This is a genomic window from Sporomusa acidovorans (assembly GCF_900101845.1).
In the GTDB taxonomy this organism is placed as follows: Bacteria; Bacillota; Negativicutes; order Sporomusales; family Sporomusaceae; genus Sporomusa; species Sporomusa acidovorans.
This window is the reverse complement of record NZ_FNAM01000016.1, coordinates 57,672-109,677: the sequence shown is the minus strand read 5'-3', so window position 1 is coordinate 109,677 and position 52,006 is coordinate 57,672. Positions and strand designations below refer to the sequence as shown.

General features: G+C 46.3%; 47 protein-coding genes (1 of these 47 running past the window's edge). 9 read left to right on the top strand and 38 right to left on the bottom strand.

Annotated features, from left to right (window positions below):
• From BLR65_RS12785 to BLR65_RS12775, 3 genes are all read right to left on the bottom strand, one after another.
• Positions 1–1,340: S-layer homology domain-containing protein (locus BLR65_RS12785; protein ID WP_093794578.1), on the bottom strand; the 1,340-nt coding region annotated here is incomplete at its 3' end.
• 51 nt (positions 1,341–1,391) lie between these two features.
• A complete protein-coding gene (locus BLR65_RS12780) occupies positions 1,392–2,681 on the bottom strand; it encodes an MFS transporter (RefSeq protein ID WP_143122572.1) in 1,290 nt (429 codons plus the stop codon).
• 628 nt (positions 2,682–3,309) lie between these two features.
• Positions 3,310–5,253: a sigma-54-dependent Fis family transcriptional regulator gene (locus BLR65_RS12775; RefSeq protein WP_093794576.1), complete on the bottom strand. Its 1,944-nt coding sequence runs from the start codon at positions 5,251–5,253 to the stop codon at positions 3,310–3,312.
• Between the two features lie 551 nt (positions 5,254–5,804).
• Between BLR65_RS12775 and BLR65_RS12770 the strand changes: the two genes are divergently transcribed.
• A complete protein-coding gene (locus tag BLR65_RS12770) occupies positions 5,805–6,758 on the top strand; it encodes a glycyl-radical enzyme activating protein (RefSeq protein ID WP_093794575.1) in 954 nt (317 codons plus the stop codon).
• A 99-nt stretch (positions 6,759–6,857) separates the two neighbouring features.
• On the top strand, positions 6,858–9,305 hold the full coding sequence (locus BLR65_RS12765) for a glycyl radical protein (RefSeq protein WP_093794574.1): 2,448 nt from the start codon (positions 6,858–6,860) through the stop codon (positions 9,303–9,305).
• A 147-nt stretch (positions 9,306–9,452) separates the two neighbouring features.
• On the opposite strand, the gene BLR65_RS12760 is transcribed toward BLR65_RS12765, so the two are convergent.
• The 8 genes from BLR65_RS12760 to BLR65_RS12725 form a co-directional block, all read right to left on the bottom strand.
• Entirely contained in the window at positions 9,453–11,435 is a 1,983-nt protein-coding gene (locus BLR65_RS12760) for a methyl-accepting chemotaxis protein (RefSeq protein ID WP_093794573.1), read from the bottom strand.
• A gap of 42 nt (positions 11,436–11,477) precedes the next feature.
• Positions 11,478–11,891: a DVU_1555 family C-GCAxxG-C-C protein gene (locus BLR65_RS12755; protein WP_093794572.1), complete on the bottom strand. Its 414-nt coding sequence runs from the start codon at positions 11,889–11,891 to the stop codon at positions 11,478–11,480.
• 61 nt (positions 11,892–11,952) lie between these two features.
• Complete coding sequence (locus tag BLR65_RS30920) at positions 11,953–13,056, bottom strand: XdhC/CoxI family protein (RefSeq protein ID WP_093794571.1); 1,104 nt, start codon at positions 13,054–13,056, stop codon at positions 11,953–11,955.
• Positions 13,057–13,177: 121 nt separating this feature from the next.
• Positions 13,178–14,287, bottom strand: coding sequence for a DVU_1551 family NTP transferase (locus tag BLR65_RS12745; RefSeq protein ID WP_093794570.1), 1,110 nt, complete (start codon positions 14,285–14,287; stop codon positions 13,178–13,180).
• An 82-nt stretch (positions 14,288–14,369) separates the two neighbouring features.
• Positions 14,370–14,573 (bottom strand): DVU_1557 family redox protein, encoded by a 204-nt coding sequence (locus BLR65_RS12740; protein WP_093794569.1) that lies wholly within the window; start codon positions 14,571–14,573, stop codon positions 14,370–14,372.
• Complete coding sequence (locus tag BLR65_RS12735; RefSeq protein WP_093794568.1) at positions 14,570–16,855, bottom strand: pyridine nucleotide-disulfide oxidoreductase/dicluster-binding protein; 2,286 nt, start codon at positions 16,853–16,855, stop codon at positions 14,570–14,572. The genes BLR65_RS12740 and BLR65_RS12735 overlap by 4 nt, the downstream gene beginning before the upstream one ends.
• Positions 16,856–16,928: 73 nt before the next feature.
• Positions 16,929–19,760, bottom strand: coding sequence for a molybdopterin-dependent aldehyde oxidoreductase (locus BLR65_RS12730; protein WP_093794567.1), 2,832 nt, complete (start codon positions 19,758–19,760; stop codon positions 16,929–16,931).
• Positions 19,761–20,209: 449 nt separating this feature from the next.
• On the bottom strand, positions 20,210–21,631 hold the full coding sequence (locus BLR65_RS12725; protein WP_093794566.1) for an aminotransferase-like domain-containing protein: 1,422 nt from the start codon (positions 21,629–21,631) through the stop codon (positions 20,210–20,212).
• A gap of 210 nt (positions 21,632–21,841) precedes the next feature.
• Here BLR65_RS12725 and BLR65_RS12720 point away from each other — a divergent pair, with 210 nt between their 5' ends.
• Both BLR65_RS12720 and BLR65_RS12715 read left to right on the top strand, forming a co-directional pair.
• On the top strand, positions 21,842–24,241 hold the full coding sequence (locus BLR65_RS12720) for a glycyl radical protein (RefSeq protein WP_093794565.1): 2,400 nt from the start codon (positions 21,842–21,844) through the stop codon (positions 24,239–24,241).
• Positions 24,242–24,280: 39 nt separating this feature from the next.
• Positions 24,281–25,237, top strand: a complete 957-nt coding sequence (locus BLR65_RS12715) for a glycyl-radical enzyme activating protein (RefSeq protein WP_093794564.1) — start codon at positions 24,281–24,283, stop codon at positions 25,235–25,237.
• A gap of 179 nt (positions 25,238–25,416) precedes the next feature.
• Here the strand turns inward: BLR65_RS12715 and BLR65_RS12710 are convergent, their stop codons facing one another.
• Genes BLR65_RS12710 through BLR65_RS12700 form a run of 3 tightly spaced genes read right to left on the bottom strand, consistent with a single transcriptional unit; the run spans position 25,417 to position 28,232 of the window.
• Positions 25,417–25,869 (bottom strand): cupin domain-containing protein, encoded by a 453-nt coding sequence (locus BLR65_RS12710; protein ID WP_093794563.1) that lies wholly within the window; start codon positions 25,867–25,869, stop codon positions 25,417–25,419.
• 15 nt (positions 25,870–25,884) lie between these two features.
• Complete coding sequence (locus BLR65_RS12705) at positions 25,885–27,078, bottom strand: MFS transporter (protein ID WP_093794562.1); 1,194 nt, start codon at positions 27,076–27,078, stop codon at positions 25,885–25,887.
• 44 nt (positions 27,079–27,122) lie between these two features.
• On the bottom strand, positions 27,123–28,232 hold the full coding sequence (locus tag BLR65_RS12700) for a uroporphyrinogen decarboxylase family protein (RefSeq protein ID WP_093794561.1): 1,110 nt from the start codon (positions 28,230–28,232) through the stop codon (positions 27,123–27,125).
• 196 nt (positions 28,233–28,428) lie between these two features.
• On the opposite strand from BLR65_RS12700, the gene BLR65_RS12695 reads away from it, so the two are divergent.
• Complete coding sequence (locus BLR65_RS12695) at positions 28,429–29,349, top strand: LysR family transcriptional regulator (protein ID WP_093794560.1); 921 nt, start codon at positions 28,429–28,431, stop codon at positions 29,347–29,349.
• 78 nt (positions 29,350–29,427) lie between these two features.
• On the opposite strand, the gene BLR65_RS12690 is transcribed toward BLR65_RS12695, so the two are convergent.
• The 23 genes from BLR65_RS12690 to BLR65_RS12580 form a co-directional block, all read right to left on the bottom strand.
• The gene (locus tag BLR65_RS12690; protein ID WP_093794559.1) at positions 29,428–31,041 is read right to left on the bottom strand and encodes an FAD-dependent oxidoreductase; all 1,614 of its coding nucleotides are present in this window, start codon (positions 31,039–31,041) and stop codon (positions 29,428–29,430) included.
• 98 nt (positions 31,042–31,139) lie between these two features.
• Entirely contained in the window at positions 31,140–31,346 is a 207-nt protein-coding gene (locus tag BLR65_RS12685; protein WP_093794558.1) for a Sec-independent protein translocase subunit TatA/TatB, read from the bottom strand.
• 38 nt (positions 31,347–31,384) lie between these two features.
• Positions 31,385–31,693 carry a hypothetical protein gene (locus BLR65_RS12680; protein ID WP_143122569.1) on the bottom strand — a complete coding sequence of 103 codons (309 nt, stop codon included), beginning with the start codon at positions 31,691–31,693 and terminating at the stop codon, positions 31,385–31,387.
• A 26-nt stretch (positions 31,694–31,719) separates the two neighbouring features.
• Positions 31,720–32,262, bottom strand: coding sequence for a cytochrome c3 family protein (locus BLR65_RS12675; protein ID WP_093794556.1), 543 nt, complete (start codon positions 32,260–32,262; stop codon positions 31,720–31,722).
• A gap of 95 nt (positions 32,263–32,357) precedes the next feature.
• Positions 32,358–34,022 (bottom strand): FAD-dependent oxidoreductase, encoded by a 1,665-nt coding sequence (locus BLR65_RS12670; RefSeq protein WP_093794555.1) that lies wholly within the window; start codon positions 34,020–34,022, stop codon positions 32,358–32,360.
• 37 nt (positions 34,023–34,059) lie between these two features.
• A complete protein-coding gene (locus tag BLR65_RS12665; protein WP_093794554.1) occupies positions 34,060–35,736 on the bottom strand; it encodes an FAD-dependent oxidoreductase in 1,677 nt (558 codons plus the stop codon).
• 47 nt (positions 35,737–35,783) lie between these two features.
• A complete protein-coding gene (locus BLR65_RS12660; protein WP_211285115.1) occupies positions 35,784–37,445 on the bottom strand; it encodes an FAD-dependent oxidoreductase in 1,662 nt (553 codons plus the stop codon).
• A gap of 242 nt (positions 37,446–37,687) precedes the next feature.
• Positions 37,688–38,062, bottom strand: coding sequence for a cytochrome c maturation protein CcmE domain-containing protein (locus tag BLR65_RS12655; RefSeq protein ID WP_093794552.1), 375 nt, complete (start codon positions 38,060–38,062; stop codon positions 37,688–37,690).
• Positions 38,059–38,706: a cytochrome c biogenesis protein gene (gene ccsA, locus BLR65_RS12650; RefSeq protein WP_169716831.1), complete on the bottom strand. Its 648-nt coding sequence runs from the start codon at positions 38,704–38,706 to the stop codon at positions 38,059–38,061. The genes BLR65_RS12655 and ccsA overlap by 4 nt, the downstream gene beginning before the upstream one ends.
• Before the next feature lie 20 nt (positions 38,707–38,726).
• Positions 38,727–39,404, bottom strand: a complete 678-nt coding sequence (locus BLR65_RS12645) for a heme exporter protein CcmB (RefSeq protein WP_093794551.1) — start codon at positions 39,402–39,404, stop codon at positions 38,727–38,729.
• Entirely contained in the window at positions 39,379–39,987 is a 609-nt protein-coding gene (locus BLR65_RS12640) for an ABC transporter ATP-binding protein (RefSeq protein ID WP_093794550.1), read from the bottom strand. The genes BLR65_RS12645 and BLR65_RS12640 overlap by 26 nt, the downstream gene beginning before the upstream one ends.
• Positions 39,988–40,236: 249 nt before the next feature.
• Positions 40,237–40,650: an RDD family protein gene (locus BLR65_RS12635; RefSeq protein ID WP_093794549.1), complete on the bottom strand. Its 414-nt coding sequence runs from the start codon at positions 40,648–40,650 to the stop codon at positions 40,237–40,239.
• Between the two features lie 166 nt (positions 40,651–40,816).
• Positions 40,817–41,293: a metallophosphoesterase gene (locus BLR65_RS12630; protein ID WP_093794548.1), complete on the bottom strand. Its 477-nt coding sequence runs from the start codon at positions 41,291–41,293 to the stop codon at positions 40,817–40,819.
• A complete protein-coding gene (locus tag BLR65_RS12625) occupies positions 41,290–41,898 on the bottom strand; it encodes an XTP/dITP diphosphatase (protein WP_093794547.1) in 609 nt (202 codons plus the stop codon). The genes BLR65_RS12630 and BLR65_RS12625 overlap by 4 nt, the downstream gene beginning before the upstream one ends.
• A gap of 1 nt (position 41,899) precedes the next feature.
• Positions 41,900–42,643: a ribonuclease PH gene (gene rph, locus BLR65_RS12620; protein ID WP_093794546.1), complete on the bottom strand. Its 744-nt coding sequence runs from the start codon at positions 42,641–42,643 to the stop codon at positions 41,900–41,902.
• A 145-nt stretch (positions 42,644–42,788) separates the two neighbouring features.
• Positions 42,789–44,108, bottom strand: coding sequence for a histone deacetylase family protein (locus tag BLR65_RS12615; RefSeq protein WP_093794545.1), 1,320 nt, complete (start codon positions 44,106–44,108; stop codon positions 42,789–42,791).
• The gene (locus BLR65_RS12610; protein WP_093794544.1) at positions 44,105–45,778 is read right to left on the bottom strand and encodes a hydantoinase/oxoprolinase family protein; all 1,674 of its coding nucleotides are present in this window, start codon (positions 45,776–45,778) and stop codon (positions 44,105–44,107) included. Before BLR65_RS12610 ends, BLR65_RS12615 begins: the two co-directional genes overlap by 4 nt.
• Before the next feature lie 24 nt (positions 45,779–45,802).
• Positions 45,803–46,558: an acyl-CoA dehydratase activase gene (locus BLR65_RS12605; protein WP_093794543.1), complete on the bottom strand. Its 756-nt coding sequence runs from the start codon at positions 46,556–46,558 to the stop codon at positions 45,803–45,805.
• Positions 46,559–46,572: 14 nt separating this feature from the next.
• A complete protein-coding gene (locus BLR65_RS12600) occupies positions 46,573–47,568 on the bottom strand; it encodes a 2-hydroxyacyl-CoA dehydratase family protein (RefSeq protein ID WP_093794542.1) in 996 nt (331 codons plus the stop codon).
• A gap of 67 nt (positions 47,569–47,635) precedes the next feature.
• Positions 47,636–48,307, bottom strand: a complete 672-nt coding sequence (locus BLR65_RS12595) for a coenzyme F420-0:L-glutamate ligase (protein WP_093794541.1) — start codon at positions 48,305–48,307, stop codon at positions 47,636–47,638.
• 11 nt (positions 48,308–48,318) lie between these two features.
• The gene (locus BLR65_RS12590) at positions 48,319–48,861 is read right to left on the bottom strand and encodes a hypothetical protein (RefSeq protein WP_093794540.1); all 543 of its coding nucleotides are present in this window, start codon (positions 48,859–48,861) and stop codon (positions 48,319–48,321) included.
• Positions 48,862–48,903: 42 nt separating this feature from the next.
• Positions 48,904–49,734, bottom strand: coding sequence for a glutamate racemase (gene murI / locus BLR65_RS12585; protein ID WP_093794539.1), 831 nt, complete (start codon positions 49,732–49,734; stop codon positions 48,904–48,906).
• A 90-nt stretch (positions 49,735–49,824) separates the two neighbouring features.
• Positions 49,825–50,229, bottom strand: coding sequence for an acyl-CoA thioesterase (locus BLR65_RS12580; RefSeq protein ID WP_093794538.1), 405 nt, complete (start codon positions 50,227–50,229; stop codon positions 49,825–49,827).
• 168 nt (positions 50,230–50,397) lie between these two features.
• Here BLR65_RS12580 and BLR65_RS31425 point away from each other — a divergent pair, with 168 nt between their 5' ends.
• The 4 genes from BLR65_RS31425 to BLR65_RS31420 all read left to right on the top strand — a co-directional run bounded on the left by BLR65_RS31425 (position 50,398) and on the right by BLR65_RS31420 (position 51,342).
• Positions 50,398–50,532 (top strand): hypothetical protein, encoded by a 135-nt coding sequence (locus tag BLR65_RS31425; RefSeq protein WP_281241536.1) that lies wholly within the window; start codon positions 50,398–50,400, stop codon positions 50,530–50,532.
• 28 nt (positions 50,533–50,560) lie between these two features.
• Positions 50,561–50,737 (top strand): hypothetical protein, encoded by a 177-nt coding sequence (locus BLR65_RS29790; RefSeq protein ID WP_169716824.1) that lies wholly within the window; start codon positions 50,561–50,563, stop codon positions 50,735–50,737.
• Between the two features lie 62 nt (positions 50,738–50,799).
• Positions 50,800–50,973 carry a hypothetical protein gene (locus BLR65_RS29785; protein ID WP_169716825.1) on the top strand — a complete coding sequence of 58 codons (174 nt, stop codon included), beginning with the start codon at positions 50,800–50,802 and terminating at the stop codon, positions 50,971–50,973.
• 243 nt (positions 50,974–51,216) lie between these two features.
• On the top strand, positions 51,217–51,342 hold the full coding sequence (locus BLR65_RS31420) for a hypothetical protein (RefSeq protein ID WP_281241535.1): 126 nt from the start codon (positions 51,217–51,219) through the stop codon (positions 51,340–51,342).
• Positions 51,343–51,394: 52 nt separating this feature from the next.
• Here the strand turns inward: BLR65_RS31420 and BLR65_RS12575 are convergent, their stop codons facing one another.
• Positions 51,395–52,006: the 3' portion of a DUF362 domain-containing protein gene (locus tag BLR65_RS12575; protein WP_093794537.1), read on the bottom strand. It continues 495 nt past the right edge of the window; the window shows 612 of its 1,107 coding nt (coding positions 496–1,107); its start codon lies off the right edge, out of view; the stop codon is at positions 51,395–51,397.

The window sequence follows — 52,006 nt, the reverse complement described above, 5'->3', positions numbered from 1 at the left end:
ACTGTGTTAATTGAGCCCTTAGTACCATCAGCCGGTTTTACCCAGTCGCACCAGGCGAAAATGGCCACGTTTTTGTCAATAGCGATATTAGTGAATAACTCAGGTCCTTTCATACCGTGTAAGTAACCGGAAGCCCAATAGCCATGGCCATAACCGGTAAATTTATCCCAATGAACATAACGTGCCGTTACGCCATAACTGCCTGGTTTCTTCAAATCCATACGGCCGTAGGTAAGTCCCGCAAGATAAGCCTTGTTGTCTTCGTCAGCGTTTGATTGGGAATAGGTGCCAAATAACTTCAGGTTTTTCGCAATCATCTTATCCGCGCCGACTTCCCATAAATTAATTTCTGACGCATAGGGTGAGGGATTGCCTACTGTACCGCTAGTGGCAGTAATGTTTTCATCGTTTTTTATGCGGTGGTAAGCCGCTTTAAAATTAGCGTCTTTGGCTAATGGTATATTAACCTCCGCCCCCGTATAACGATTATCGGTAGTATTGGAAACAATGTACGGATTGGCTGAATTGTTGCCGCCCGCGATCCGCCGTAAATAACCGTATGTCAGTATTGTTTTCACTTTGCCAGGATCGCCAAACGCAAATTGAACACCCTGAACCGCTTTTTGATCCTGTCTGATCACGATGCCGTATCCCGGCTGATATTCAAATTTACCAATTTTGGTATTCACGTTACCAACCTTGCCAAACGCATACATCTGGTCGTTATGTCCTCCTGACCAAGTATTGGCATCTCTATTCGCGTCGTTTACATAGAAGCCACCGCTTTGGAAATCACGGGTAGCCTCATCTTCGATCAGTATTTTCCAGTTGTCGTTTACTTTGTAGGTAGCATAAAGGTCAATGCCGACAGACCACCACTGCCCGTCATTGGCATGCGGCGACTCGTAATTAGGGGCGCTCACAGCATGATAGACACCGGTATTACGCCAGGATTGGTTAGAAACATGAAGAAATCCGTTAACAGTAAGCTTATCGCTCTTTTTTTCCAGCTTGTCCACACGGACGCCCAGGTTGGTTAGCTCGTCTTTAAATTCCACTGACAATTTATTAATCAGCGCTTTATTTTCAGCGTCAGCCTTGGCTGAATGGGATATCGCCTTGCCGACAATTACCGCCATTTCATAACGCGTCAAGGTCTTGTCGCCTTGAAATGTTCCATTGCCGTAGCCGTCGATAACGCCGGCTTTAGCCAGTTGGTTAACCGCAGCGTACGCCCAGTGATTAGCCGGTACATCATCAAAGGGATTATTAGCCGCTAAAGCTATATTTGCCATACAGAACATTGCCGCTACAATCACAGACAATATCTTTGCTTTCATATCAACCTCACCTTTGGTACTTTAATAAAAAAATGTCTTGTCACTTATGAGCTATACTGAAATTGATCTACCCGCCATTCTCGCCTTAAGCTTGTGACCAGCGGCAAACGCAGCGAATGCTAGAATTATCGAAATTACAGAACAGATACATACAAATACCAATGCGGCACTATATTCGCGAAAACTATCATAGATAAACCCGATAATCGGAATACCCAGCGCGCCGATTATGGCCGTACCCATAGTTATATAGGAATATATTTTACTAAAATCTTTTAAACCAAAAATGGTCTTGGTGATAAGCGGCATACCTACCGAAATCATCGCCAATGTAAAACCATATAAGAATGTGCCGACCATCATCATGGCTACGCTATTACTTCCGAACAGCATCAGCAATATGGAAATAAATATCACAGTTAAACCATAGCCTATAGCCGTTTTGCCGCCGGCCTTATCGTTTACCGCACCAATGGACAGCTTACCAGCGATATTCCCAATCATGCAGGCTGAAATAAACGTTGCCCCCATAGTCGCAGCATCACCGGACAAAGTTAGGGAATATCCCTTAATATGCTGATAAAATGATCCTGAAAGCGAACTAAAACCAGCAGCCAAAAACGCAAGGACAAATGCGGCTGATTTTAAAGCATCGGCAGCAGCCACACCTTCCGCAGTCCCACCGGTAGGGGCTCCACCCTTTGCAGACGGAGTATCTTCAAGGCCATAAGGTTTTAATCCGATATCCGCAGGTTTAAAACGTAGTATAAACATGGTAAACGGAAGAATGCATACACAGGATATGACGGCAAGCACTATATAGCCCATCTGCCAGCCTTGATGGATTATGACATAGTTGCCAATCTGTGCGAATATAGCCCCGCCAACCCCGGAAAAAGCCGTGGCAATACCGATTACCGTACCGGTCTTTTTGGCAAACCATTGCGACAAAATTACTGGTGTAGGCGCAAAGAAAACAAACGCGTTGGCAAATCCCATGATGGTACCAAAAATATACCAATGATAGAGACTTGTGCTGAAAGCCATGGCCACATACATGAGTGCGCAAATGACAACACTTCCACTGATAAGCACCCTCACATTTTTAGTTGGCAGCCATTTACCGACAATCGGCATAACCAGCGCAAGGCCAAATGCCTGTAATGTCATGTAAATTGCCAGGCTGCCTATGCCGCAGCCTAATGTTTTGGCAACCGGCGCCAAGAACAAACCTGCACAGTTAAAATAGATGCCGATGCCGCATCCCTGCAAAAGACAGCAAGTTACTACTATGAACCAGGGATAATAGTTTTGTTTCTTTTCCATTAAAATTAAATTCACACTCCTTCGTTATCCATTTAAATTCTCGTGTTTTTTACCCGCCTGTTCCTATAGGTATTTTCATGTCATGCCGCCCCCTCATTTTTAATTTTCACTCAATTGCGAAACAATTGAGTTTTACTCATATCCACTGATTGACTATTTGCAAGTAATGTGCCAAGAATAACAAAAACTCCCGTAATAATAATTAGCTCCGCTCTGGAAGTCTCCAATAGCAGGGGGTTTACCGTTTAATCACTAAAAAATCATTAGTTATATGCGCGTTACTGTTAAAAGACAAACTCCTTTTCCAACGTACTTTTTTTGAACATTACATTTTTTTTGAGCACCATGTTATAGATTTATCCATATACAACGTGCTAAAGATTTGTGCAGGCGGGTGGGGTGTTGGCAAAAGCGGAAGTCAAACGCCAGTGGTGGAGCATTGTCAATACGCCATCCGCCTGCGCCTGCAAAATTCTTTAATGCGGATATAAAAAAAAGGCCGTTTATTTTTCTCAAAATAAACGCCTTGTAAATCCAACCAAATTTTATATATGGTTTAGCCAAATTTTAGACAAAGGAACAGTAATCAGAAAGCAACTTCAAACTATTTTCAAGTTTGCTATTATCGGTAGAAATCGCGTTTTTAAATTTTCCGTTGTTCCTTCAGTTTTTCACTGCGTATTTTGTTATATAAAGTATTGCGAGCTATTCCCAATGTTTCTGCTGTTTTAGTAATATTGCCGCCATTTTTCTTTAATGTTTCCAAGATGACTTCTTCCTGGTATTTTTTCAGCTTTCCGCTCTTGCGCGGTTTTATAGGTACATATTCAATAATGTTGACTGGAAAATCGGCCGGCTTCAGTATATTGTCTTCAGAAAAAACAATGGCAGTCTCAATCACATTCCCTAATTCCCGTACATTTCCCGGCCAGTCATAACGACACAAGCTTTCCATCGCTGCTGGATCAACAGATGGCAATGGTCTTTTCCATTGACGGCAAAACTTTTCTATAAAATGGTGGACAAGTAACGGAATATCATCTTTTCTTTCTTTAAGCGAAGGCAGGTGAAAATTTATCACGTTTAATCTATAATACAAATCTTCCCGGAATTCACCTTTTTTTACCGAATCGCACAATTCCCGGTTCGTCGCGGCAATAACCCGAACATTAACTTGCCTGCTCGTCGTTCCCCCAACCCTGGTTACGACTTTATTCTGGAGAAATCTAAGTAAGTGTACCTGCAGATCCAGCGGCATTTCCCCGATCTCATCAAGGAATAATGTTCCGCCGTCCGCCTGTTCAAATTTCCCCTTCATTCCGCTCCTTTTGGCTCCAGTGAAAGCGCCATCTTCATAACCAAACAGTTCACTTGCGATCAGTTCTTTAGGAATTGCACCACAATTTACCGGTACAAACAACCCCTTGCGACCACTAACCAAATGAATTTTCCGGGCAATCAATTCTTTACCGGTACCACTTGCCCCTTCAAGCAAAACACTTGAATCAAATTTCGCGGCTTTTTGGGCTTTTGCAATAATATTTGACCAATTTCGTTCTTCACCAACAATATCTACAAAACAGAAATCTCTATCCCCGCCAGTGTTAAGAGACCCAGTATTATGTTCATCAGATTCGAAAAATAGTAGTGTTCTCATTGCTTCGTGGGAATCTTTATATATTTTACTTTTCACCACTTTACATCGTTTTGTACCGTCATCAACAAGTAGCTTAAATTGCCTTCCTGGACTAAAAAACGGTTCGGTGTCATTTTTATCCAGTCGAATAATATCCTGCATACTGGTCCCAGTAAGTATTCGGTTGTTATTTTTAAAAAGATTAATACATTTTTGATTGGCGTCAATAATTGTCCCGTTATTATCAATCACCAACATATATTGTTCTATAATATTCTTGAGTGACATAAAAGCATTTTCTGCTTCCCGCCGCCGTGATTTCTCCTGATCCATCACCAGTTGGTATTCGATCATTTGGGCAGTGAATTTTAAAATCTTGGCAATTTCCGGTTGCAAGGCACCAGCAGGATTAGACACATTGATTGCCCCAATAATTTTACCAGCCGGATCATGGATTGGCATGGCAGCACAACTGCTTTTATGTAAATTGACCACATAGTGTTCATAACTCTTGATTTCGACAAAACGATTTTCCGCTAACGCAATTCCAATGGCATTTGTACCGATATCTTCCTCTCGGCATTTAGCCCCCAACGGCACAGGATAACCGGTATTGTTTGCCACCTCAATCGCATAGCCGTTTGGGTCACAAAGCATGACGAAGTATCTGTGCCCGCCTAAAGTGCAAATATCCCGCATAACCGACGCTGCCTTTGCAATCAGTTCTTGGTATTCATAACGCTTTATTTTAAGCGCGTCCCCTGATAAAACCACTTTATTCGGATCAATGCCGGGATCGACAAGACTACGGCACCGTCGCCAAGATTTTGCTACGAAGGAGGGTAAATCCTGCTCAAGAAGAATTCCTTTTTCAACAAAGCTAAGCCATGCTGATTGCAGCTTATCTGGTGAATTATTGTTGTTTAACTTAGAAACATAATCAATATTCAACCCGGATCACCTTTCTCCCATCAATATTTTCATAACATAATCTATATGAAATCCAATAAAGATTTTCTTCTAAGCAGGGTGTTAGTAACGCTCCGCCGCTAGCGCTTAACCTACGCTTTTACTAACACCCTGCCTGTAAATCTTTATTGGATACTATATATACCAAAAAATTCGATAAGAGATCTTTGTTCCCTTTTTTTCAACATTTTTTTTATTCTTAATTGCCTATTTTGTCAATTAAAAGCAGTAAGACAGATTGGTCAATAACTTGTTCTAAAGTTTCAATGTTAGCTGCCTTTCGCTCAAAAATAATACGCTGAGCAAAATAATTACACTTTTAAAATTGTGTTACAGCTTTTTTTCATATTGGAGCAACCGTCATTTACAGGATTTGAGTAGCTCAGCTATTAATTTCTCTGAAACTTATTGCTTCAAATTAAGTCAGGGTGCCAACTCCATAAATTGGCATATTAATTGCATATGATTAATTAATAGTGTTAACCCAGGCTAAGATGAATATATATACATCTTAGAAAGGAGTTGAATGATTTTTGAACGAGAAAGTTAAAGGAAGAATCTACGATATACAGGGTTATTCCGTACATGACGGACCGGGAATTAGGACTACCGTATTTTTAAAGGGATGTCCACTGACCTGTTTGTGGTGTCACAGTCCCGAGTCCCAGCGCAACGATTTCGAACTGGCCTGGTTCGCTGTCCGGTGTGTGGGACTAGAGAAATGCGGACTATGTCTTAAAGCCTGTCCCCAAGGTGCGCTGAGCCAGGCGTCACCGGAAAAATCGGTTTTGGATCATTCACTGCTGACAAAAATCAGTATTGACCGGAGCAAATGTGACAACTGTCTTACGTGTGCGTCGGCCTGTCCATCGAAGGCTCTGACTTCCTCCGGATATGACACCACCGTGGAAGAAGTATACCGTCGTGTTGCCAAGGACAGGCACTATTACGGAGAAGATGGCGGCATTACTATTTCCGGCGGCGAACCGATGGCCCAATTTACATTTACCTATGAACTCGCCAAACGCTGTAAACAAGACAAGCTTAGCGTATGCCTTGATACTACGGGTTACGCTCCGGGTGAAAACTACGACCGAGTTCTGCCATACATTGATTTGTTTTTATTTGATTTGAAGCATATGGATACGAAAAAAAGCCGCAAGTTTGTCGGTGCAGGCAATGACCTGATCCTGGCTAATGCCAAACGGATCGCAGAAAATGGCGGTAAGCTTCAGATTCGCATCCCGGTTATCCCCAAGCTCAATGCATCAAACGAAAATCTGATCAGGACGGCACAGTTTTGCCAAGAACTCGGACAGGCTGTCACCCTCGTGCAATTATTGCCCTATCACGCCATGGGGATCTCAAAATATGTCCGTATTGGGCGCAATTATAAATTAGTAAATATTACGCCGCCGTCTGATGAAGAAATGCAAAAATATCTGGAACTCATACAGTCCTTCGGGTTGCCCGCCCAGATCCATTAAAAACGAAATTACCGCTAACCTTCGCTTATGATTTAACCATAAGTCATTATATGGTTTTAATTATAGGTAACATTTTAATTACAAGGGGGAGAAGAATCCATGTACAAATTTAAATCCGCAACTGAACGGATTAAACTCATGAGAGAGCTTATCCGTGACCGAGTTATCCAGACGGACGCGGAAAGAGCATTAATTACCACCGATTCCTATAAAAGGAATGAACATGTAGTCCCCATCATTAAGCGCCCACTGGCCACCTATGATGTCTGTTCGAAAATGACCTTGCGCGTGGAGGACTTTGAAATCATCGTCGGTAATAAAGCCCAGAACTTTCTTGGTTCCGGCATAAACCCCGAATGGTCAGGTACAGGCTGGATTCCGGATGGAGTTGAAAAAGGGCTCTGGACGCTAGAGGCTGACGGGCTGTATCACAATCCCGCTAACGAAGAATTGAAATTAACTATCGCCCCGGAGGATGTGGAAGCACTCCTGTCTATCCGGGATTATTGGAAAGATAAAACCGTTACGGCGACTGCAAATGCCTGGCAGCCCGACGGTTATCAGGAGTTTAGCCGTCTAAATGTTTCCAGTTACGTACCCGGTGCTCCGCTCATGTACATTCCAACCGGACATCTGACACCCGGTTTCGAAAAAATTATTAATGTTGGCTATGCCGCTATTCGCCAGCATGCCCAAGACTGGCTGGATGCACATGAAGGAAATCTAATGGGCGAGGACATGAATAAGTACATGTTCTACAAATCTGCCGTAATTGCTTGCGATGCCGCGACCATCCTGGTCAAGCGCTATGGTCAAACTTGCCTGGCTAAAGCTGCTGCATGTCAAGATCCAACTCGCAAAGCCGAACTAACCAAGATGGGTGAAAGTCTGCTGTGGATCTCTGAAAATCCCGCCCGCACTTTTTGGGAGGCTTGCCAGGGTACTATCATGTATCAGCTGTTTTTAAGCTTAGACTCCCGCTATCCGGCCTGTGCTTTTGGCCGTTTCGACCAATATACCTGGCCGTTCCTCAAGGCTGACCTTGAGTCCGGCCGTATTACCCTGGACGAAGCTCAGGAAATTGTTGACGCCTTCTTCCTTAAAGCCAATTGTTTCTATAACGCGGCGCCTGATTTCATCGCTGTAACTACCGGCATCGGCAATACTTACCAACATACCACCATCGGCGGTGTTAACCGTGATACTGGTGAAGACGCCACCAATCCTGTCACCTACATGGTTCTTGAGACTATTGGCCGGCTGAAGCTTCACGACCCAACCATCTCTTTGCGTATTAATACAAACACTCCTGACGAACTTTGGGAATGCGCTATCGAGACATCTAAGCTTGTCGGCGGCCTGCCATTATTTCAAAATGACGAGATCATCATTCCCGGCCTCATGAAGGAACTCAATTTTACCCTTAGAGACGCCCGCGATTACAGTCTCATCGGCTGCCAGGAAATTGTTGGTTCCGGTAATGATTATCCAGCACCTAATGGGGTTCATGCCCCGCATGCCAGCGTCCACTATGGAGTTATCTTCGATATGGCCATCAACAACGGCATAAACCCATATAACGGTACCCAATGTAAACTTAAGACCGGTTATCTATATGAAATGGAATCCTTCGAAAAAGTCAAAGCCGCAGTCAAAGCCATGTGCAGCTATATTCAAAAATGGCACATAACCGTGAACAACTACTCTGAATATCTGACCATGTATCATGCTCCTCACGCCGGGCTGTCGATCTCTATCGAGGGCTGTATGGAATCAGGCACGGATTGCGTTTGCGGTGGTGCAAAGTACAACTCTTACGGCGGTACCGCTACCGGTTTGGCGACACTTGCCGATTCTCTTACCACGATAAAATACATGATCTTTGATAAGAAGCTATGCACAGCCAGAGAACTTTACGATGCCGTCATGGCTAACTGGGAAGGCTACGAACCACTCCGACAACGGATTTTGAGCGAAGTTCCCCATTATGGAAATGACGATCCCTACGCTGATGAACAAATGAAATGGATTTGCGATGTATACTCCGAGATCTGCGGCGAATGCTACAGCACAAGGTCCAAAGTGTACAAAGGCGGTCTCTATGGAGCGTCCGATCATGTGGCTCAAGGTTATCATACCTGGGCAACCCCTGATGGCAGAAAAACCGGCGAACCCCTGGCGGATGCAACTTCACCGGCACAAGGCAGAGACCACGAAGGCCCTACTGCCGTCTTTAACTCAATTTGCTGTCTTGATCATTCCCGCTATATGGATGGTATTGCTTTAAACCTCAGAATTCACCCAACCGCATTAAGAAATGCCGCAGGTATAGACAAGCTGCGTGATATGACGAAATCTTACTTTAAAACCGGCGGTATGGAAGTCCAATATAATGTTGTAAGCTCTGAAACCCTGAGGGCAGCGCAAGCTGATCCTCAGTCTTATCGCGATCTTGTTGTTCGCATCGCCGGTTACTCGGCCTACTTCGTCGAACTTAGCAGAGACTGTCAAAATGACATTATTAGTCGAAACGAAAACATGTTTTAGTAAAAATTTGTTTGCGCCCTGAATTCAATGTTCTTCATTATTATTAATGTTATAGTAGGGGATGTCTCAAGTTATTGAGACATCCCCTCTATTAATTTGGAATATCAAACTCAAACAAGTTATCTTTTTTTAATTCACAGCTTGGATTTATTCAGACCTAAATTGAAATTTTTTCACAGCATTCAGCAATTCATCCGCCATTTGGGCCAATGCTTGACTTGAAGCCGCGATTTCCTCCATAGATGCCGATTGTTCCTCCGTTGCTGCCGATACCGTTTGGGTATGACTGGCAGTATTTTTGCTAATTTTGTCAATTTCCTGTACTGAGTCTACGACCTGGTGACTATCACCGGCCATTTGCTGGATTGCCGCCGCAATTTCCCTGATCTTACAGGATACCTGGCCGATAAGACCGGTTATTTGCTCAAACGCCTTGCCGGCCGTACTTACCACTTCGGTGCCGATTTTAACTTCCTGCGTTCCCTGATTCATAGAAGCAACAGCTTTCCCTGTTTCCGATTGAATCTCACCAATCATTGCTTCGATTTGTTTAGCGGCATCCTGAGATTGTTCAGCCAATTTTCGCACTTCCTCGGCCACAACGGCAAAACCGCGACCTTGTTCGCCTGCCCGTGCTGCCTCGATTGCGGCATTCAAAGCAAGCAGATTGGTTTGGCTGGCTATTCCGGAAATGGTATTAATTATTTGCCCAATTTCCTGGGAACGTTCGCCAAGGCTGGAAATGACACTGGCCGAGCTATTAACCGTCTGTTCAATATTCACCATCTGATTAACAGCCTTCTCAATCGCTTTACTGCCTTCCGTTGCGGCCGCCGCCGTCTTATCCGACATTCCTGCCACTGTTTGCGAACTGGCAGAAACCTGTTGAATACTAGTCAACATTTGTTCAACAATTACAGAGGATTTTTCAATTGCTGCTACCTGTTTATACGTACCGTCGGCGACCTCGGCAATAGCATTGGCGACCTGGGTGGCAGCTTGCGCCGACTGCTCGGCATTGGCTGTCAATTCTTCTGTCGAGGTAGAAACCTGGAGTGCCGACCCTTCAATTCTACGCAAAAGCTGATGCAGGTTTTCACCCATTTTTTCAAAAGAACGAGCCAATTTCCCCACTTCATCATTCGAGGATATTCCAATTTGGGTTTCGCGCAAATCACCGCCGGCAATATGATTAGCAACTACCGTTAATGCCTGTAAAGGCTTGGCTATTTTTATTGAAAGTATAATTATGACAAAAGCGGCAATAATGACTGCACAAATGCTGATGCACAATGAAATCCAGGTAAACGTGTTTAGCTTCGCCGTCATTTCCCGTACGGGCACATTTACGCCGACAGACCATTTCACTCCCGCTACCGGAGCATAAGCTAAATAGCGGGATACACCTTCATTCTGATATTCGGCAATTCCCTTCTCGCCGTTTACCATATTGGTAACAGCCGCTTTTAACTTGGGATTTGCGTCAGCATCTTGAAGGATATTTTCATTATTAGCTACTTCTTTGTTGGGATGAAGAACTGTTAGTCCATCTTTTCGAACCAAGAAAGCGTAACCTGTCTCTCCTATTTTTACTCCCTCTACAACGTTTTCTAAAGCTCCAATATTGATCGCGCACACTAATACTCCGACAACTTGGTTTTTCGACTGAATGGGAGCGGCGATTACAATAATCGACTCGCCTGTCGCCCGTGAAAATATTGGATCAGAAACGCAAAGTTTTCCCTGGACGGCCGTTTGAAAATATTCACGTTCAGCCAAATTTCCGCGGATATTGCGAGAATCAAAACAATTTCCCTGCAAATCCAGCCACATAATATTGTGGTACATCTTATTTCGCTGCATTTCAGAGGCAAAATAGGCCATAATACCTTCTTCGTCACCGCTGGACATAATCGGCGACCTAGCCATAGCCTCAATTTCCGCAGTTTTGATATTGAGCCACATACCGATTTCCTGCCCACGGTTTTCGGCCATGCTAGTCATCTCGTTCTCAATATCTTTAACAATAACTTTTTTAGCTTGCCAATAGCTTAGGCTCCCCATCAGGCCGAGTGTAACTACCATTAAAGTTAACACAACAGCAATTAATTTTGCTTTAATACTATTCAAGATATTTCACCCTCATCTGTCCTCTTTTCCTCTGCAGGCTGTTTATTCCCTGGCGGGAAATTCATAACCGCTCACCTCTAAAAGATCCACAGCTTTGTCATAAGTTGCCGCCAGAATTTTCGGGCATTTTGTGGATCGGTTCAGTTGATTTCCGCCTAAAATATCCTTGCAGGCAATACCGCCATTGCTTTCTTCAAACTCGCTTGCAAACCATTCGGCCAAATCATTGATAAGTACTGGCGAATACCTTGGCTGCAATAGTGATATTAGGCAGGCTGTGGCACTAAAAATTCCACAGACCATATCTGAGTGCAAACCGTCACATAAACCGGCAACCGCTTGAATCAATTGCGGATTATCTTCCAGCTGAGCATCCTCCAGGCCCAGCTTAAGAACTATTTGACTGCAGCAATATCCTTGTAACTTTAGGGCAAACAAACGGCTATTATCAGCCATTACCTGCCTTCCCCCTTATGCTCTGCATTTTTCACTGCATTCGATATGATCTTCTTGCTGATCATGAGCCCTGTTTTTTAGCTAAATTATCATCAGCTATTGATTCGATAAGTACCTTCATGATGCCCCCGCAGACCATCCCCTCATCTTCGGCTATCGATCCTGTCATATCAATGTCTTGAACCATATATCCACCCTGCAGAATAACGTCAAGTGCGGTTTGGGTCACCCGCGCCTCGCTGCAACCGCCGCCAATACTCCCCAAAATCCTGCCATCAGGCCAGACAATCATTTTTGCGCCCGCTTTTCTGGGTACCGAACCTTTAGTTGCAATAACCGTGACCAATGCTTTTTTATCACACCTTGCTTGGGCTAATTCTTCTATCACATCCCGGTCAAATTCTGTCCAATTAACTTGCGGCGAGTTTCTTCCTTGTCTTGGGTCCTGAAGTCTTCTAAAGCTAATAATCTGAGCAAGAATCGAAATCGCTATTTCGTCCGGAGTTACTGCCCCTATCTCCAGACCGATGGGAGCATTAATCTTAGCTAATACTTCCGGCGAGTATCCTTCCATCATTAATTGTTCTGTAATGCTTTTTACCCGCCGTCGCGAACCAATCATCCCGAGATATTTCCATTGATTCTTCAATGCACTTCGTAAACAATCCATATCATGCCGGTGTCCTCTTGTTACAATCACTATATAAGCGTAGGCATTCAGTTTAAGTAAATCAAAACACTTTGCAAAGCTTTCACAAATTACTTTTCCCGCAGTTGGAAATCTTTTTGAATTCGCAAAAGATAAGCGATCATCGACTACGATTACTAAAAATCCTAAACGGGCAGCAAATTCGGTTAATGGTTTCGCTATATGCCCGCCGCCTAAAACAATAAGCTGCGGTTGGGGAAAAAAAGGTTCAACAATTATAACGTCCGACTCCTGATTCTCAATTATCTTGATCTCGCCGGTTGCTAACGATTGGTTTATTCCTTCATAAACATTTTTCGCCAACTGCCCTCCGAAACCAGGGGCGGTTATATCTGCTTCAGTATAATAATGCTTTTCAGAAAAGAACCGTCTACCTCCGTCGTTTTTCATACAGGCAACCAGAACTATTTTTTCCCCACTGTTCAATTTCTGAAGCACACTTTGATAGATATTCATCAAGTAATCCCCTTTCGGCTCCCAACCAATGCTGCATACAATAAACCTAACCTTTAAGCAGCTTGTTTATATACCGGAGTGAATAGTTTCTGGCCCGTTTTTGAATAATGCCGTCCTAATCTTAGCCATAATTAAATAGCTCATTAAAATTAACATTTAATTTACTTTCAATATTTTTCTGGATATTTATTGCTGTCTCCAGGCGCCTTATTATCGATTTCCGGGCTATTGCATTATTCGTGCAATAAGCCATTCTATCGGTCATGCGTGCTGTTAGGGAAACAATTTTGTCTTCCCGCACCATTTTATCAGCCAAATAAACAACTGCATGTTCATTGATTGTATCACGATATATTGCCGGCAAATCCATATGGGTGGCAATAACCTCTGCCACTTCTGGATAGTCTAATGACGCAATGATTTGTTGACCTTTCTGAGGATGGTATTTTTCACCTTTGGCGATATCATGCAACAGGGCACTAGCCATCACTAAACCCAAATGAATATAAAAGCCCCGGCTGTTCAAATATTCGGAAATAATGCCGGCGACCCGGGCAACTTCCCGGGTATGACGGAGAACTTGGTTGGAAACATTATATGTTTGCAAGATCTTTTCACATTCGCTGCGACAGGGATAATGGGCCAGCGAGGCGGGCAATATTTTACGGTAATCGTCCTCCGAATCTAAATCAAGCATAATCCCGGCATCATCGACAGGTAACTCCACATTCTTCTGCGTTCTTCCCAGTATTTCTCGCAATCCGTCTTGCGGTTCACTTTCTAAAATATCAGGCCGCAGCGTGGATGAGATTAGCGGCGGATGGCCTTTTTTTTCATTAAAGACCGGATAAATAACATCATATGGACTACCTCTAAAAACCTCGATCATTTTCTGAATAGTATCACAGGTTACGAAGGGATAATCTGCCGGTAACACAAAAAATGCCTCGGTTTCCGGTGTTAGACTCAGGACTCCTGCCTGAACCGAAGAATACATTCCCCGGTCATAATTCCGATTCACAATGGCTTTCGTATGCCAACGCTCTAGGACATTTTTTAATAAATCAGCCTTGTAACCGATAACAACCCTGACATCGTCAATTCCCGCTTTATAAAAATTTAATATCGAATTTTCAAGGACCAGCGAAGAAGCTAGCGGCAAAAGCGGCTTATATAAACCCATTCTTGAAGAATATCCGGCTGCCAGAATTATCGCCGCAATCTTTCCCATTTTTCACTCTCCCAGCTTGTTGATCAGCTATACCTAAAAGGCTTTGAACCATTTAACAGATTAAGCATGTATGCTCCGGATATTATTTATCCTCCAGGGACATTTCAACTTCCGCTACTTTGCCCTTAACCAATTCTTCCGACAAAAAAACCTGACCACAGACCGGACATCTTGGTAACTCGGTATTAAATGTAAAGCCCAGATAATTAAACGAGGCTTTGCGTGGTTCGAGCGCAACATTACATTTAAGACAAACCAGTGCCGGCTTGGTTTTCGTTGGCGTCATGGAACATTCTCCTCAATCGTAAGTCTGTGGCTATAGATACTTTCCAACCTAAACCCGTCACCTTCCGGCCGGTAAACAACCCAATAAGTAATTACCCCGTTGGCCAAATGTCCAATTAATTGTCCAGTAGCCGTATCCTGAATTTTATTGCCAGTCGATTCACAATACTGAACCGTTCGCTGAGCATCTTCGGCAATAATCAAATTTCTATCCATCTTGGCAAACAGTTCGGGGGAAATATAGACCTTGATCTTGCTATAATCATTAGTTGCCGGCGCCATATCCATCCCTCCTGTCAGCCTAAGCAGCTGTTTTTTTAGTTTAATTCGATTCTCGCGGCGTTGCGTAAGGGTTGGCGGTTTTCTGGCGGCGCGGGCATCAATATCGTTATTGAACAGTATATCGAGTAAATGAACCGCCATCTTTTTCGCATTGGCAAATGTGTCGCGGCAATTCGTGCAGTAAGTAACATAAGTATAAGGAGTAGCATTGACCCTATGATTCACAATTTTATCGAAAAGACCCGGATTTACAGCCTGAATCTGGCCGCCATAACCGCAACACTGAGACCGCTCGCCGCTATAGGCAAGCTCCCTTAATTCATAGCCGGAATTTCTCAATATCGTTCTTACACTGTTCCGTGTCTCAGAATCGTAACGGCTGGCGCAGGAATCAAAAACAGTAACAATTTTTTCTTCGCCTGTCTTTTGGTTTTCCGGCAACCCCTTTACCGCAATAAGCTTCCATAAAGAAGCAACCGCAATCTCAGGAAGATGTTGTTCAAACATTTTCTTACAGGTTGGGCAGGCCAGGATCACCAGCGGTCTCCCCATACTTAGCCATATGTTTTTTATTTCGGCAATTACCGCTAAATGTTCTTTTTCCCTTCCCGCCCAATCGGCCGGAGCGCCACAGCAGCCAACCATAATTGAAACTCCGCCATTGAGGTGCTTTACCAAATAATGATAAGCAGCAGTTACATACTCTGGATCAGATGCCCCCAGCTGACAGCCGGGGAAGAACAGATAGCGGCTGCTTCCCGGTGAATAAGAAAAAAATGCATCCTCCGAGTTAGAAAACTCCATGTCTTTCAGCCAAAAATCGTGAAAAGCCGGCGGAAGTTTTCCTTCCTTATGCAAAGCTCGGCGACTGGCTAAAAATATGGCCTCTAGATCAAGGCTTTCCGGGCATACTTCTTTACACAAGCCACAAATATTGCAGGAATTTATCTGACGGGAAGCAACCCTTGTCGTTATCGCCGTCACTACATTTAAAGAAGCAATAACATCTTCAATAATTTTCGGAGGCTGCTTCTTATAGAAGGCTATTAGCTCACAGGCCGCCATACAGCTTGTACATTCACAGCCCAAGCACCTTTTTGCCTCCGTCACCGCTTCCGCAGCGGTATACCCTTCCTGGTTCGCCGGCTTTACACTGGGTTCGTGTTCCACTGCGGCTGTATCGATGGTTAGCCGGGATGGGAAGCATTCATACCTGCCGGAATCTCTGCTCATTGTCCCCACTTTAAGGTAGGCTTCGATGGCCCTCGCTACCCGCATACCTTCCCGCATGGGGATAAGCACAGTACATTCCTCGCGTCCTGCCGCAGCACTGCTCATAAATACGCCATTGTGCGCAGTAGCAAGCGATAACGGATCAAAAGCTCCAGCAAGGCCGAATGTATTTCCGTTCCTCCCGGTAGCAATATACATTGCGTCAAACTCAATCTCTGCAAGTGTCTGAATCCGAGTGTTCAAATGGAAATTAATATCATTATTGCGAGCAATGCGACTAAACTCTGCTGCCAGTACCTGGCTTGGAACCGGGCTTTCCTGGCTCCACAACCATCCTCCCACATAATCCCTTACTTCATATACATGTACTTTGTAACCTTTTGAAGCAAGTTTAACGGCACAGCTCATTCCTCCCAGACCGCCGCCAATTATGGCAACGCGCTGCTTTTTAGGCGGAATATAAAAAGCAGGAACATCTTTGTCGTTAGAATAATCACAGCACGCCTTTTCGAGCATTCGCACGGCAATCGGTTCATCAATATTCTTTCTTATGCAGGCGTTGCGGCACGGCTCATCACACAATCTGCTAACAATATTCGGAAATAATACTTGCATACTATAGTGATTATATGCTCCCCTAAAATTGCCGCTGACAAGTTTGTCAATCATGCCTCTAACATCCACTCCAAGTGGACATTGATTGCTGCAAAAAACCGGTTCATTACGGGTACACTGGCTCTTCAATTTATTAAATTCCGTTATTTCCATACCATTCCCTCAGAGGCTTTATTTACTATATACAACGTACTTACCCGCTACCAATCGCTTGCAAAAGTAAAAATTATTTTTCCGGTGCAAACGGATGAGCTTTAATATAGTCAATCTTCTCATGCAATTCAGATCCGAGAAAATATTTTTTCTGTTTAATTTCTTCACCACGCGCCTTCGCTGCAAGTGCCGTTTTAACTTTCTCCGACCGGGCCGGAAGCTCATATATTCTTACCCCGCAGGCATTATAAATCGCGTTAATAACGGCTACGTGCGGCGATGATTGAAAGAGCTCGGCGCAGCCGGCTGACCCGTGCGGACCGGTAGGCCTAGGGCTAATCACATATTCTACTGAAAGATCGTCAGGTACGTTCTCAATAAATGGGAACCCGCCGCCAATAAGATTTTTATGCTTCTTTAAATCATCAAAGTCCTCTGACAAAGCCATGCCGATACCGTGCATCATTCCTCCCAAGGCCTGGCCGTCAACAGATATTTTATTGCCGATAACACCAACGTCGGCGATACATTTCATGCTCAGTACTTTGGTCTTGCCGGTGGCAACTTCAACCTCTACCTCTGCCAGAAATACGCCAAAAGTATATTCAGCGGTTGGATTGCCCTGACCATTGTTCGGATCAAGATCGGTTGTCAAGCCGGTGGTATCAGCTACGCCGGTATATTTCGTAGGGATTCCTGCAGCAACCATTTCGTCATAGGTACGATAACTTCCGTCAGGCTTACGCATCGCCTTCATCAGTTGCTCGGCGGCATTAATCGTCGCATTGCCGGCCATATAGTGAGAGCGGCTGCCGGCAGACGGGCCGCAAATTGGTGCAACCGCGGTATCATTCATGCACAAATTAATCTGATCCGGCCGTAAGCCAAGCGGCCGCAGGGCTTCATGAGTATGAATCAGCGTACCGGCATCCGCACCCTGTCCCTGGTCTTGCCAAGTGTTATAGTGGGTTACCGTACCGTCCGGGTTTAACTCAAGATAAATTTCTGCATGATCATTGGGTCCGCTGGTGACATTATACTCGCCGCAGGCAATGCCAACGCCGCGTTTTCTTTCAGGCGTAGCTTCTCGTTCCGCCCTGGCCAGAGCTTCCCGATAATAAGGGCGGAGTTTGTCCAGTATTTTGGTCATTGGGTATACGGAAAATTTGTTGCCGTTGAGACTTTCATCACCTTCACGATATACATTGATATATCTGAATTCCAAGGGATCCATACCGATCTTTTCCGCCATCATATCCATTAATTGTTCAGAACACGTATAACACTGCGGCGCTCCAAACCCTCTATATGCTGTCGAAACCGCATGATTGGAAATAACCGTTTTGGAAAGGCCGATCGCATTGGGAATTTTATAAGGTGCCCCCATAAACCGAAGTCCTTTCTGCACCAGCACATCGGCCGCCTCGGTATAGGCTCCTTCATCATAAGCAATTTCATATTCCAGCGCCGTTATCTTGCCATTTTTATCGCAGGCCAGCTTAGCGTTCGAGAATGAAGGTGCTCGTTTACCCGTAATATATTGGTGTTCCTCATAGCTTAACGTAATTGTCACCGGCTTGCCGGTGGCCAGGGTTGCCACTGCGGCTATTGCGGGCATATAGGGCGACAACGCATAGCCGAAACTGGCTCCTGTCGGATTTTCGATTACTCTCATCTTGTCGGCAGGGTAGCCAATGCCTGGCGCCAGCGTAAAAATATTCAGTTGCAGAAACAGACTCTTGCAGTGGATGGTAAGGATACCGTCATCATCTACATAGGCTTGGTCGGTATCAGGCTCGAGAACTAAATGCGGCTGACGCTGGGAGTAAAAGCTTCCTTCCACTACATAAGCGGATTCTTTTATAACATCACGTGTATCCTGCCCCTTGATTACCGGTGCTTCAATATAGATGTTGGGGTAGTCTTTATTAATCTGTGATGCATCCAGCATCATTGTCTCCAGGATATTCAAATATTCCGGCAAGCGCTCGCATTCAAACTTCACCTTTTTTGCCGCTGCCCGCGCTTCTTCGCGAGTTCTGGCAGCTACAATAGCAATAACGTCGCCGCAATGATAAATCATATTTTCAACCAGTATCGGTCGATCAAAACCATCGGCTTTGGACAAGACATTAGTACAAGGCCACATAATCCGGTTATTTCCTTTAACGTCCTTATGCGTGATGACTTTTTCAACTCCCGGCATTTTCTCTGCTTCCGAAGTATCGATAGACAATAGCCGCGCATGTGAAACTCCTGGCAAAACAACCGCCAAATGCAGGGCTTGCGGCATCTTCATGCCGATGTCGTCGCCGTAGTCGCAGGTACCGGTTACCTTTGCCAAAGCGGCAGGCCGCGGATAACCAGTGCCGTATATTTTACCGTCAGCCGGTATTTTATAGTTAAGATCTTCCATGGTGAGTTCACCGCGCAATACTTTTGCGGCAGCCATAACCGCATCGACCAGGGGACTATAGCCCGTACAGCGGCAGGCGTTGCGGTTCTTCCGGAACCATTCCCGAACTTCCTGACGAGTAGGATTCAAGTTTTTATCCAATAACGCTTTGGCAGAAACGATAAACCCGGGCGAACAAAAACCGCACTGTACGCCACCATAGACAATCCAGGCCAATTGCAAGGGATGCAAATTCGTTGGAGTGCCTATTCCCTCGATAGTTGTAACACGGCTGCCATCTTTAATTGTTTTCATTTTTTTCACGCAGGAACGAACAACTTCACCGTCGAGGATAACCGAACAAATGCCACACTGGCCAGCCTTACAGCCCACCTTAGTTCCGGTAAGGCCCAACCGCCGCACCACATCGGCTAACATATCTGTCTCGGGATCGCAAACGATCATCCGGTCGGCCCCATTAATGTTCAGTATCATTTTTTTTGCTGTCATTGTTACTCTCTCCTTGAAACTTTATTATTTCAACACGCACAAAACAATTGTTGCCAAACCTGCAAAATATTTCACTGCATATTCACACTAATATTTAAGACTGCATATTGGCCACATAGTTTCTTGGTGTTATTTTATATGCAAATGATATGCCAATTTGTCGACCGGCAACTTGCCATCAGTTTTGACTTCCGTATTTACCAGCGACAACAGCAGTTAGACAAGTAATTTTTTGAAAATCACCGGGCAACGCAACATGAACAGATCAAACCTATCCATGTCCGCTAAAATGTATCTTTTTTGAGCAACGTATCATTTTTGAACAATTATTCTCTGCTGCCTTTTTTGAAACTCTTGCTTTCCAGACTAAACAAAGACTAAGTTGAATCCGCTTTTTGCATATCACATATCAAGTATTCGTTTTTGCCAGGAAATCACGTTGATCGCGTTTAATCAGCGCCGTTTGCCAAAGCGCAAGCCAGCTGGCCAACCCGCTTGAGACCGGCACGAAACTGATCGTCGCACAACTGGCCGAAATTAAGTCGCAGGCAATTAAGAAAGCCGGAGCCGGCGGTGAACATGGCTCCCGGCGTGATCAAAATGTTTTCCGCGGCTGCGGCTATGAAAAGCTTGCTTGCGCTGACTGTTTCCGGCAAGGCCAGCCACAGGTATTGGCCGCCCTGAGGTGGAGTAACCTTGGTTGCGGCAGGAAAATGCCGCTTAACCTCGTCAACCACTATTTCCCTGTTTTGCCGGTAGCATTGCCGCAGCTTATTCAGCTGTGACTTTATGCCGCCTTCTTTTAAGTAAATAGCTGTGGCCATTTGAGTTATGACCGGCTGGGAATAACTTGTGAGTGCATAGGCCCGTCGAATATCGTCGGCGTATTTGCCGCCGGCCACCCAACCCACACGATAGCCGGGCGCAAATAATTTCGAATAACTGCTAATGTAAATGACCTCGTCCGGGGCCATGCTTTTCAGCGGTTTGGGCCGTTTCAGGCCAAAATACAGTTCTCCCAGCACATCATCCTCAATGATTGGTATGTGGTATCTGGCACACAAGGCAAGCAAACGGGCCTTGTTCTCAGCCGGCATCAAACTGCCGGTGGGCTGGGAAAAATTTGATGACAAAATCAAACAAGCCGGGCAAACTCCGTTAGTCACATATGCGGCCAGAGCGTCAACATCCAGGCCGGTTTCAACAGAAGACGGTATTTCCAGCGGATTAACATACAAGTATTTAAGCGCGTTAAAAAATCCGACATACCCAGGCGATTCTACGGCAACATATTCACCGGGCATTACCAACGCCCGCAAAGCCGATAGAATAGCCTGAGTGGCACCGTTGGTAATGGTGATCTCATCCTGAGCCACCATGCATTCGGCATTCATCATAAACCGGGCCGTCATTTTGATTAGCGAGGCCTCGCTTTTGCCCATGCTGTAGCTGTTGACCTTCTTCGGCCAGCGACGGGCACAACGAGCCAGGTACTGACTGAGTTTGGCATTAGGAAAATAATCACTGCCCGGCAGGGTCGAACCCACCCATGTCAGATCGTCGTTAACGCCACACTGAACATAACGTTCAATGATGTCGGCCATGGTGAATAGCGCCGTACGTTTGACGGGTGGTGCTTGTTTGCCGGTCGCTTGTCCGCGCGGGACAGCGGCGACAAAATAGCCGCTGCGTGGCCGGCTTTCAATAATGTGCAGATTTTCCAGCCGAACATAGGCCTCGTACACCGAAATCGTACTGACACCACTTTGTTTGGCGATCGACCGGATGGACGGCAACCGGTCCCCGGCGGCAAGCAGGCCGAGCGCGATATATTCATTAATCCGCCGCATGACTTGCTCATATTTTTTCATTGGCTTCACCTTTCCGGCACAATTCTTAATGATCAAACCCGGTGGATCTGTTATGAATACTTTATCTAAGTCTGTTCATTTTTTTTAAATGTAAATTGTGCTAAGATTTTCACAAATCTTTAATTGAGTTGTCTGCCTGACATTTGGCCGCGCACTAACCTGCAGGCTAAACTTGTGACCTGACAACCCGCTGTAAAAGGAGAGGATATTATGATTACCCCCATAACGCCAAGAGCCGGCCGGCTAAGAAAAAGGTACATGGATACCGTTCCGGAAATTGATGCCGAACGGGCGTTACTTGTCACCGCATCCTATCAGGAAACCGCGGGCGAGCCGTTTGTCATTCGCCGGGCCAAAATGCTGAAAAAATTAGTTTCCGAAATGACCCTGCGGATTGAGGAAGATGAGATCATTGTCGGCAATATGGCCAAAAACTATCGTGGCTGCGCTTTATTTCCGGAAACAGACCTGACGTTCTTTTTCAATGAGCTGCGGGACGGCTCGTTTGATAAAAGAGATACCGCCAGCGAAAAATTCCTGATTTCCGAGGAAACCAAACAGCAAGCGCTGAGTGTTGAAAACTACTGGAAAGGCCGGCGGCTCAACGACGCCGTAAAAGGCGCGATGCCCGACGAGGTCAAAGATATCATGGCCGGCGGCGTATTGACATTCTTTTATCCCGACATGGTCTACGGTACAGTCGGCCATCATTGCGGCAACTTCGCCAAGGTGATCAACCAGGGATTTAAAGCAATCCGTGCCGACGCGCAAGCGCGAATGGATGCTATTGCCGGCAATATTGAGGGCGAATACGCAACCAAGTATTTATTCTGGAAAGCAGTTACCATCATTTGCGACGCCGCCAAAATCTACGCCAACCGTTACGCGGCCCTGGCCCGTGAGAAAGCTGAAATGGAGAAAAACCCCAAGCAGCGTGAACTCTTTCTGCAGATCGCCGCTGTTTGCGAATGGGTTCCGGAAAATCCGGCCCGTACATTCCGCGAAGCAGTTCAGGCCACCTGGTTCTATCAACTGCTTATCCAATTAGATGTAAATGGTCCGGGAGTTTCGATGGGCCGCTTCGACCAATACACCTATCCGCTGTATGCCAAGCAAGCTAAAGAAGGAACCATCACCTGGGACGAGGCTTTAGAAATCGTCGAAGCAATGTGGATCAAAATCTCCGAGGTCTGCAAGCTGAAAAATATCGGTTACTCCCGCAATGCCGGCGGTTATTCAATGGGTATGCACATGGTTGCCGGCGGTCAAACCAAAGACGGCCGCGATGCTACCAACGAAGTAACCTATATGATGCTGCGGGCCACACGCGACCTTAGCGTCCACGAGCCGCCGATGGATGTACGTATCTGGAACGGCACTCCCGACAAACTGTGGCGGGAAGCCATCGAAACCACCAAAAAGGTTGGAGGAATTCCCACCTTCCAGAATGATAATGTCATTATCCCGCAGATGCTGGCCCGCGGCTTTTCCATCGAGGAAGCCCGCGACTACCTGATTATTGGCTGTGTCGAGCCGGGCGGCTCGGGCAACGACTTCTCCTGCAGCGGTGGCACCGGCACCGGCTCGTTCATCAATTTGCCGCAATGCCTGGTACTGGCTATGAACAACGGCGTTAACCCCAAGACCGGTGTCCAAGCCGGGCCGCCGACCGGTTATTTCAAAGATTTCGAGACTTTTGCCGCTCTACAGGCCGCTTATGAAAAACAAGTTAAATATTTTGTTGACTGGTATGTAACCATCTGCAATCTGTGGGAGGTAGCCGCCCGCACCATCCTGCCGCTGCCTGTGTTATCAGCAACCATTGACGGCTGTGTGGAAAGCGGCGCCGACGTAATGTTCGGTGGTGCCAGGCATAACGGTATAGGTCTTGCCGGCGTGGGTATCGCCAACATCGCCGATGGCTTCGCCGCTGTCAAAAAACTGGTATATGATGAAAAAGTCTATACCCGCGAGGAATTTTTAGCCGGTATGCTTGCCAACTGGGAAAATAACGAGCCAATGCGCCAAAACATTATCAACAACGCCCCCAAATACGGCAATGACGATGATTATGTCGATGAACTGGCTCGCTGGTGCCTGAGTGTGTATACCAATTACACCAATTCCAAGAAAGGTGTGCGTTGCAACTTTCTGGCCGGCCTGTTCCCGGTTTCGGCCCACATCGGCATGGGTGCCAATACCTACGCCACTCCTGACGGCAGGAAAAAGGGTCTCCCGCTTTCCGACGGCATTTCACCAAGTCAGGGGCTAGACAAAAACGGTCCGGCCTCAATTCTTAAATCAACCTCCCGCATCGACCAAATGAGCGCACTCAACGGCACACTGCTAAATATGAAATTTCATCCATCTTCCCTGCAAGGCGAGAACGGCATCCAAAAGCTCAAACAACTGGTTCAGACTTACTTTGATATGGGCGGGATGCATATTCAATACAATGTCGTTACCTCGGACACTTTGCGCGCCGCTCAGAAAAACCCCGAGGAGTACAAAGACCTGGTGATTCGGATTGCCGGGTTCAGCGCCTACTTCGTCCAGTTGTACAAAGAACTGCAAGACGACCTAATCCGTCGAACCGACCTCGAAGCATAAAATGTACCCGACAATTCAACCCTTCCGGAGGAACAGACTATGAAAACCATCATCGGAAAAATTTATGATATTCAGGGATTTTCGGTCCACGACGGTCCGGGCATCCGCACAACGGTCTTTTTCAAAGGTTGTCCGCTTCGCTGTATGTGGTGTCACAGCCCGGAATCGCAAAAATTCACCGCCCAATTGAGTTGGCTGGATATCCGTTGCGTCGGGGTCGAGGATTGCGGACTGTGCATCAAAGCCTGTCCCCGCGGGGCAATCATCCCGGGAAAGAAGATTTATTCCCAAACTGAAGAAAAAGACATTCAACAAATTGAGATAAACAGGGCCGGCTGCGATGATTGCGGCCTTTGCGCCGGGCGTTGCCCGGCCCAGGCCCTGTACCTGGCCGGAAAAGATTATACCGTAACCGAAGTGCTGCGGCGAGTGCTAAAAGACCGTCCGTACTACGAGAAATCCAGCGGCGGCGTAACAATCTCCGGCGGCGAACCGCTGTCCCAATTTTCCTTCCTGCTGGCACTTGTCACAGCGTTAAAGGCCGAACACTTACACGTTTGCCTGGACACTTCGGGGTATGCGTCCTGGGATAATTACGCCAAGATATTGCCGTTCGTAGACCTGGTCCTGTTCGATGTCAAACATACTGACAGCGACAAAGCGTTGGAGTATACCGGGGTACCGAACGAATTTATACTGGATAACCTGCGGCGAATGGCCGCAATCGGCACCGCGTTACAAATAAGAATCCCTGTCATACCCGGTTTCAACTCAGACATGAACAATTTGCATCAAACCGCCGAATTGTGCGCCAGTCTTGGTCCGGCAGTAAAAACAGTACAGTTATTGCCGTATCATAAACTGGGTCTGGCCAAATACCAACGGCTTCAGATCGATTATCCGATGCCGGCAGCCGTAGCTCCGCCGCCTGATAAATTCATGATCAAGTGCCGGGACATGTTCGCCAATCACGGCCTGCACACCGTCATCCATTAACCCGACTGCCGCCTCCGTTTGCTAAAACATGTGCCGCTTTAGCTCAGAAGTACTGATCATCGTTGCCACAAGCAACAACATTTAACATAATTAACCAACCCGCTGATATCCTATGCAAAATCCGGGCCAAACGGCCCGGATTTATGGATAATCCGAGGATATTTTTTATAGTTTTGTGTTTATTTATATGCACCGCCACCGGAATACTCCGGATGCATTACTATGGAAAAATGAAAAACAGGGCGATTTACCTTTTTGATACTAAGTGGCATATGCCGCATGCCGGCAGGCACAAAAATCATTGATGTACGGGTAAGGAAGTGTCTCTCGCCGTTGATAGTAACTTCGATTTCAGCGCCAAGCTCATAGGGATCATTGGGGTTACTGCCAAAAAAGCCAATTAGTTCGTCATAATCATGGACATGTTCCTCGAAAACAGGATCTTGGGCAGGAACAGCAAAATACCACGCGGTATTCATCTGAAAGGCACCTTCAACAACATTAGAATCCATCCAGAGTACACGCTTAGCAAACTTCTTATACATTGCTTGAAAATCGACTGAGCCAAGGTTGGGATCATGCAAATTTTGTATAATAAATTTTCCATACTTGCCATCACAATTCACAACCATATTGATAATCCCCTTTTAATCATACATACTAGCAGTTTTTGCCTCTTGGGGTTTGCTAAAAGCTATTACCAGTATAAGTACCACGGCGGCAATTAATAAGGTTGGCGCCGCTACTGTCCAAGCAGCCAGTACACCTTTCAGACCAATTATCTTGGTAATAAAACTTAGGGTGATAGGAGACAGAAACTGTCCAACACCCAGCAGGGCAACAAAATAGGACAAAGCACGCGTCGCAGCGGATTTGTGAGCACTGCCGATTACCAGCAAGGTAATTGCCGGATTATAGATTCCAAATCCCAGGCCAAAAATAGCTCCTGCCACTAAAAACATTGTATAGGTATTCACGTTAAGCAATATAAGGAAAGACAGTCCAACCAGGCCGACAGCAAGCGCTATCGTAAAGCGTCTTAACAGCAAGGATATCTTTCCAAACAACAAACCGGCGACAAACGCGGCAGCAGTAAAAGCGGTCAGTACCATTCCTGCTTGAACGGCATTTCCGATTTTGCTTTCAGCCATGACGATGGCCATATTGGTCATAAAAGAGAACTGCAGCACATTGTAGAGCAAGTTAAGTATGCAGATATACCAAGTTGATGCCGTTAACAGTTTTTGGGAAGTACCGTCAGCCGGTTTCGGTGCCGCCTTTTTTTCCGGCTCAGGCAGTTTGCATACGATCATTAAGAAAATTGGAATGATCAAAAGGAAACTAAAAAATGTATGCCGCCAGGAAATGATGGTTAAATACGCACCTACCATTTGGAAAACGACACCGGCAACTGCGCCCACGGCGCTTTTAAGTCCCATCAGACTATCCCGTTCCTGTCCTTCAAACAAATCGGCTATTAACGAAGAGGCAAGCGGAAATACCATTCCATAGCCAATACCAAAGATAGCCCGACAAATCAGAATAAAAGTCATATCACCAAAGAATGCCGGAATTATACCGCCAAGAAACTGTATTGTCATCGCCATATATAATATCGTCTTTTTTTTCATAAAACGTTCAAGCTGGCCGGTAAGCAATGACCCGACAATCATCATTAATGACGGCAATGAAGCAATTTGTTTTATTGTGTCAGGACTAACGTCGGGAAAAGCCTTGGCAATTGCCCCCAGTGCAGGGGTTGTAGAGGCTGAAGTAAATAATAACAGCGCGACTGATAATACTGCCATCTTAGTTACAAGACCGTATTTTTGTTCACTCATTTTCCCATCAATTCTCCTGTCCGATTATCAATTTTTTAACTCGTTTATTTACCGGTTGCAGCGGAAACCATCGCCTTAACATTTTCCAGTTTAGCATTGAGCGGGACACAGCAACCGGCACCCATAATAAATCCGCTTGGGGCAAATTCAGCTACCAGCCGCTTACTGTAGCTATATACGTCGTCCGGCGTACCCAATGTTAAAAGTGCTGCGGATACGTCACCCATTATGCACATATGTCTACCCAAGATTTCTTTTGCTTTAAAAATATCAGTCGAACTGTCGGGAGCAAAAATACATTTACCTTTTGGCAATTCCAGGAAATAATCCAAAAAGCGATCCCAGCACATGTCCATGTGGAGATGAACAACAACGCCTTCCGCCACCATAACCTCAGTCATTTTTTTTATGTGCGGCCACACAAACCGATCAAAGTTTTTCTTAGTCAAAAAGTCGCCTGCTCCACGCCCCACTGCTAAAATGGCAGAAAAGGGATGATCGGCTGCCCGTACCTGTTGTTGGAAGTTTGCTATTTTATCTACCATTGCAGCTTCCAAAGCTGCCTCTACTTTATCAGGTATCTTATGTAAGTCTCTCATGAACTTGCCCATCGAACGTCCGCCGCAAATAGCGCCAAAAGCCGGTCCGGCAAAAATAGATGACAATTGCACCAGGCCGGCAGCTGCAAACTCTTTTTCCGCTTGTTCCTTGACTTTCCCAAAAGACTGCAATTCTGCGAGCGCATTCCCTAATTTTCTTTTGCAGAAGTCTGTGAAAAAATAATTCCACCCTTTATCAATAATTGTGTCGTAATCTTCCTCTGTCATCTCGCCGCGCTCATCAATCTGCCATTGCATATCGCGCGGCAGTTCCTGTCCGGGAAGTTTGACATGCGCAAGAAAAGGGACTCCCGCAATAGTTGGATATTCTACAATATCCGCACTGTCAATATCGCCTAGTGCCAGCAGTCCTTTAAGAGCTAGCTTTTGTCCATCTGCAATATTGGTGACCAGGTCGGCCATCACTCCGCCGGCCTGTCTAACGGCAAACGCTCCCGCATGCATGTAGATAGGCGTTCTATCAGGTTTTTGCATTGCTACCGCAGTTTTAAGTCTGGTTAAATGCTCATTGTACAACTCTTGCCCTGTTTTCATTTGACTCTTTCTCTCCTTTTCTATGGTTTATGGTTTCTAGTAATAGAATAATCCCAAACATTAAAGACGTAAAATTCAAAAAACTGTTTGCAATAATACTAAAAATAGATGGTTGCAAATTAAAATTTTACATTTATAATAATAATTATATAATTCCAAAAAGTACAAATTTCAGCAAAATAAGGGGGCAACTGACATGGATATCTCTTTTTTGCGCGCTTTTATCACTACCGCCCATCGATTGAACTTTACCGAAGCGGCCAAACAGCTTTTTATTGCCCAATCCGTATTAAGCCGGCAAATCTCCGTTTTGGAAAAAGAATTGGGCGTGCAATTATTCATTCGCAGCAATCGGACGGTTCGCTTAACACCGGCCGGCCTTGTTTTATTGCAGGAAGTTGAGCCACTTATGGACAAACTCAATGACGTCTTTGCCAAATCACGTACAGCTAACACTGGTTTTCAAAAAGTCTTAAGACTTGGATGTTTTGGAGTCGAATATTCCATTTTACCGGTAATTATAAAAAAATTTTCGGCGCTGTATCCAAATATTCGACTGGATTTTCGCATTTTTCCGATCGCGGAGATGGAGAATGCACTAAAACATGATGAGTTTGACATCGGATTTACCGGATTTTTCGGCAACGAGTTCAACTCTAATTTTATGCACCTTGTGGTAAGCCGGCACCGGGTTGGATTCCTGCTGCCGCCCAATCATCCTTATACCGACCGCCAATGCCTTAATATTGCGGATATGAAACAGGAAAGTTTTATTCTAATTGACAAAAACAGATATCCCCAAGCAAGCGAATGGTTTTATAAACACTGTGAAAAGGCCGATTTTATACCAAAGGTTGCTTGCAAATCCGCTACTTTTGATACTATGCTCTGGCAAGTTAAAGCCGGATTGGGTGTTGCCATTATCGGCGGAGATCCTGTCTTGTTGCGGATGATAAGACCCGGTATTCATTTTATTTTTATGTCCGGCAAAGACGCTTACGGAAACATAGCAATTATTTGGAACAAAAACAATCCTCACCCGGCAATTCCCTTATTTATTAAAGAAATTGATGCTGTTAAGCTTCCGTCCCCGTCAAACCTGCTTCCTGTAAGTTGATCCAATAAAAAAACAGTCAAACAAGCTTTTCGAAAGCCTGTTTGACTGTTTTTTGCTTGTCCTTATTTTTTGTAAAACTTATAGTTTTTCTGCCGCCGCATTCCGGCCGGCAAGATACCCAAAAGTTAAACAACGGCCATGACTAAGGCCAGGAACAATGACAGGATAATCATTCGCGTAGAAATCGCCGCCAACATTGCCGGCAGCGTATAGCCCGGGAATGATTTTTCCTTCCGTATCAAGTACTTGCAAATTTATATTTGTCCTAAGTCCACCGAGAGTAACCAGGAGTACAGTTGGAATTTTACCGGCATAAAAAGGTGGTTTTTCTACCGTTGTCAGGCATTCACGTTGTTTGCCGTAGTCAAGATCTTCTCCTTTTTTCGCCATAATATTATATCTTTCTACAGTGCTTTTAAATGCATCGACAGGAATTTCTAATTTTTGCGCCAATTCTTCGATCGTATTAGCCGTAAATGCCCGCCCATCTTCAAGGCATTCCTGAAGCTCCTTGCGCATACCATCTGTAACGCTTGTTCTGCGGGCAAAACCGGCACCCATTTTTCCTACTTCCTCTGCATATTTAGCATCGAATATATACCAGGCTTTATTCCCCGGCTGCAGTTGAATCGAGTTGCACAGCTGCGGAACAGAAACATCTTCGTTTTCATAGCGTTCACCTAACGCATTAATACGCAAAAACGGATTAGATGACAGCGGCGCGCCGCCAAGATTGTGAATCATAGGGGCGTGGGGGGCATCCTCTTGCATGGCCGCACCAATCCACAACCCCATTTTGTGACCGTCGCCCGTGTTTACAGGAGGGGTATACACATTGGTATCAACATCTAATCCTTTAGGGCAATATTTTTTCATCATCTCTTCGTCATGACCATAATCGCCTGTACAAAGAATTACCGCTTTTTTCGCAATAAATTTAGTATACTTTCCCGCACTGCCGGCAATTACACCGGTAACCCGTCCCTTACCTTCACGAATCAACTGCGCTGCCGGCATAGAATAACGAATATTTCCGCCTTTACTTTTCACATGTTTTTCCATCAGCCCGACCAGATTGGCTTGTTTGGGGCCGTTAAATGTATGCCCGGTAACATATTCTCTGTAACCGTTGGGTCTCTTGACATTCTCAAACCATAATTTAATCTGCATATCTTCCGCTTCAGCCATATCAATGAGATGATCCATCACTTCGCCGCTTTTGTCAGCCCAAAGTCTGATTAACTTACCATTAACTTTGTTGCTGGCGTAGCTCACCAATTCGTTAACAACTTGCGCTTTATCGATTTCAATTCCTTCTCTTTTCTGCACTTTAGTGCCAATAGCGCCATTCCAGCCACCGCGGGCGTTAAAAGTAGTATGTTTTTCAATGAGAATGGTATTAACGCCGGCCTCTACCGCCGATAAGGCAGCCGCCATTCCGGCTGTCCCCGCTCCTATAATCACTACGTCAGCCGTAACCGTTTCCTTGATATCTTTATCGGCGATAGGAGGAGGAGCCACCTCAAAACTGGCTTTTCCCGAAGTTTCTGCTTTGGCGGGTGCCTGTGATGTAGCCGGTTTACCACACCCGGCTAATATCCCTCCGGCAGCTACTCCCATAGCGGCAATAGCGCTGCCTTTGAAAAAATCTCTCCGTGAGATTTTTCTTTGGGGTTTGCCTTCAGAATTCATGAGAATTCCTCCAATCTTTTACACTTGTTTGTACATCAGCTCGCCTAACATAACGCATTGAGACGTGCAGACGGATACTATTTTCAATAATTTACAGCCTATTTGGTTTCCATTGAGTTCTTGTCCACTGTCGCAGCCTGAATCGTGGTTACTTCTTTTTCGGTTGGCTCGTTGTTTACAGCCCGGCGCAATTCACCCAGTCCTTTGCCCAGCGATTTGCCTACTTCGGGTAATTTTCCCGGTCCAAAAACAATTAAAGCGATCACTAGGATCATAGCCAATTCCGGTATGCTAAAATTTAACATTGCTTCACATCCTTGTCGTTTTATTTGAAATGCCAATACTATTGTCCAATATGTTCCGTCTTTGTTTTATTGCTGCCCAGCCAGTGCCCAGGGTAATAAGGACAGTACCCAGCCAAACTAAACATAAGCATAACGGAAACTATCGCTAAAAATAAATAAACGCTGGCCAAACTGATCATCCCGAAAGCTAAGCAGCAAAACAGCCTACCTTTTTTTTCATTACCAGACATGGATCTTTCTTTACGCTGATTGGAATGTTTCAGACAGGCTAGCAAATAGAAAATCGCGGCAGCCCCTGTAGTTAAAAAAGCCAAAACAATTGCTACATATCCCAACATTAATCTCACGCTTCCTTGCTAGCGGAAACTACCGCCTACTTACCTTTTTTCCAGCTGCCATCCAGATTTTTCATCCAAGCGGCTGAGTGACACTGTGCACACTGCACTGTCGACTGCCGATGCATGCTATGGCAGGTATAACATTCTTGTTCGCCATTGTGCGAATCATGTGGGTTATATTTATCCGAACTTGTTTTAGCCTTTACTTTTTCATAATCATGGCACTTCAAGCACATTTCCTTGGGAAACTTTTGCTGCTGCATCGGCTCTTCAAAGTCGCCGGTTACATATTTGAACCCTTCTTCGGCTTGCTGGCTAAAAGAAGGCTCATGACAATCATGACAGTTCACCTTGGCATCGGCATGTTTCTTCGCCAAAAGATTGCTATTGCTCCATGAATCATAATACGGTTGCATATTGTGGCAATTCGCACAAAATGCCGGATTACCGCTAGCCACTTCCATTGCTGCATAGCCGCCCCCGCCAACAACCACAACCAATACTAGCAATATAAGCAATATCTTTTTTTGTAAAAATCTTTCACGAAAACCTTTCTTTTTCAAAGACTCTGATTCCATAGACTACGCTCACCTCTATATTCCTGGCAAGCCCTGCTTGACCAACTCGCTTTTGTGTTGTCAGGCAGGGCCTTCCTTTCGTTTGTTGATGTAACTTAAACTTTATCAGCCGCAGCATTCAAACCGGCAAGGCGTCCAAAGGTAATACAGCGGCCATGGCTGTGTCCGGGAAATAATGTTGGATAGTCGTTGCCGAAGAAATCACCGGCCGTGTTTCCGGCCGCATACAGCCCCGGAATAGCATTATCCTCTTGATCCAATACCTGCATTTTGTTATTAATACTTAAACCGCCGACAATTGTCAGCAACGCGCTCTTAAACTGACCGGCATAGAACGGCGGCTTATCAATAGGGAACAACAGTTCCGAACGTTTGCCAAAATCAACATCTTCCTTGTTCTTTGCCAATTCATTATACCTTGCTACCGTGGCTTTCAATTTGTCGGCAGGCACTTGCATTTTTTGCGCCAACTCATCTAATGTGTCTGCCTTAACTACCAGTCCGGCGTCAAGATGCCTTTTAAGCAGTCTTTCTTCCGATTCCCGGCTCCAAGGGTGCCCCCATGTCCTCGCTACTTGATCCCAGAACATGCCGCCGCCGATTTCCACCGTTTTCGGCAGTTCATCTAAGAACCGGTCGTCATATACCGCCCAAGCCACCCGGTCGGGCTGCTCCATCTTGGCCATGCACACTGCCTGCGGGGTCGCGTCCTCGTTGGAGTACCGCTCCCCATTTTTATTTACATGCAGGAAACAATAACTCCAAGCTCCGGCTTGTGTATGGATCATAGCGGCATGCGGCTCATCTTTTTGCATCGCCGCGCCGGCCCACAACCCCAGCTTATGCCCGTCCCCGGTGTTAGCACCAACCGGAGTATATATTTTGGCTTCCACTTTATTGGCGAGCGGACAGTATCGATCTACCATCTCCTGATCGGCCGCATAGTCGCCGCAACAGAGTATGACTCCGCTTTTAGCCTCAAATTTTGTATAGCCTGCCGCATTTTTACCGATGACTGCCGTCACTCTGCCCTTATCGGGCCGAACTAATTGCGCCGCCTGGGTTTGATATTGAAAGTTAACGCCTTTTTCCTTGGCGTGTTTCTCTAACACGGCAAGCACATCATGATTATTGTCATATTTGGCGAAACTTGGCCCCAAAACCGTATGAGTTATTCCGGGATATTCATAATAGTCCGGCCCTTTATAGGCGGCAGCCCACAGTGTTGTCTCATACCCTTCGGCCTCGGTCATAGCCGTAAGCCAGTTCATTGCCTCGCCGCTCTTATTGGCCCACAGCCAATGCAGTTCTTGTTTCACTCTACTGCCTGACCACTTAATGATATCTCTGATTCCCTGTTTCTTGTTAATTGTCACACCATATTTTTCCTGGGTCTTGGTGCCGATAGCCGCAATGTGCATGCCACGGGCTGAAAATGTCTCGCGCTTTTCTAACACAACAACCTTGGCGCCTGTTTCCGCCGCCGATAAAGCGGCACACAACCCTGACATCCCGGCCCCGACCACAACGACATCCGCAGATATGGTCTTCTTAATATCCTTGTCCGCAATTGGTGCGGGCGGCACTTCAAAGCCGGCTTTCCCCCCCGCTTTTGTTTCTTTCGCCGGATCCTCCGTTTTTTTGGACTTTCCACAGCCGGCTAACAATCCGCCGGCGGCAACTCCCACTGCGGCTAGCGCGCTTCCTTTAAAAAAATCTCTACGCGAGATTGTCTTTGAATTTTTTTCTTTAGAGTGCATATCGGCAACTCCTTTCACATATGATGATTCAATAATCTTAACCTTTTTCTGCTGCTACGGTTTTGCCGGCGAGATAGCCCCAGGTGAAACAACGTCCAAGATTCCAGCCGGGAAAATGCGTGGTATAAATGTTAGCAAAAAAATCTCCGGAAACAGTTCCGACTGCATAAAGACCGGGAACCGGCTTGGCGTCCTTATCCAAAACCTGCAGCTTCGTGTTGACACTAAGTCCGCCTACGGTAACAAGCGTTACTGTACGTAACTGTCCGCCATAGAAAGGCGGTTTTTCAATTGGAAATAAAAGATCAGCGCTTTTGTGGTAGTCCTCGTCATTGCCAGCCTTCGCAAATTTGTTGTAGCGGGCAATAGTTTCCTTGAGAGCATCAACGGGAAGCTGCAATTTTTCCGCAAGTTCCTCAATCGTATCTGCTTTAAAGAGCCGTTCGGCCTTTATTAAGTTCTCCCAGCCTTTCAGCGCCTCGTCCGGTTCCCACTTCTCTCCCACTACCCGGTGGGGATAGTCCCATTCTGTGCCGCTGTGGGTGGAAATAGTGGAGGCCAGTTGCTCAATGAAGTTGGCGTCCCAAATCGTATAAGCCAAACGGTCAGGCTGCTGCAGGATTGTCACGGCCGAGTGTGTATGCGGAAGATCTTCGTTGGCAAATCGTTTGGCAAACTTGTTTACATGAAGATTGAAATAGGGCGCCGGTCCGGCTGCGGTAAATATCATCGCGGCGTGCGGTTCAGCTTTTTGCATTGCCCCGCCGGCCCACAGCCCCATCTTATGGCCGTCGCCGGAACTCATACCACCCGGAGTAACCGCCGAGACCACATGCGCCTGCGCACCGAGCGGGCAATAGCGGGCCATCATTTCCTTATCACTGGCATAATCACCGGTTGCTAAAATTACACCCTTATTGCCGACAAATTTGATATACGAACCATCCTTACTCTTGGCGACTGTTCCGATAACCCGCCCGTTACCGTCTTTTATCAATTGTTCGGCACGGGTATTATAGTAAAACTCCACACCCTTCTTCTTAGCTTCGGCTTCAAAAGCGGCGACAATATCAATTTCCGTAGTTCCCCGGCCTGATGCATTGGGGCCATAGAACTCATGTGTACCTGGATACTCTCCCGAAATTGGGTCCTTAGACCAGCCGGCATAAAGGACAGGTTTCAAACCGGCCGCCAGCGCCTTATCCGTAACCCAGTCCATAGCCTCACCACTTTTGTTCGCAAAGAGCCACCATAGATCTTCATTAACATTGTGTGAATGTAGCTGTAACATTCTTTTGTAGGCAGCCGCAACATCAAATGTAAGACCAGCCTCTTTCATCATTCGGGTATTAATGGCGAAATTATGCTCACCGCGAGCGCTTAGTTTCTCAGTCTTTGCAATCACAACGACTTTAGCACCCGCTTCGACCGCCGAAACGGCAGCACTCATTCCGGACGGACCTGCACCGATTATTACAACATCAACTGTTACCGTTTGCTTAATATCACTTTCCGGAATCGGCGGCGGCGGCACCTCAAAACTATACTTAGGTGAACCCTGGGGAACTTGACCGTTCGTCTTCGCTCCAGCTGTCGTTTGTTTGCCACAACCGGCTAATAATCCGGCAGAGGCAACTCCAATAACGCCTAGCGCACTGCCTTTAAAAAAGTCTCTCCGGGAGATTCTTCTCCTGGACTTATCCTTAAGAGTCATTAAATCTCCTCCCACACCCCGACATTGAAAATAGATAAGCAAATTTATTAGCCTTCAAGTACGTTTTTACCAGCCAGATAGCCCCAGGTTAACGCACGGCCATGACTGTTGCCATCAATAATCGTCGGGTAGTCTACTCCGTATAGCCCTCCGGAAACATTTCCCACTGCGTACAGGCCGGGAATTGGGTTCTGCTTGGCATCAAGAACCCGCAGCTTAGTGTCAACATTCAGCCCTGCAGTAACTACCAGTAAGGCACCACCAAATTTATTGGCATAAAATGGCGGTTTTTCAATTGTAGTTAAAAGCTCCGGCCGCTTGCCAAAGTCAGTGTCTTCCTTAGTTTTGGCCAACTCGTTGTAGCGAGCGACCGTCGCCTTAAATACATCTGCCGGAACACCAATTTTACCGGCAAGTTCATCAAGAGTATCCGCTTTCCAGGCTTTCTTTCCTTCTTCAAGGTAACCCTGAAGAAATTTTTGATCCATGTCAGGTTTCCACTCTTCACCATGGATATGTCCCATCCAATCCCAGAACATACCGCCGCCAATCGGCAGGCTTGCCTTAACTTCTTCCGGCCATTTTGCATCATAAATACTAAAAGCCCAAGGTCCCTCTGGTTGCCGCATAGTTTCAAGCGATTTTGCCTGAACCCAGGTATCCTCATTCATAAAACGTTTGCCCTGTTGATTGACAAAAAGGAAAAAATAACTTAAAAACGAAAAAGCCTGCGGATGAATCGCTGTCGCGAATGGCGCATCCTCCATGGCACCGCCGGCCCACATCCCCATCTTATGTCCATCCCCTGTGTTCATACCAACAGGTATATATTGAGATTCATTGGCTTTAAGCGCCAGCGGTGCATAGGCTTCACACATTTCCTGATTACCGCCGATATCTCCTGTTGCCAGGATAACGCCTTTAGCAGCATTAAAACGTTTATAACCGTCACTAGCCTTAGCAACAACGCCAACCACCCGGTCACCTTCCTTGACAAGCTGTTCTCCGGGTGTTTTAAAGTAAAATGTTACCCCCAGTTTAACGGCCTCATTATAAAGAACTAAGCTAACATCCGCTCCCGGATTTCCTTTTTTCGCCATTGGACCGCCACGAAACAAATGAGTGCCGGGATACTCAGTATAGTTAGGACCTTTATAATAACCGGTAAATAATACAGGGGTAAGTTGTGCTGCTTCGGCTTTAGGAAGAAACCAGTCCATCGCTCCCCCGCTATTGTTGACAAAGAGCCATACGAGTTCCTCCTTGGCCCGGTTACCGGTGCGTGCTACCCAGTCCCGGACCAGCAGCTTTTTGTCATTGACCAGGCCGGCCTTTTTCATTTCTCGTGATTCTGCTACGCCAAAGTGACCGCCGCGACCAGTCCATGTAGTATTTTTTTCAAGCACGGCAACCTTTGCGCCATTCTCGGCAGCCCGCAGTGCCGCAGACAAACCAGCCAGACCAGAGCCGACAACAACAACATCTGCCTGAATGGTCTCCTTGATTTGGGAGGCTGGAATTGGCGCAGGCGGTGTCTCCCAACTATATTTTCTTAATTTTTCTGCTTGTGTTTGAGCAGCTTCCTGTTTTGGCTTGCCGCAGCCGACTAACAAACCGCCGGCAGCGATGCCTGCCACCGTAAGTGCACTCCCTTTAAAAAAATCCCGTCGTGAAATTCCTTTGAATGTTTTCTTGTCAGAACTCATCATTTTAGCTCCTTCATTAGCACGTTGTTACACACGCAGACTTTACAAAATATTCTATTAGTTATGATAGAACGAATTATTAGGAGTGTAAAATTCAAATATTACCTTACTGATATACGGAAATTAGATTATTTGTATTTTTTTTACAAATATCTTCATTCTCAAAAGCTGGCTATAAGACAAACAAAAGAAATCACTACCTCTAGCAAAATGCTAAAAGTAGTGATTCCTTTTGTTTAATGAAATTACTTATTATTCACCGATCCCTGATATTTAGATGGACATTTAACAAGCACTTTGTCTGCCAAAAAACGCCCATTGTTGTATTTACCTATCGCAACGATGCCGGTAGCCTTCTCCATTCCATCAGGTTTGGCGCCATGATAAGTCACGGTTACTTCTTCGCCTGCTTCATCCCGCAGCACAAAGGCAATGCCGGAACCGTCCTCTGTTGGAGTAACCTGCGGTGTTGCCAGTGTTCCTTTTACCTGGACGGCACTTTTGGCGCTTTTAGCTTGGGCAAAAGTAACATAAGGAGTTAATGAACTTTGGTACATAAAAATACTGTAACCAATAAATCCGGCAATAATAACCAAACATAACAGCCGACCTTTTTTCATCTGTCCAACCCCTTTCCTGTTGGCCCCGTTTTTTCGGCAATATTTCTGGCAAGCAGAAGACCGTACAGGGCCGTGCAGCCAACTACGGCAGCTAGCAATACGTACAGCATTAGCGGTTCCATGTCTACTTTGCCGCTACTGTTAAGCACGGTTTCAGGATGAAGGGAAAAATACATGCGGGGAATAACAAAAACCAGAAAAGGAACGGTCAAAAAGGATAAGAGCGCGTAGACAGCCGCCACGGCAGCCCGCCGATCTTCTTCTTCAATGGCGCTGCGAAGCGCCAAATACGCACCATATAATAAAAGCAAAATAAAAATTGTTGTCTGGCGAGGATCCCAGTTCCAATAAGCTCCCCAGGTTAGCTTGGCAAACACGGCACCGCTTACAGTAGCCAGCAGGCAAAAAACAAGTCCAAGTTTTGCCGAGCACGCGCTTATCCAATCAAATTTTAGTTGCCGCGTTCTCAGATACTGTCCGGCGGCCACCGCCGACACCAAAAAAGCAAGTACCGAAACCCAGGCTACCGGAATATGGAAAAATGCAATACGAACAAGATACCCCATTCCTTCAGCCGGTGGCACCAAATAAAACACCGCATAAATTACGCCTGAAATCCATAAAGCAATTATTGCTGCCATCATTTTACGATTCATAGAGCCTCCTACTCCTGCCAAATATAGTCAAACAAAAGTATCCCTGCCGCTACAATGGCCGCATCATAGCCTGCCATAAATACCAGTTCTGCCATTTCCGGTGCGCCACCTGCCAATACCTTGGCGGTAGCATTGATAGCACTCAGAAATTGAGGTAAGAGCACAGGAAATGTCAATACGGTAAAAATAGCCTGTTTACTTTGTGCGTACATTACTATCGAGGCCGTCAACGTAGATACTGCCGCTATCCCGGTTATCCCCAAAGCCAAGAGCAGAGTAAAACCAATCCACTCATCAATATTGACATTAAGAAAAATAACAAACAAAGGGACGGCCAAGCAAGATAAACAAAGTAAAAGTATCTGGTTAAACAATAATTTTCCACAAAATACTGCCTCCCCCGGAGCATACAGCCTAAGTCCCAGTATTGTTCCGGTTTCCTGTTCCTGAACAAATACCCGGGCTAAACCGGCCATAGCACAAAAAAACAATACAACCCAAAGAAGGGCTGCGGCAAACTCCGGCGGTAACGCAGCTCCGGCCATGGCCAGGCTGACACTTGACAAGGCGGTTAATGCAAACATAACTAAGGCTCCCACCGCATACCTTGTCCTAAACTCACATACCCCGTCTTTGAGCAGTATGGCCCATACCGCATTACTAAAGCTTAATTTTGCTGCTGGCATACAAAACCTCCTCCTCTTCATTGGTGGCAAGTATCACGGCAGCATTCTGTTTCATTGCACTTGCTATCAGTTCTTTAACAAGGATTTTCCCATTGCCGTCTAAATTGGAAGAAGGTTCGTCCAACAGCCACACAGGCGGATTAATCACCTTAATAACCGCTAGCTTTAATCGCTGGCACATACCTGTAGAGTAGGTGTTCACCCGTTCACGCCCGGCCTCCCCCAGGCCAAATTGCCGGCATAACTCCGCTACTTCCGCTTGAGAACAAGCTATTTTGCGCATTTTTGCCCAAAAGACAATGTTTTCCACTCCTGAAAGTGCCGAATACATTGCCATATCAGGGGATACCAAACCGGTATAGTCTCTTCGCTGCCCGGAATCAAGGATATTATCCCCAGAAAAACATACAGAGCCGCCACTTGGCCGAATCAGGCCGGCAATAATTTTAAGCAACGTTGACTTGCCGGAACCATTGCAACCGGTTACCGCCACACACTGCCCTCCGGCAATTTCGGCACTTATATCAGAAAATAGCAGTTTATCGCCATACCGTTTACCAACTTTGTCCAACACAATTCTCATAAGTACATCTTCTCCGCCTGCCTTTTGTTTCTTATCCTCAACTATTTATGCGAAATATTTTGTAGTCTGCGTAAGATTACTAATTAGTTAATTTAGATAAAAATCCTGCCATATATACCTAATTTAACTGAAATTTATTAAAAATAAATGAAGCATTCTGTTTCACCCGTCCAATAATTTGTGCTCCCCATAAATCAAAATGGAGAGAACCTGCCAGCCTTTACGGAAGCATATTCTCTCCATTTTATTCTACTTAATTTTAATCACTAGAGTATCAGCCAGCTTATCTCCCAGACGCTGATTCAAATCTGTTGACCAAACAAAAATTGCGGCAACCAGATAAGCAATCAGGCCGTCAATAATCCGGCAAACCGTCCGCATGGCGGCTGTACGAATATCACAGTCAGTACCGTCGACTTTGATAACTTTAAGTCCACACAATAATTTGCCGGGAGTTGCCCCCCTACTGCTTTCAAAGTAGGTATAATAACAAAAACCAGCTACCAGTAACCAAAAATAATAGGAACCGCCAAGATGACCGCCGCTCAGACCGGTTCCGAGCACAGCCGCTATTATCCCGCCAATAACGCCTAGAATAATACCGTCAATGATGGTTGCCAAAGCGCGAATACCAACCCCTGCCCCTTTAACAGGAATACCCATATTTTCCCCCCCTTTATTCTAAATTACCCGGATGTAGTAATATATGCGCAATAGTTCATGTTAGTGATAAAAGTCAAGCCGTCTGACTTCTTTATGCATAGAGTCAGTCTATCTACAGAAAGATATACTTTCTCTTTAAAAAAAGAACCCCGCTGCGGCAGCGAGGTTAAAGTTCCATAATAGATCCTTCTATAAAGCCATTTTCACTTATTTCCAGAATACCGAAGCTTGGCTCTGACCCGCCCCTGGGTGAACTGGGACTGCCGGGATTAAACAGCAAAATTCCCTCATGCCGGCTGTTATACGGAATATGGGTATGGCCGAAAACGACAACACTGGCTTCATACTCTTTTGCCCAAAAAGTCAGGTCATCCATTCCATACTTTACATGATAACAATGACCATGCGTCATCCAGATGGTTTTACCGGCAACTTCAATATATTCATCGGCAGGTACCATTGCCGCCCGGTCACAATTACCGGCAATCACAGTTACCGGCAAGCCGGTCAGTTTTTGCAGCCGCCAGCCATCCTGATAGTAGTCGCCGGCATGAAGCCAGCGCTCAACCTGACCGGCGGCAGCAATTACCTTTTTCAGCATATATGTGTCGCCATGTGTATCACTGACAACGCCGATTCTCATTTTTCCAGCGCCGCCAATTGCGTAACTAATTTTTTGATGGCCCGTCCACGATGGCTGATTTCATTTTTTTCTGCCGGCGACAACTCGGCTAATGTACGCCCCAGCCCGGGAACAAAGAGCAATGGATCATAGCCAAACCCCTGATTACCGCGCGGCTCAGTCAAAATTACCCCTTCCACCGTGCCATCCGTGCTGCACCATATCTTCTCGGCATCGGCAAGTACCAGTACACAGCGGAAGCGGGCTGTACGTTTTTCCAGCGGCACACCAAGTAAATGAGTAAGCAGTTTTTCATTATTTGCCTGATCGCCGGCATGGTCGCCGGCGTATCTGGCTGAATAGACTCCAGGCGCGCCTTTCAGATAATCGACTTCCAGGCCGGAATCATCGGCCAGACATAACTTGCCGGTCAGTCGCGCATAAAATTTTGCTTTGGAACCTGCATTTTCCGCAAAGGTCTCTCCGTTTTCCGGCGCCTCAGGAAAATTTCCCAGATCAGCCAGCGACTGTAGTTTATATGGCAGCCCGCTTAGCGCCATCTTAAACTCAGCCACTTTACCGGCATTTTTGGTGGCTACTATAATCTCTTTTACAGCTTTCGTCACATTATCCCTCCCGGCCCACTTTCCAGGACAACGGTCCCAGTGCTTCTTTTTGCATATCCAGCAACTGTTCAATGCCCTTACCGCCAACAGCCAGCAGCTCGTTTAACTGCGATTGCGCAAAGGTTCCCTTTTCACCGGTTCCCTGAACTTCGACAAACTGACCGCTGCCGGTCATGACCAGGTTCATGTCAACAATGGCAGTGGAGTCTTCGCTATAGCACAGGTCGAGAAAAACTCCCTCAGGCAGTATGCCTACACTAATAGCCGCTAAAAAGTCTTTAACGGGAAATGCTTTGGGGCTGTCGCCCCAGACGCTGTCAACAGCATCAACAAGAGCCACAAATGATCCGGTAATTGCGGCTGTCCGCGTGCCGCCATCGGCTTGAATCACATCACAATCCAGCCAAATCGTCTTTTCCCCCAGAGCTTTTAAATCAATAACACTCCGCAGAGCACGGCCGATTAAGCGCTGAATCTCATGGGTGCGGCCTGTTTGTTTACCTCTGGCGGCTTCTCTGACATTGCGGCTCTGGGTTGAACGGGGCAATAAGGAATATTCGGCACTTACCCAGCCTTCCCCTGAACCTTTGAGAAAGGGGGGCACTTTTTCTTCAACAGTGGCGGCACAAATCACCTTGGTATCGCCAAACTCCACAAGCACAGACCCTTCGGCATATTTTAAATAATGTCGGGTAATTTTTACTTTTCGTAATTCGTCGGCGGCACGTCCGTCTATTCTGGTCATAATGACCTCCTTAATTATAACTATATAGTATCCAATAAAGATTTACAGGCAGGGTGTTAGTAAAAGCGTAGGTTAAGCGCTAGCGGCGGAGCGTTACTAACACCCTGCTTTGATGAAAATCTTTATTGGATTTCATTTAGTTTACTTAGACTTGTTCCAGCGTATCCTGCTGTTTATCCTGAAGAATATAATGGTCATGGCGACCTGCTTTTTTTGCTTTTAGCACGGCATCCTTGGCCTGGCTGCGGCAGGTACGGCAACTGTTTCTTGGAATAATAGCGGCAAACGCCGTCTTTACTCCAAATGGATACCCCTCGGCCTGAGTGGAAATCGTCTGGTACCCATGACAGTGCGGACAAATTCGCACTGTCTCGTCTTGCCGTTCCTGAATGCCGCTGTCATCGTAATAAATGCTCCGGCTCCGCTGCCAAAACTCACCGGCCTTGGCAATCGCTTCGCGTCTGAGTCCATCCCGTTCACGCCAGATCTCCTGCCATTTACCCACTAATTGGGCAATATAGTGGTTGTTAGTCTCAGACTGGCGCGGACAACGGGCAATATCCGGTTCCACAACCCGGCTGTAATCCAGGCCGGCCATGGCCAAAATAATACCCGTATTGACATAAGGCAGCGCATCCTCAATCGAATACCCGCCTTCCAGCACGGCAATGTCGGCATTTAGTTTTTCGGCTAACCGCGCATACCCCTGGGCCGAAATTGCCATATTGGCGAGCGGATCGCTATAATGATTATCCTGCCCGGCTGAGTTAATAATAATGTCTGGCCCAAAATCATCCAAAACCGGTAAAACAAGCTGATCCAGCACGTAATGAAGTCCCTCGTCGGTTGTGCCGGGCGGCAGCGGAATATTAACCGTTGCGCATAAGGCATTGGGACTGCCGAGTTCGCTGATGGCTCCCGTCCCGGGATAGAGTGTCCGGCCATCCTGATGAAAAGAAATAAATAAGGTATCCGGATCATGATAAAAAACATCCTGTGACCCGTCGCCATGGTGCACGTCGGTATCGACAATCGCGACCCGGTTCAGTCCGTAATGCCGCCGCAGATACTCGATCATAATGGCTTCCATGTTTATTGTGCAAAATCCCCGTGTGCCATGCACGACCCGCATAGCATGATGTCCCGGGGGACGCACCAGCGCAAAGGCATTTGTTACTTCCCGGCGCATAACGGCTTCGGCGGCCGTTATGGCGCCGCCGGCCGCCACCAGATGAGCATCGGTAATGAGGGATGTAAGATCAGGAACCCCAATATGGACGCGCTGCGCGTCCTGAATTTTTGCCAGCTTGGGGCGGTATTCCCGGATGTTCGGCAGGTCCAGTAAGCCTTCTTCCACAATCTGATCCCGCGTATAAAGCAGCCGTTCCTCCCGTTCCGGATGAGACGGAGTAATGGCCCAGTCAAAGGCGGGAAAAAAAACAAGCCCCAGTGATTTATTGTTCATCGTCCTGCCTCCCCGGCCTGCACAGGCGTAAGTACGCCCGGTTTTATTTGCAGTTTGCAGGTCATGATTTTTCCCATTGTATTAAACCCGCGGATGACATTAAATTCTTCCTCATAAACCCGTTCGCTGACAATCGTGTTCTCCGCCATACCACCCTCAGCCGCACGCTCAGCCAGATAGCCTTCTGCCGCTTCCCAGGCAGCAGCCAGACTAAAATGCCGTTTATCCACTGTTTGCTTGATCCCCAGTTCAGGCACAGTGTAATACCCCTCGGCACTATCGGCCCGGAGTGTAATTTCAGTCGTCGGCCGCGCAGAAGCCGCCCCGATCGCATTCGCCACCATATGTCCTGCCGGCACCTGCCAGGGCAGGCTGAGTTTTTCGGCAACCACCGGCGCCAATCCCGGCGCGGCACCACCCACCCCAATCAGCAGTTCAGGGATAAAAGCCTCCCCATGGACAATATCTTCGACTTTATATACCGGTCTTGCTGCCTGTTCAGCCAGCATGGCTTGAATTGTCCGGCATACCGTATCGGCCGCCAGCTGCACAGTCTCCCACGCGGCGTCTTCCGGGGCCTGCCCCTCAGTTGCTACGCCAGCCATTGCCTTACGTGCCAGTGTCAAGTCGCCATAATCAATCAGTCCGGCTACGCGGAGAGCATCGGTTACCGCTGGTTCCGGGCCACCGTTGGCCATTGCCGGGCCGCGGCGCATCGGACCAACCAGCAAACGGCCCTGTTCACGCCGAACATAGCTGTCGCCGCCAATTCCCACAGACCGCAGCCAGAATGAACGCACCGCCGTTGGATGACCGTTGACACTGGCCCCACCGGGAGCCAGTAAGGGTACACCGTTTTGCCATAAGGCAATGTCAGTGGTCGTCCCGCCGATATCCAGGGAAACGGCCGGTTCTTCCGGGTTGGTCAGCGCCATAATTCCTAGAACACTAGCTGCCGGGCCGGTGAAGATAGCCTCTACCGGTCTCTCTTTGGCTGATCCCAGCGGCAAGGTTCCGCCATCAGCTTTTAAAATATATACAGGCGCAGTAATCCCCCGTTCAATAATAGCGGTTTCAATCGCCGCCGCAAAGTCAGTAAAAACGCGCCATACGGCTGAGTTATAGTACGCGGAATTAATCCGCCGGAGATAGTTGAGCGAGCCTGACAATTCTGCCCCCTTCGTGATATGGGCAGGCTGCAGGAATTTGTCAACCCAGTCGGCTACCTGCTGTTCCTGCTGCGGATTGCGTACAGCAAATTTGCCTATGACAGCCGCGACCTGCGTACCTTTTAACTTGCGGCACAATTCAGTTACCTCTTCTTTGACCGGGGCAGCCTTCTCCCGGCCCCGGTGATCGGTATAGCCTGACAAAAAATGCGGCTCACCCGGTGTCAGTTTTTCCAGATTAAGCCCCGGACCTGCGAGCAACAATAAGGCTACCTGATCAATTCTTCCCTCAATCAGGGCGTTGGTAACGATGGTTGTCGACAAGGCCACCCGTCTGATCGCGACCCGGTTAATGCCGTCAAGCACCTGATCGATGACTGCAATAATACCACGCAACAGTTCGCCATGTGTTGTCGGTGTCTTGGCTGAAGCCAAGACCTTGCCGTCCTCAAGAACAACAGCATCGGTAAAGGTCCCGCCCACATCAATACCCAGCAGCATATTCCTCGCCTCCAAACAATTTGGCTAACTTTCATACACGGCACAACCAATTGCACCGTTAAGTTGGGGATATTCGGGTACAATCACCTCAATATCCATTTCCCGGGTAATAAATTCTTTAATCGCCCCGCCCAGGGCAACACCGCCTGTAAAAACGAGTTTATCACTCCTCATGGCCACCAACATGGGTTTTATCCGCTTGTAAATCGTATAATTGACACCGGCGGCCAATTCAGCGATGCTGTACCCCTCCACGATCCGGCCGATTAGCTCCGATTCGCCAAAAATAGCACAGGTAGCGCTAAGTTCCACCGGATTGACGCTATAATTTGCTAATTCCTCTAAACTGATGTCAAGTACTGCGGCCATATTCTCCAAATAGCGGCCGGTACTTGCCGCACATTTGTCATTAGTCTGAAAGTCGGCCATGCGCCCCTTGCGGACTTTGATCACTTTACTATCCTGGCCGCCTAAATCCAGCAGGGTAAAATCCGTTAATCCGGTTTGGGCAATCGCCCCTAACATATGTGCCTTTAATTCAGGAATTACGGTTGCACCGACAAGCTCAATCGTATTGCGGCCGTAACCGGTGGCTGTAAGCCGGGTAACTTCCCGATACCCCAGGGCAGCAAAATCGACTGCCAGTCCTGCCTCTGTCCGATGGCCGTAATCCCGGTAAAACCTGGCCGTCTCATAGATATTTGTTGACTTTAGTTGTTTGGCATCATCCAGGATAACCAGCTTAACACTACGACTACCTAAATCAATCCCACAGCGCATTGGTCTCCTCCTTATTAACGCAGCATCTCCAGAAAACTTTCCAGCCGCAGTCTGGTTCTGGCATCCAGTTTTCCTGGCTTGTCACCTTCGATTGTCAAAATGGGTATGTCGAGTTTTTCCCGTAAAATGATATCTTCAATCTGACGGAAACAAAAACTCTGCACATAATGAACCAGTCCGTCCAGATTACGCCGTTCAATTTCGGCCGCGATATCCTTAATCCGGCCAAAAACACCATAGGGATAAGTATACAGCCGGTATTGTTCAACAAGGTCGTCAGTAACAAACGGCATCGCAAACTGCCGTTGCACCTCATTATAAACAATCCGGGCCCCCATTGACTCTACATAAGGATATAAATCGGTAAAAATAGGCGGCACGCCGATATAGCCTAATCTAAGTTCATCCGTATATTCGGAAGCATCATCCGCCTTCACTAAGAACTGCTCAACATCGCCGGCAAAGAGTTCCACATTGCTGTTAAAATCACTGCAACTAACCTGATACAAATGATTATGAAAACCGCTTATTGTATTATCCTGCCACGTGCGCCTGTCAAGTTCAGCCACCCGGAGGCGCAGTTTGTCCAGTTCGCGTTTAACACGGTTAACATCCTGCCAATTGGTTCCCAGCGCCGCCATTAACTTTTCCATTTGCAGCTTCAGGAGATCATAGTCGCGGTCAACGGGATAGGCAAAAGGAATGGTTTCAATGCCTGCCAACTGGTAGGTCTCCATCAGCGCATGCGTGTTGCTGCAATCCCCCTGGGTAACGGCAATAACCTTGTCAATTCCGCCGCAGGCATCGTTAAATTCTTTATTTACCATGACGGCATATAATCCTTTTATCCAGCCGCAAATGTTCCGGGGATATCCGGCCTCCTCAGCTGTTTCCACCATCCGTCCGGCCTGCTCGCTGGTAATAAATATATTGTTAAGATCAACAGGCACATGTCCTGCCGCCAAAATAATTTCAACAGGCACCGTTGTTGTCAGGCCGATGCGCGCCATATAATCAGCCTCCTAGATATTTAAAACAGAGGATAGCAGTCTACCCTCTGTTCTTGGCAAAATTGATTTATTGTGCGGTCGCTTTTTGTGCTGCTAAGCCGTAATTCTTGATAATAACAATCGGCGTTTTTTGACTGGCATTCCCAAAGGGGTTATGAACGAGCATATGTGCGATTTCTTTAGGATCTAACCCATCGGTTATACCGACAATTCTCGATCGTTTGAGATCATTAACATCGGCAACAACAGCGCCGTAACAGCCCAAGCGCTCTTTTATGGCTTCTGCTACCTTTTTCGGTTCGGACGGGCCATAAACAAGATGTTTATCAAAAGGCGGCATCGTACCGGTAACATCGTCAATCAGTGCTGCCTGCTCACCGGCCAGCTCATAAAATAAGCCTCTTCGCCCCACCAGCTTGCCTAACATCCCGATAAATAAAGCCCATGTTACCCGAAAGCTGCCTTCTGCATTCATGACAGTCTGCATGCCGTAAGCACTCGCCAGGCTTCCCTCTTTGGGGATAAACCGGCAAAGCACCCTTGCCAGCAGCGTTGGCTGAATTTCTTCCGGCCGGACAAATCGCCCCTGGGTAATCGCGACAACACTTTCTGCCACCGACACTACATCATAAGGGCCAATATCTTCTTTCGTGTATTTTTCAATTACATCAACAATATTATCTTTATCCGTTAAGATACGGGTAGGTACTGATTTTAGTTCTATTGCCTGCTCTGTCATGTCTGTTCCTCCTATCTGGCTGCAGTCTCGATGCCGGCAGCAAGCGCCCTATGTATTTCCTCAGCGGTCATAACCAACCGCTCTTTAGCAATGTACCACAGACTGCGAGCAACTACCTGATAGACAATGTCGATAGGCATATCCACCATATCTTGGAGTGCAGTTTTGATATCTCCCGCTTTGGCGGTAAATTTAACTGTCAAAATTATCGATCCACCGGTAGTCACCGGAATTATACAGGCTTCCCAATAGCCATCAGTCCGGTTGGCACTAGCAAGTGTCAACCGCGAATCGGTGTCCACAGCATCAAACTGTTCTGACGGCAAAAAGTGACGGGGGAATACGTCCATCAAAGTGCCATCCTGTTTTCCGTCATTAACAAATGGCACAGTGGTTGAAAAAGTTGCGCTTTCCTGCGTTATCTCTTTAAGAGTAAAATCAGTTCTCTGCTCCACGATAAATGTAAAATGAGCATCGCCCTTATGAGCAATAAACAACCATACTCCAGCTATCGCACATAGAACAATAACAACCAAACCAATTAAAAATTCCACAATACGGCCTCCGTATCCGGGCATCGGTAAGAAACCCTGTTATTAAACTTTTAAGCAATAATCCTGTAAATGAATTAATTCAAATCTAGGTGCCAAACTCCGCTCCCGGGAAAAATCAATCGCACAGGCGGTAAATCTCTCCGCCCTTTTAAGATCGGCCGAAAAACATAACTGCACCGTTCCTTGGGAGCGTGTAGCCAGTTTATTATGACGGGCAAGCTCAGTCCTCGCCTGTGCAGCCGTTTCCCTGGCGGGATCGACAAGGGTGACTCCAGAGCCCATAATATCGCTAATCAAAGGACTGATAAACGGATAGTGCGTACATCCCAGTATCAATGTATCAATACCGCCCTCAGCAAGCGGAGCCAGGTGTTCCCGTGCGGCATGTTCAATCTCAGGGCCAGACAATTTTTCCTGCTCGATAAGCGGCACAAATTGCGGACAAGCCTGCGGGTATACTGTCACTAAGGAATCCTTGTCCTTAAGAGCCTTAGCATGTTTGCCACTGTTAATGGTGGCTTCGGTAGCGATAACACCAATCCGCTTATTGCGGCTGACATGAAGGGCGGCTTCAGCCCCATTATTTACTCCTATTAATAAAAACGGAAACTTGGTTTTGGCCTGTTCAAGACCAAGTGCCGTCATCGTATTACAGGCAACAATGGCCATTTTGACTTTTTGCGCAGAGAAGAAGGTTAAGATCTCTTGCATAAAACCTAAAATTTCGGCCGGTGGCCGTGAACCATAGGGGGTACGGGCCGTATCGCCAAAATAAATAATATCTTCTCCCGGCAGCAGACTAAGAACTTCTCTGACAACTGTAAGCCCACCCAGTCCGGAATCAAATATCCCGATTGGCGCATTATCTCCCATGACGCCACCTCCTATCAGATTAGTCTCTCTTGGCGCCATATATAATATGCAGCGGCCGAGACCGTTGTCAATCGTTAATACAGTAAAGTCTCAACATTGGGAAGGCTTATTCAGTTTATCAAAGTACTTGTCCGGTAGACGAACCACTTTCCCCTGTTTATTCGTAAAGGCATTTTGGGTACGCCCGGTAGCTAACAGGGCGCCGTCTTTTTCTCTTAGCACACGATAAGTAAATACCATTTTTACCTTGGATACCTCAGCCAAAACAGCTTCGATTAAGATATAGTCATCAAATTTAGCTGACGCACGGTACTTACATTCGACGTCGGTAATGGGAAATACGATATCCTCAGCCATCATGTCGGTGAGCAAAATACCAATCTGCCGCAAATACTCAACCCTGGCCATCTCAAACCAGCGAAAATAATTGGAGTGATGAACCACCCCCATCAAATCGGTTTCAACAAATCTTACTTTTTCTCTTACTGTTATCATTTACCTTATCCTATTCCTAATTCGTAATGATATAAAATGATATAAATAAAAAAGCACGCTATCAGCATGCTGGTAGAAATTCACTTATATATTGTACTCTTGAATGGACATTTTTGTCAATGCCGGATTGCTTATTCATTGGGCAAACTAATTGCGGAGGTGAACGAAATGTCGATTATCAGACAATCAATTAAAAATGGTTTTGATTCAAAGAAGGTAACGCTGGGAGATCCCAAAGATGTTCCGAACCGAATAAGCAGCCAGGAACAAAATATACAAACCAAACCGGCCCGGCCAAAATAATACACTTAATATAGGAAAGGAGAACACCATGCCCGTATACCGGATTATCATCGACGGCAAGGAAACCGGCGAAACGGTTATTGCAAGCAATTATGCCGACGCTTATTTCAATGTCGCCAGTGCGCTACCGTTAACCTATCAGACTTCAGTCAAACTAATACCGTCCGATCAAGTAAACAGCGAACAGGGCTATGAGATAAAATAACTTATTACATTTACCTTATTCAATTCGTTAATCTGGGAAAACTACCTGCAGGAGGTGATTGTATGCACAAAAAAACCGAAATGGAATCATTTGCAAGCGAATATGCTATGAGTGCCGGCGATAACGCGTTAAGCCGGGAGCAAATCAACAAATCCATCATTTCCGAAGCCATGACCAATGAACATAAACATCGAGAAGCATTTGAAAAATTTTTTACAGACGGGGCGGCCGATTAGCCGCCTTGTCAGCTTTACTATGTAACCTTTTACTGTCAATTTCCATATACTATACTAGATAAAAATTACAGTAATAGGAGCGTTACGGTATGGAAGAATTACTGTTAGCCTTCTCTCTTTTGGGTTTGGTTGGCATCAGTATTTCCCAGTATATCTGTTCGCGCCGTAGAAAATAAGTTGTTTTTTCTCTTTGTATTTATATAATTGATCCCGCAAACAATATACTTGCGGGGAGGTGATACTGTGGCTAAAAATAATGCTAATGACTCTATAGCGCAGAAACGTGCAAAAGCTCAAAACCAAAGCCTGAAAAATAAAGAGGTTACCGGCGATAAGCATCTCTCCGGTCCTAATCATCCCGCAACGTAAGAGCAGCCTAAGCTGCTCTTATTTCATTGCTGGTATGATAATAAATACCTGTTTATAAGGTAATTAATTCATACTCGCGGCTGCCCATGCCAATCTCCTCACCATAGCGCAATTGAATGGTACCGTCGATATGCGAACGCAAACCCTGAAACTTATCGGCACCGGCCTCACAGTTGCCGGTAAGAAAAGAAGCAGCTAATCCTGTCTGTTTATTAACCAGATCATAGCTGGCTTGATCAATCGCAACAGGATCTGTCGATGCCAAGAAACCGATATCAGGCACAATCGGCGCATCACTCCAGGGAACACAGTCACAATCAGGAGTGATATTCAAGAGAAAATTGATATAGCCAATGCGATTCTCATGGGCTTTCGTGACACCATACCCATATTCAGTCATACGCTCAATAAGGTCTGTCAAATCTGTCTGCCAATCCATGCCGGTCGCCTTTACCGGACATACGGTTAAACATTCACCGCAGCCAATGCACTTATCCAAAGCAATACCTGCTTTTTGATTGTTCAGCGTAATTGCTTTTTCCGGACAAACGGTACAGCACTTTCCACAGCCAATGCATTTATCCTGATCAACAATAATCTTCGTTGCATGTTGTTCTTTTTTGCCGACGGCCGGAGCACCGCCCATGGCGAGATTTTTTATTGC

Coding starts and splice junctions, on each gene's coding strand:
- murI (WP_093794539.1), bottom strand. CDS start 49,734: ATGGGAGATAATGCGCCAATCGGGATATTTGATTCCGGACTGGGTGGG.
- ccsA (WP_169716831.1), bottom strand. CDS start 38,706: ATGATGGCAGCAATAATTGCTTTATGGATTTCAGGCGTAATTTATGCG.
- BLR65_RS31425 (WP_281241536.1), top strand. CDS start 50,398: ATGTCGATTATCAGACAATCAATTAAAAATGGTTTTGATTCAAAGAAG.
- BLR65_RS12630 (WP_093794548.1), bottom strand. CDS start 41,293: ATGAGAATCGGCGTTGTCAGTGATACACATGGCGACACATATATGCTG.
- BLR65_RS29790 (WP_169716824.1), top strand. CDS start 50,561: ATGCCCGTATACCGGATTATCATCGACGGCAAGGAAACCGGCGAAACG.
- BLR65_RS12665 (WP_093794554.1), bottom strand. CDS start 35,736: ATGACTCTTAAGGATAAGTCCAGGAGAAGAATCTCCCGGAGAGACTTT.
- BLR65_RS12735 (WP_093794568.1), bottom strand. CDS start 16,855: ATGGAAATAACGGAATTTAATAAATTGAAGAGCCAGTGTACCCGTAAT.
- BLR65_RS12595 (WP_093794541.1), bottom strand. CDS start 48,307: ATGACAGAGCAGGCAATAGAACTAAAATCAGTACCTACCCGTATCTTA.
- BLR65_RS12745 (WP_093794570.1), bottom strand. CDS start 14,287: ATGGGAAAGATTGCGGCGATAATTCTGGCAGCCGGATATTCTTCAAGA.
- BLR65_RS12610 (WP_093794544.1), bottom strand. CDS start 45,778: ATGCTGCTGGGTATTGATGTGGGCGGGACCTTTACCGATGCTGTTGTT.
- BLR65_RS12675 (WP_093794556.1), bottom strand. CDS start 32,262: ATGGAATCAGAGTCTTTGAAAAAGAAAGGTTTTCGTGAAAGATTTTTA.
- BLR65_RS29785 (WP_169716825.1), top strand. CDS start 50,800: ATGCACAAAAAAACCGAAATGGAATCATTTGCAAGCGAATATGCTATG.
- BLR65_RS12695 (WP_093794560.1), top strand. CDS start 28,429: ATGGATATCTCTTTTTTGCGCGCTTTTATCACTACCGCCCATCGATTG.
- BLR65_RS12660 (WP_211285115.1), bottom strand. CDS start 37,445: ATGATGAGTTCTGACAAGAAAACATTCAAAGGAATTTCACGACGGGAT.
- BLR65_RS12710 (WP_093794563.1), bottom strand. CDS start 25,869: ATGGTTGTGAATTGTGATGGCAAGTATGGAAAATTTATTATACAAAAT.
- BLR65_RS30920 (WP_093794571.1), bottom strand. CDS start 13,056: ATGAATATCTATCAAAGTGTGCTTCAGAAATTGAACAGTGGGGAAAAA.
- BLR65_RS12580 (WP_093794538.1), bottom strand. CDS start 50,229: ATGATAACAGTAAGAGAAAAAGTAAGATTTGTTGAAACCGATTTGATG.
- BLR65_RS12685 (WP_093794558.1), bottom strand. CDS start 31,346: ATGTTAAATTTTAGCATACCGGAATTGGCTATGATCCTAGTGATCGCT.
- BLR65_RS12615 (WP_093794545.1), bottom strand. CDS start 44,108: ATGAACAATAAATCACTGGGGCTTGTTTTTTTTCCCGCCTTTGACTGG.
- BLR65_RS12740 (WP_093794569.1), bottom strand. CDS start 14,573: ATGACGCCAACGAAAACCAAGCCGGCACTGGTTTGTCTTAAATGTAAT.
- BLR65_RS12640 (WP_093794550.1), bottom strand. CDS start 39,987: ATGAGAATTGTGTTGGACAAAGTTGGTAAACGGTATGGCGATAAACTG.
- BLR65_RS12605 (WP_093794543.1), bottom strand. CDS start 46,558: ATGCGCTGTGGGATTGATTTAGGTAGTCGTAGTGTTAAGCTGGTTATC.
- rph (WP_093794546.1), bottom strand. CDS start 42,643: ATGACCAGAATAGACGGACGTGCCGCCGACGAATTACGAAAAGTAAAA.
- BLR65_RS12635 (WP_093794549.1), bottom strand. CDS start 40,650: ATGGGTATTCCTGTTAAAGGGGCAGGGGTTGGTATTCGCGCTTTGGCA.
- BLR65_RS12755 (WP_093794572.1), bottom strand. CDS start 11,891: ATGGCTGATAATAGCCGTTTGTTTGCCCTAAAGTTACAAGGATATTGC.
- BLR65_RS12765 (WP_093794574.1), top strand. CDS start 6,858: ATGTACAAATTTAAATCCGCAACTGAACGGATTAAACTCATGAGAGAG.
- BLR65_RS12705 (WP_093794562.1), bottom strand. CDS start 27,078: ATGAGTGAACAAAAATACGGTCTTGTAACTAAGATGGCAGTATTATCA.
- BLR65_RS12725 (WP_093794566.1), bottom strand. CDS start 21,631: ATGAAAAAATATGAGCAAGTCATGCGGCGGATTAATGAATATATCGCG.
- BLR65_RS12730 (WP_093794567.1), bottom strand. CDS start 19,760: ATGACAGCAAAAAAAATGATACTGAACATTAATGGGGCCGACCGGATG.
- BLR65_RS12670 (WP_093794555.1), bottom strand. CDS start 34,022: ATGCACTCTAAAGAAAAAAATTCAAAGACAATCTCGCGTAGAGATTTT.
- BLR65_RS12700 (WP_093794561.1), bottom strand. CDS start 28,232: ATGAAAACAGGGCAAGAGTTGTACAATGAGCATTTAACCAGACTTAAA.
- BLR65_RS12720 (WP_093794565.1), top strand. CDS start 21,842: ATGATTACCCCCATAACGCCAAGAGCCGGCCGGCTAAGAAAAAGGTAC.
- BLR65_RS12690 (WP_093794559.1), bottom strand. CDS start 31,041: ATGAATTCTGAAGGCAAACCCCAAAGAAAAATCTCACGGAGAGATTTT.
- BLR65_RS12655 (WP_093794552.1), bottom strand. CDS start 38,062: ATGAAAAAAGGTCGGCTGTTATGTTTGGTTATTATTGCCGGATTTATT.
- BLR65_RS12600 (WP_093794542.1), bottom strand. CDS start 47,568: ATGGCGCGCATCGGCCTGACAACAACGGTGCCTGTTGAAATTATTTTG.
- BLR65_RS12715 (WP_093794564.1), top strand. CDS start 24,281: ATGAAAACCATCATCGGAAAAATTTATGATATTCAGGGATTTTCGGTC.
- BLR65_RS12645 (WP_093794551.1), bottom strand. CDS start 39,404: ATGCCAGCAGCAAAATTAAGCTTTAGTAATGCGGTATGGGCCATACTG.